63 protein-coding genes, 1 pseudogene and 1 riboswitch (1 of these 65 running past the window's edge) are annotated in these 57,341 nt (G+C 33.1%); of the genes and pseudogenes, 39 read left to right on the top strand and 25 right to left on the bottom strand.

The window, feature by feature from the left end; genetic code table 11:
- Nucleotides 1-368, bottom strand: the 5' portion of a protein-coding gene (locus ABD745_RS03325; protein ID WP_344825149.1) for a DUF5977 domain-containing protein. 3,265 nt of this gene lie to the left of the window's left edge; only the first 368 of its 3,633 coding nucleotides appear in the window; its start codon is at nucleotides 366-368; its stop codon lies beyond the left edge, outside the window.
- 4 nt (nucleotides 369-372) lie between these two features.
- On the bottom strand, nucleotides 373-1,953 hold the full coding sequence (locus tag ABD745_RS03320; protein WP_344825146.1) for a T9SS type A sorting domain-containing protein: 1,581 nt from the start codon (nucleotides 1,951-1,953) through the stop codon (nucleotides 373-375).
- Nucleotides 1,954-2,613: 660 nt separating this feature from the next.
- On the opposite strand from ABD745_RS03320, the gene ABD745_RS03315 reads away from it, so the two are divergent.
- Genes ABD745_RS03315 through ABD745_RS03300 form a run of 4 tightly spaced genes read left to right on the top strand, consistent with a single transcriptional unit; the run spans nucleotide 2,614 to nucleotide 5,869 of the window.
- Nucleotides 2,614-3,240 carry an NUDIX hydrolase gene (locus ABD745_RS03315; protein WP_344825143.1) on the top strand — a complete coding sequence of 209 codons (627 nt, stop codon included), beginning with the start codon at nucleotides 2,614-2,616 and terminating at the stop codon, nucleotides 3,238-3,240.
- Nucleotides 3,241-3,267: 27 nt separating this feature from the next.
- Nucleotides 3,268-4,074: a lysophospholipid acyltransferase family protein gene (locus ABD745_RS03310; protein WP_344825140.1), complete on the top strand. Its 807-nt coding sequence runs from the start codon at nucleotides 3,268-3,270 to the stop codon at nucleotides 4,072-4,074.
- Nucleotides 4,075-4,087: 13 nt separating this feature from the next.
- A complete protein-coding gene (locus ABD745_RS03305; protein WP_344825137.1) occupies nucleotides 4,088-4,525 on the top strand; it encodes a hypothetical protein in 438 nt (145 codons plus the stop codon).
- A 6-nt stretch (nucleotides 4,526-4,531) separates the two neighbouring features.
- Nucleotides 4,532-5,869, top strand: coding sequence for a UDP-N-acetylmuramate--L-alanine ligase (locus ABD745_RS03300; RefSeq protein WP_344825134.1), 1,338 nt, complete (start codon nucleotides 4,532-4,534; stop codon nucleotides 5,867-5,869).
- A 68-nt stretch (nucleotides 5,870-5,937) separates the two neighbouring features.
- Here the strand turns inward: ABD745_RS03300 and ABD745_RS03295 are convergent, their stop codons facing one another.
- The 3 genes from ABD745_RS03295 to ABD745_RS03285 form a co-directional block, all read right to left on the bottom strand.
- On the bottom strand, nucleotides 5,938-6,306 hold the full coding sequence (locus tag ABD745_RS03295; RefSeq protein WP_344825131.1) for a RebB family R body protein: 369 nt from the start codon (nucleotides 6,304-6,306) through the stop codon (nucleotides 5,938-5,940).
- 130 nt (nucleotides 6,307-6,436) lie between these two features.
- Nucleotides 6,437-7,312: an aldo/keto reductase gene (locus ABD745_RS03290; RefSeq protein WP_344825128.1), complete on the bottom strand. Its 876-nt coding sequence runs from the start codon at nucleotides 7,310-7,312 to the stop codon at nucleotides 6,437-6,439.
- A gap of 187 nt (nucleotides 7,313-7,499) precedes the next feature.
- A complete protein-coding gene (locus tag ABD745_RS03285; protein WP_344825125.1) occupies nucleotides 7,500-8,429 on the bottom strand; it encodes a LysR family transcriptional regulator in 930 nt (309 codons plus the stop codon).
- A 240-nt stretch (nucleotides 8,430-8,669) separates the two neighbouring features.
- Here ABD745_RS03285 and ABD745_RS03280 point away from each other — a divergent pair, with 240 nt between their 5' ends.
- From ABD745_RS03280 to ABD745_RS03270, 3 genes are all read left to right on the top strand, one after another.
- On the top strand, nucleotides 8,670-9,284 hold the full coding sequence (locus ABD745_RS03280) for an NAD(P)H-dependent oxidoreductase (protein ID WP_344825122.1): 615 nt from the start codon (nucleotides 8,670-8,672) through the stop codon (nucleotides 9,282-9,284).
- A complete protein-coding gene (locus tag ABD745_RS03275; RefSeq protein WP_344825119.1) occupies nucleotides 9,284-9,571 on the top strand; it encodes a putative quinol monooxygenase in 288 nt (95 codons plus the stop codon). The genes ABD745_RS03280 and ABD745_RS03275 overlap by 1 nt, the downstream gene beginning before the upstream one ends.
- 232 nt (nucleotides 9,572-9,803) lie before the next feature.
- Nucleotides 9,804-10,475, top strand: a complete 672-nt coding sequence (locus tag ABD745_RS03270; protein WP_344825116.1) for a type 1 glutamine amidotransferase domain-containing protein — start codon at nucleotides 9,804-9,806, stop codon at nucleotides 10,473-10,475.
- Between the two features lie 139 nt (nucleotides 10,476-10,614).
- Here ABD745_RS03270 and ABD745_RS03265 read toward each other — a convergent pair whose 3' ends face one another.
- Complete coding sequence (locus ABD745_RS03265; protein WP_344825113.1) at nucleotides 10,615-10,941, bottom strand: hypothetical protein; 327 nt, start codon at nucleotides 10,939-10,941, stop codon at nucleotides 10,615-10,617.
- 40 nt (nucleotides 10,942-10,981) lie between these two features.
- Here ABD745_RS03265 and ABD745_RS03260 point away from each other — a divergent pair, with 40 nt between their 5' ends.
- Entirely contained in the window at nucleotides 10,982-11,164 is a 183-nt protein-coding gene (locus tag ABD745_RS03260) for a C1orf53 family protein (protein ID WP_029294953.1), read from the top strand.
- 1 nt (nucleotide 11,165) lies between these two features.
- On the top strand, nucleotides 11,166-11,693 hold the full coding sequence (locus ABD745_RS03255) for a DUF4136 domain-containing protein (protein ID WP_047399861.1): 528 nt from the start codon (nucleotides 11,166-11,168) through the stop codon (nucleotides 11,691-11,693).
- Nucleotides 11,694-11,812: 119 nt separating this feature from the next.
- Here ABD745_RS03255 and ABD745_RS03250 read toward each other — a convergent pair whose 3' ends face one another.
- Entirely contained in the window at nucleotides 11,813-12,622 is an 810-nt protein-coding gene (locus tag ABD745_RS03250) for a T9SS type A sorting domain-containing protein (RefSeq protein ID WP_344825107.1), read from the bottom strand.
- 182 nt (nucleotides 12,623-12,804) lie between these two features.
- Here ABD745_RS03250 and ABD745_RS03245 point away from each other — a divergent pair, with 182 nt between their 5' ends.
- Nucleotides 12,805-14,346 carry an endonuclease gene (locus ABD745_RS03245; RefSeq protein WP_425549779.1) on the top strand — a complete coding sequence of 514 codons (1,542 nt, stop codon included), beginning with the start codon at nucleotides 12,805-12,807 and terminating at the stop codon, nucleotides 14,344-14,346.
- A gap of 113 nt (nucleotides 14,347-14,459) precedes the next feature.
- Here ABD745_RS03245 and ABD745_RS03240 read toward each other — a convergent pair whose 3' ends face one another.
- From ABD745_RS03240 to ABD745_RS03230, 3 genes are read right to left on the bottom strand one after another with little or no spacing between them, the layout of a single operon-like run.
- A complete protein-coding gene (locus tag ABD745_RS03240) occupies nucleotides 14,460-14,783 on the bottom strand; it encodes a CCC motif membrane protein (RefSeq protein ID WP_344825101.1) in 324 nt (107 codons plus the stop codon).
- Between the two features lie 25 nt (nucleotides 14,784-14,808).
- The gene (locus ABD745_RS03235) at nucleotides 14,809-15,096 is read right to left on the bottom strand and encodes a DUF2752 domain-containing protein (RefSeq protein WP_344825098.1); all 288 of its coding nucleotides are present in this window, start codon (nucleotides 15,094-15,096) and stop codon (nucleotides 14,809-14,811) included.
- Between the two features lie 31 nt (nucleotides 15,097-15,127).
- Nucleotides 15,128-16,180: an NADH:flavin oxidoreductase/NADH oxidase gene (locus tag ABD745_RS03230; protein ID WP_344825095.1), complete on the bottom strand. Its 1,053-nt coding sequence runs from the start codon at nucleotides 16,178-16,180 to the stop codon at nucleotides 15,128-15,130.
- Nucleotides 16,181-16,282: 102 nt separating this feature from the next.
- Here ABD745_RS03230 and ABD745_RS03225 point away from each other — a divergent pair, with 102 nt between their 5' ends.
- From ABD745_RS03225 to ABD745_RS03215, 3 genes are all read left to right on the top strand, one after another.
- Nucleotides 16,283-16,765, top strand: a complete 483-nt coding sequence (locus ABD745_RS03225) for a cytidine deaminase (RefSeq protein WP_344825092.1) — start codon at nucleotides 16,283-16,285, stop codon at nucleotides 16,763-16,765.
- 399 nt (nucleotides 16,766-17,164) lie between these two features.
- Nucleotides 17,165-17,342, top strand: a riboswitch (cobalamin riboswitch).
- A gap of 30 nt (nucleotides 17,343-17,372) precedes the next feature.
- Nucleotides 17,373-19,202, top strand: coding sequence for a TonB-dependent receptor plug domain-containing protein (locus ABD745_RS03220; RefSeq protein ID WP_344825089.1), 1,830 nt, complete (start codon nucleotides 17,373-17,375; stop codon nucleotides 19,200-19,202).
- A gap of 11 nt (nucleotides 19,203-19,213) precedes the next feature.
- Nucleotides 19,214-20,290, top strand: coding sequence for a hypothetical protein (locus ABD745_RS03215; protein ID WP_344825086.1), 1,077 nt, complete (start codon nucleotides 19,214-19,216; stop codon nucleotides 20,288-20,290).
- A 393-nt stretch (nucleotides 20,291-20,683) separates the two neighbouring features.
- On the opposite strand, the gene ABD745_RS03210 is transcribed toward ABD745_RS03215, so the two are convergent.
- On the bottom strand, nucleotides 20,684-22,105 hold the full coding sequence (locus tag ABD745_RS03210; protein ID WP_344825083.1) for a CCA tRNA nucleotidyltransferase: 1,422 nt from the start codon (nucleotides 22,103-22,105) through the stop codon (nucleotides 20,684-20,686).
- A 141-nt stretch (nucleotides 22,106-22,246) separates the two neighbouring features.
- Between ABD745_RS03210 and ABD745_RS03205 the strand changes: the two genes are divergently transcribed.
- On the top strand, nucleotides 22,247-23,224 hold the full coding sequence (locus ABD745_RS03205) for a hypothetical protein (protein ID WP_344825080.1): 978 nt from the start codon (nucleotides 22,247-22,249) through the stop codon (nucleotides 23,222-23,224).
- Nucleotides 23,225-23,250: 26 nt separating this feature from the next.
- Here ABD745_RS03205 and ABD745_RS03200 read toward each other — a convergent pair whose 3' ends face one another.
- From ABD745_RS03200 to gldB, 8 genes and pseudogenes are all read right to left on the bottom strand, one after another.
- A complete protein-coding gene (locus tag ABD745_RS03200) occupies nucleotides 23,251-23,799 on the bottom strand; it encodes an L-threonylcarbamoyladenylate synthase (RefSeq protein ID WP_344825077.1) in 549 nt (182 codons plus the stop codon).
- A gap of 187 nt (nucleotides 23,800-23,986) precedes the next feature.
- A pseudogene (gene tnpA / locus ABD745_RS21525) lies at nucleotides 23,987-24,414 on the bottom strand (IS200/IS605 family transposase).
- A gap of 116 nt (nucleotides 24,415-24,530) precedes the next feature.
- Nucleotides 24,531-25,046, bottom strand: a complete 516-nt coding sequence (locus tag ABD745_RS03185) for a DinB family protein (RefSeq protein WP_344825068.1) — start codon at nucleotides 25,044-25,046, stop codon at nucleotides 24,531-24,533.
- Nucleotides 25,047-25,129: 83 nt separating this feature from the next.
- Entirely contained in the window at nucleotides 25,130-25,576 is a 447-nt protein-coding gene (locus tag ABD745_RS03180; RefSeq protein ID WP_344825065.1) for a GNAT family N-acetyltransferase, read from the bottom strand.
- Nucleotides 25,577-25,582: 6 nt separating this feature from the next.
- Nucleotides 25,583-26,062 carry a nuclear transport factor 2 family protein gene (locus ABD745_RS03175; protein WP_344825062.1) on the bottom strand — a complete coding sequence of 160 codons (480 nt, stop codon included), beginning with the start codon at nucleotides 26,060-26,062 and terminating at the stop codon, nucleotides 25,583-25,585.
- Nucleotides 26,063-26,117: 55 nt separating this feature from the next.
- Nucleotides 26,118-27,257, bottom strand: a complete 1,140-nt coding sequence (locus ABD745_RS03170; protein WP_344825059.1) for a cystathionine gamma-synthase — start codon at nucleotides 27,255-27,257, stop codon at nucleotides 26,118-26,120.
- An 87-nt stretch (nucleotides 27,258-27,344) separates the two neighbouring features.
- Nucleotides 27,345-27,671: a gliding motility protein GldC gene (gene gldC / locus ABD745_RS03165; protein ID WP_344825056.1), complete on the bottom strand. Its 327-nt coding sequence runs from the start codon at nucleotides 27,669-27,671 to the stop codon at nucleotides 27,345-27,347.
- 51 nt (nucleotides 27,672-27,722) lie between these two features.
- Nucleotides 27,723-28,706, bottom strand: coding sequence for a gliding motility lipoprotein GldB (gldB, locus tag ABD745_RS03160; protein WP_344825053.1), 984 nt, complete (start codon nucleotides 28,704-28,706; stop codon nucleotides 27,723-27,725).
- 51 nt (nucleotides 28,707-28,757) lie between these two features.
- On the opposite strand from gldB, the gene ABD745_RS03155 reads away from it, so the two are divergent.
- From ABD745_RS03155 to ABD745_RS03115, 9 genes are all read left to right on the top strand, one after another.
- Nucleotides 28,758-29,396, top strand: a complete 639-nt coding sequence (locus ABD745_RS03155) for a leucine-rich repeat domain-containing protein (RefSeq protein ID WP_344825050.1) — start codon at nucleotides 28,758-28,760, stop codon at nucleotides 29,394-29,396.
- A 3-nt stretch (nucleotides 29,397-29,399) separates the two neighbouring features.
- Nucleotides 29,400-29,942 carry a GNAT family N-acetyltransferase gene (locus tag ABD745_RS03150; protein ID WP_344825047.1) on the top strand — a complete coding sequence of 181 codons (543 nt, stop codon included), beginning with the start codon at nucleotides 29,400-29,402 and terminating at the stop codon, nucleotides 29,940-29,942.
- 45 nt (nucleotides 29,943-29,987) lie between these two features.
- Nucleotides 29,988-30,779, top strand: a complete 792-nt coding sequence (gene nadE / locus ABD745_RS03145; protein WP_047399832.1) for an NAD(+) synthase — start codon at nucleotides 29,988-29,990, stop codon at nucleotides 30,777-30,779.
- A gap of 87 nt (nucleotides 30,780-30,866) precedes the next feature.
- Nucleotides 30,867-31,364 (top strand): ribonuclease domain-containing protein, encoded by a 498-nt coding sequence (locus ABD745_RS03140; protein WP_344825042.1) that lies wholly within the window; start codon nucleotides 30,867-30,869, stop codon nucleotides 31,362-31,364.
- A complete protein-coding gene (locus ABD745_RS03135; RefSeq protein WP_344825039.1) occupies nucleotides 31,351-31,968 on the top strand; it encodes a matrixin family metalloprotease in 618 nt (205 codons plus the stop codon). Before ABD745_RS03140 ends, ABD745_RS03135 begins: the two co-directional genes overlap by 14 nt.
- A complete protein-coding gene (locus tag ABD745_RS03130; RefSeq protein ID WP_344825036.1) occupies nucleotides 31,965-32,273 on the top strand; it encodes a barstar family protein in 309 nt (102 codons plus the stop codon). Before ABD745_RS03135 ends, ABD745_RS03130 begins: the two co-directional genes overlap by 4 nt.
- Nucleotides 32,274-33,122: 849 nt before the next feature.
- A complete protein-coding gene (locus ABD745_RS03125; protein ID WP_344825033.1) occupies nucleotides 33,123-34,700 on the top strand; it encodes a helix-turn-helix domain-containing protein in 1,578 nt (525 codons plus the stop codon).
- Nucleotides 34,697-35,827 (top strand): hypothetical protein, encoded by a 1,131-nt coding sequence (locus tag ABD745_RS03120; RefSeq protein WP_344825030.1) that lies wholly within the window; start codon nucleotides 34,697-34,699, stop codon nucleotides 35,825-35,827. The genes ABD745_RS03125 and ABD745_RS03120 overlap by 4 nt, the downstream gene beginning before the upstream one ends.
- 89 nt (nucleotides 35,828-35,916) lie before the next feature.
- Nucleotides 35,917-36,513: a Crp/Fnr family transcriptional regulator gene (locus tag ABD745_RS03115; protein WP_344825027.1), complete on the top strand. Its 597-nt coding sequence runs from the start codon at nucleotides 35,917-35,919 to the stop codon at nucleotides 36,511-36,513.
- A gap of 71 nt (nucleotides 36,514-36,584) precedes the next feature.
- Here the strand turns inward: ABD745_RS03115 and pafA are convergent, their stop codons facing one another.
- Complete coding sequence (gene pafA / locus ABD745_RS03110; protein ID WP_344825024.1) at nucleotides 36,585-38,231, bottom strand: alkaline phosphatase PafA; 1,647 nt, start codon at nucleotides 38,229-38,231, stop codon at nucleotides 36,585-36,587.
- Between the two features lie 371 nt (nucleotides 38,232-38,602).
- On the opposite strand from pafA, the gene ABD745_RS03105 reads away from it, so the two are divergent.
- The 12 genes from ABD745_RS03105 (at nucleotide 38,603) to ABD745_RS03050 (ending at nucleotide 49,908) form a co-directional block, all read left to right on the top strand.
- Nucleotides 38,603-38,932 carry a hypothetical protein gene (locus tag ABD745_RS03105; protein WP_344825021.1) on the top strand — a complete coding sequence of 110 codons (330 nt, stop codon included), beginning with the start codon at nucleotides 38,603-38,605 and terminating at the stop codon, nucleotides 38,930-38,932.
- A 3-nt stretch (nucleotides 38,933-38,935) separates the two neighbouring features.
- Nucleotides 38,936-39,475 (top strand): GNAT family N-acetyltransferase, encoded by a 540-nt coding sequence (locus tag ABD745_RS03100; RefSeq protein ID WP_344825018.1) that lies wholly within the window; start codon nucleotides 38,936-38,938, stop codon nucleotides 39,473-39,475.
- Nucleotides 39,476-39,530: 55 nt separating this feature from the next.
- Nucleotides 39,531-41,246, top strand: coding sequence for a S41 family peptidase (locus tag ABD745_RS03095; RefSeq protein ID WP_344825015.1), 1,716 nt, complete (start codon nucleotides 39,531-39,533; stop codon nucleotides 41,244-41,246).
- Between the two features lie 264 nt (nucleotides 41,247-41,510).
- A complete protein-coding gene (locus tag ABD745_RS03090) occupies nucleotides 41,511-42,095 on the top strand; it encodes a TetR/AcrR family transcriptional regulator (RefSeq protein ID WP_344825012.1) in 585 nt (194 codons plus the stop codon).
- A gap of 73 nt (nucleotides 42,096-42,168) precedes the next feature.
- Nucleotides 42,169-42,906, top strand: coding sequence for an SDR family oxidoreductase (locus ABD745_RS03085; RefSeq protein WP_344825009.1), 738 nt, complete (start codon nucleotides 42,169-42,171; stop codon nucleotides 42,904-42,906).
- A 297-nt stretch (nucleotides 42,907-43,203) separates the two neighbouring features.
- A complete protein-coding gene (locus tag ABD745_RS03080) occupies nucleotides 43,204-44,181 on the top strand; it encodes an SDR family oxidoreductase (protein WP_344825006.1) in 978 nt (325 codons plus the stop codon).
- 268 nt (nucleotides 44,182-44,449) lie between these two features.
- Nucleotides 44,450-45,244 carry a helix-turn-helix transcriptional regulator gene (locus tag ABD745_RS03075; protein WP_344825003.1) on the top strand — a complete coding sequence of 265 codons (795 nt, stop codon included), beginning with the start codon at nucleotides 44,450-44,452 and terminating at the stop codon, nucleotides 45,242-45,244.
- Between the two features lie 292 nt (nucleotides 45,245-45,536).
- Complete coding sequence (locus tag ABD745_RS03070) at nucleotides 45,537-46,895, top strand: rhomboid family intramembrane serine protease (RefSeq protein ID WP_344825000.1); 1,359 nt, start codon at nucleotides 45,537-45,539, stop codon at nucleotides 46,893-46,895.
- 113 nt (nucleotides 46,896-47,008) lie between these two features.
- Entirely contained in the window at nucleotides 47,009-47,911 is a 903-nt protein-coding gene (locus ABD745_RS03065) for an NmrA family NAD(P)-binding protein (protein ID WP_344824997.1), read from the top strand.
- Nucleotides 47,912-48,089: 178 nt separating this feature from the next.
- Nucleotides 48,090-49,010 (top strand): helix-turn-helix domain-containing protein, encoded by a 921-nt coding sequence (locus ABD745_RS03060; protein WP_344824994.1) that lies wholly within the window; start codon nucleotides 48,090-48,092, stop codon nucleotides 49,008-49,010.
- A 48-nt stretch (nucleotides 49,011-49,058) separates the two neighbouring features.
- The gene (locus ABD745_RS03055) at nucleotides 49,059-49,655 is read left to right on the top strand and encodes a hypothetical protein (protein ID WP_344824991.1); all 597 of its coding nucleotides are present in this window, start codon (nucleotides 49,059-49,061) and stop codon (nucleotides 49,653-49,655) included.
- 4 nt (nucleotides 49,656-49,659) lie between these two features.
- Nucleotides 49,660-49,908 carry a redox-active disulfide protein 2 gene (locus ABD745_RS03050; protein ID WP_344824988.1) on the top strand — a complete coding sequence of 83 codons (249 nt, stop codon included), beginning with the start codon at nucleotides 49,660-49,662 and terminating at the stop codon, nucleotides 49,906-49,908.
- Nucleotides 49,909-49,982: 74 nt separating this feature from the next.
- Here the strand turns inward: ABD745_RS03050 and ABD745_RS03045 are convergent, their stop codons facing one another.
- The 5 genes from ABD745_RS03045 to ABD745_RS03025 form a co-directional block, all read right to left on the bottom strand.
- Nucleotides 49,983-50,909, bottom strand: a complete 927-nt coding sequence (locus ABD745_RS03045; protein WP_344824985.1) for a malate dehydrogenase — start codon at nucleotides 50,907-50,909, stop codon at nucleotides 49,983-49,985.
- Nucleotides 50,910-51,039: 130 nt separating this feature from the next.
- Complete coding sequence (locus ABD745_RS03040) at nucleotides 51,040-51,591, bottom strand: biliverdin-producing heme oxygenase (protein ID WP_344824982.1); 552 nt, start codon at nucleotides 51,589-51,591, stop codon at nucleotides 51,040-51,042.
- A gap of 27 nt (nucleotides 51,592-51,618) precedes the next feature.
- Nucleotides 51,619-53,811, bottom strand: coding sequence for an ATP-binding protein (locus ABD745_RS03035; RefSeq protein ID WP_344824979.1), 2,193 nt, complete (start codon nucleotides 53,809-53,811; stop codon nucleotides 51,619-51,621).
- A 167-nt stretch (nucleotides 53,812-53,978) separates the two neighbouring features.
- Nucleotides 53,979-54,956: a hypothetical protein gene (locus ABD745_RS03030; RefSeq protein WP_344824976.1), complete on the bottom strand. Its 978-nt coding sequence runs from the start codon at nucleotides 54,954-54,956 to the stop codon at nucleotides 53,979-53,981.
- 66 nt (nucleotides 54,957-55,022) lie between these two features.
- Nucleotides 55,023-56,036: a nucleoid-associated protein gene (locus ABD745_RS03025; RefSeq protein WP_344824973.1), complete on the bottom strand. Its 1,014-nt coding sequence runs from the start codon at nucleotides 56,034-56,036 to the stop codon at nucleotides 55,023-55,025.
- A gap of 205 nt (nucleotides 56,037-56,241) precedes the next feature.
- Here ABD745_RS03025 and ABD745_RS03020 point away from each other — a divergent pair, with 205 nt between their 5' ends.
- The 4 genes from ABD745_RS03020 to ABD745_RS03005 form a co-directional block, all read left to right on the top strand.
- The gene (locus ABD745_RS03020; RefSeq protein WP_344824970.1) at nucleotides 56,242-56,388 is read left to right on the top strand and encodes a hypothetical protein; all 147 of its coding nucleotides are present in this window, start codon (nucleotides 56,242-56,244) and stop codon (nucleotides 56,386-56,388) included.
- Nucleotides 56,389-56,405: 17 nt separating this feature from the next.
- A complete protein-coding gene (locus ABD745_RS03015) occupies nucleotides 56,406-56,762 on the top strand; it encodes a DUF7674 family protein (RefSeq protein ID WP_344824967.1) in 357 nt (118 codons plus the stop codon).
- A 77-nt stretch (nucleotides 56,763-56,839) separates the two neighbouring features.
- Nucleotides 56,840-56,971, top strand: a complete 132-nt coding sequence (locus ABD745_RS03010) for a hypothetical protein (protein ID WP_344824964.1) — start codon at nucleotides 56,840-56,842, stop codon at nucleotides 56,969-56,971.
- 50 nt (nucleotides 56,972-57,021) lie between these two features.
- Nucleotides 57,022-57,341 (top strand): DUF7674 family protein (locus ABD745_RS03005; RefSeq protein WP_344824961.1); only part of this gene is annotated, 320 nt, incomplete at its 3' end.

Here is a 57,341-nt window from a genome sequence, read left to right as displayed (position 1 = left end):
TTAGTGAGATCGTCAAAGTCACTATATCCTCCTAAGATAGATTGAGTAATAGTGGGAAGATTTATATCCCAGCCCAATCCCACTGATCCAGCCTCTTGAGCTACCTTAATACCATTTCCTGAAATATATTTTAAAATCAAAGGAATTTTAATTGTTCCTGATTCAGCCATAAGTAAAGAGATCTGCGGACTATTAGTTCCTGTATATTCTGAATTCTGAATATCTCCGTATCGTAAAAACGTAGCCGTCGAGGGTGAATTGGGAAAATTTTTAAAATAGTATTCGCTGTATTTGTTTTGATTGTTTTGGGCTTGTATTGTAGAAAATAGCGTTCCAAATACAAAACTCAATATTATACTTTTCTTCATGTGTTTATTTCTTTATTAATTTAGCATTCGCCGTTTTATCATTTGTTTTCACCACGACCAGATAAGCCCCCTGAATCAGAGGCTGTGTATTGATCTTGGTTACTTTATTCTTTGTTTTCAAACTCTGCAGTTTTCTTCCTCCCATATCATACACCGAGATCTCTGCCTCAAACGCTCCCTCTCTCAGACCTTCAAACCCAAGCTCCACATACGCATAATCCGATACAGGATTCGGATAGATCTTAATATCCTGTTTTACGATTAACTGATCAATCTGTTTATCACCCAACTTCACAATCTTCCAGTTCTCTTTTCCGAGCTCTTCCGCACTCGTACCCGCCAATACAATTGATCCGTCTCTGTTTAACTTAATGTCTGAAAGCCTTTCCTCACGTTTACTGGATTCTCCTTTCACATGTTTTCTCCACTGTTCATTGCCATTTTGGTCTAAGTATAACATCCAGAATTTTTCATCATCTGTTTCAACTTTTCCTTCCGACTGTGTGTAACCTCCAAGTAAAATGCCCTGGGTTGATGGTTGTTTGTTGTCTGTTGATGGATGGTGAATCACGCTCATTCCCATGAGAACATCCCTGTTCTTGAAGTTGTAAGATTTCTGCCAGATTTCTTCCCCTCTTTCGTTTAAAGAAAGTAACCAAAGATCCGTTCCTTCTTCAATGCCGACTGATTTATTTCCTGATCTTTCAGATCTTGATTCTCCACCGATTAAATAGCCTGTTGAAGTCAAAGCCAGTGTTCTTAAATGATCATCGCCTTTTCCTCCGAAGTTCTTTTCCCATTCTACTTTGCCGTCTTTATTCAGCTTAATGATCCAGTAATCGCCCTCTCCAAAGTTTTCAGTTTTCTTGGATCCTCCTGCATTGCTTCTGGAATAAACTCCGAGTAAAGCTCCACCGTCTTTGGTAGGAATCATTTTCTCAACCTCATCGAGTCCTTTTCCGCCTAAAACGAGTTGGGATACTTCTTTTCCGTTTTTATCCAGTCGTACGATCAGAACATCTTTTGAACCGTAACCTTTGGCTGCGCCCTGAACGTTTCCGGCAACAAAAAATCCTAAATCTGTGGTCTGAATGACAGATCTTGCTTCTTCATCCGATGTTCCACCAATGGTTTTCTGCCACAATTCATCTCCGAATTCATTGATCCTAATGAGCCAGATATCAGATCCTCCTTTGGATTCTTCTTTTTTATCCAGTCCTTTTCCACTGTAAGAAGTGCCTGCTAAAATGAAGCCTCCTTCCTGAGTATTGACTGCCCCTGAAAGGAAATCATGATTCTTTCCAGAAAAATACTTTTCCCAGACTTCATCACCCTGCTGGTTGAGTTTAACCAAATGAAGGTCGTAGCCATTGTTTTGTTTTTGGTTGTTAGGTGATTGTTGACTGTTGTTAGCCCGAATGGAGCTTCCCGTAATCAGATACTGCTGATCGATGGTGGTGGTGACCTGAGAAAGGAAATCCTGCGTTGAGGATTTGATGTCCCGTTGCCAGACCACTTCTGTTTCCTGAGCCTGAACGCTCAAGATTGTACACATAGTAAGTGCACCCATGTAGATTCTTTTCATGCTTAGTGTTTATTTTGAGTTGTTAATTATTAATTTGCTGCAAAAAATTGCTTTTATCTCACGCTAAAAAGATCTATTAATGAGATTTAACGTGCCGATATCATCTTTTTGCAAAGATATTGTTACAAAGCGACAGAACCTGTCGTGTTATTTCCTAATGGATTTTGGATACAGAAATGTAATAGAGTATATATTTTTTTCATCGTGTGTTTAATTTTAATTTTGCAAAACTAAAAAAATTATTTTATATCCAAAGAAATTTTTATATAATACTTTGGTTTATAATAACTATACCAATCTAATAGTAATCTATGATATTTAAAAAATTTTATTTAGAACCTATTAAATCTGGTTATTAACAGTTTAAAATCTTTTAGTAAAAAACTGTTTAATTTATTAATTTCTAATTTTTTTACAACCTATAAAAATACCTACACTTTCTTCAGATCACCCGAAGAAACCCGTCATAATACAGTTCATAATACAGTCAAAAAACGTCAAAACCAGTCATTGTTTTCAGGGTAATTGAAAATGAAAATTTCCATTATATATTCGTAACTATTAACCAAAGGGAATTTTTTCTCAGTCTTCTTCTCTTTTTTACTATTAATTAACACTTCCCGCTATTCCTTTCTTCAAAATATATTATTAAATTTGAGAATGAGTTTTGGAAAAGATTTATTAAGGAAAATAAAAGTCGAAGAATTACCGGGAATAAATGCTCATGGAGTGTTTTCACCACCTTCTCGTCCTATTTTTACATATGAAGAAGTTTTGGATAAAAATCCAAAATTTGCTGCTGTAAATATTGTTTTATACCTGAAAAACAACGAATGGCATTTTCCTTTAATTCAAAGAACAATCAACGAACACGACAGACACAGCGGGCAAATCTCTTTACCCGGCGGAAAGCGCGAAGAAATGGATAAAGATTTTGCTGAAACAGCTGTTCGTGAGACTTCGGAAGAAATCGGAATAGATAAACATTATGTGAGAATCATCAGAGAAATGTCACCCATCTACATTCCGCCGAGTAATTTTTATGTTTATCCTTACATTTCATATACTACAAAGAACCCCGAATTCATTTTGCAGCAGAGTGAAGCAGTAGAAGTTATAGAATTTCCTATTACCTGCTTCTTAAACCTTCCTGACCAGCCAGAAATTATGGCGCTGCCAACTGCCGGAGGAAATGAAGTCCCCGTAATTAATTTTAACGGATATATTATTTGGGGAGCTACGGCAATGATATTGAGCGAATTCAGTCAGTTGCTGAAAAAAATGTAACTTTGCAATACTGTGTTTAATTGAAAGATGGCGAAGAAAAATATTTTTACCGACGCGTTCGGAACTCCTTATTTTTTAAAAAGGTTAATTATTTTTATTTTAGGAATTGTATCGTACAGAAGATTCAATGGCTTTAATAAACTGAAAATAACTGGTACAGAACACCTTGTGGATCTTCCTGATTCCAATGTGCTTTTTGTGTGCAACCATCAGACTTATTTTGCGGATGTGGCAGCAATGTATCACGCTTTCTGTGCTGTGAATAATGGGTATTTAGACACTATAAAAAACCCGATCTATCTGCTGAATCCAAAAATCGATTTTTACTACGTTGCAGCCGAAGAGACCATGAATAAAGGTATTCTTCCGAAAATTTTTAAAATTGCCGGTGCCGTAACGGTAAAAAGAACATGGAGAGCTGAAGGCAAAAATGTCAACAGAATGGTAGATCTTACTGAGGTTGACAACATTATGAAAGCCTTAGACAATGGCTGGGTAGCAACTTTCCCTCAAGGTACTACATCAGCTTTTGCGCAAGGAAGAAGAGGTACGGCGAAATTAATTAAAAATCAGCGCCCAATTGTAATTCCAATAAAAATCAACGGGTTCCGAAGAGCTTTTGATAAAAAAGGTCTTCGTGTAAAGGTAACAGGCGTAAAACCGACCATGGAGTTCAAAGCACCTCTTGATATAGATTACGACAAAGAAAATGCTCAGCAAATTTTGTATAAAATAATGACTGCCATTGAGCAGACTGAGGATTTCAATGTACTACACAGTTATGATGAAGAACTTAAAGCTAAAAAATTAGAACAAAAGGACTCAGATAATTAAAGTAGAAAAAATTATGAAAAGGATATTAGGAATTTTATTCGCAATCATAGTATTAGTTTCGTGTAACAGCCAGAAAGTATATTCAGATTTTGACATCAGTTATTCTAAAAGCGGAGGTTTCGCACCGATTTATGAGAATTTACTCATCAAAGGAAATAATGCACATTATTCTTTTGAAGGTCAGGGAAAAAAATTAAAACAGGATTTTAAAATCTCTGATGAAGATTTAAAGAGGCTGGATAATACACTTTCCCAAAACAATTTCAGGAGAATTGAGGAAGACCGCAAAAAAATATATGATAATATTGCCACTTCTATCAATGTAAAAAGCGGTTCTAATGAAGGGAGCAAAACGGATGCAAGTTCAATTATGCCTAATTTCAAAACAAATTGGACAAATATTACGAATGCTTTTCAGGAAATTATTAATAATAACGTAAAAAAACAATAAATAAAATTGAAGACCCATTTCATTGCTATCGGCGGAAGCGCCATGCATAATCTTGCGATTGCGTTAAAAGATAAAGGATATCAGGTTACAGGTTCGGATGATGCTATTTTCGAGCCATCAAAATCAAGATTGGATAAAAAAGGAATTTTACCCGAAGAAATGGGTTGGTTTCCTGAAAAAATAACGTCTGATATTGACGCTGTAATTCTTGGAATGCATGCTCATCAGGACAATCCTGAATTGGCAAAAGCAAAGGAACTGGGTTTAAAAATATATTCTTATCCTGAATTTCTTTACGAACAGTCTAAAAATAAAACCCGAGTTGTTATCGCCGGTTCTCACGGGAAAACTACGATCACTTCGATGATTCTTCACGTTTTGAATTTTCATCAGAAAGAGGTGGATTACATGGTGGGAGCGCAATTGGAAGGTTTCGACTGTATGGTAAAACTGACTCAGGATAACGATTTTATGGTGTTGGAAGGTGACGAATACCTGTCCTCTCCTATTGATCTTCGTTCAAAATTTTTGCTGTATCAACCGAATATCGCTTTAATGAGCGGAATTGCGTGGGATCACATCAATGTTTTTAAAACGTTTGATGATTATATCGAGCAGTTCAGAAAATTCGTGGCAAGCATTACCCCGGGCGGAATTTTGGTTTATAATGAAGAAGATCCGGAAGTTGTAAAAGTTGTGGAAGCTGCTGAAAATTATTTCAGAAAGATACCTTACAAAACACCTGAATACGAAATTATTAATGGAAAAGTTCATTTAAAAACAGAAATGGGCGATGTTCCGCTTTCTGTTTTTGGGGCGCATAATTTATTAAATCTTGAAGGAGCAAGACATATCTGCCAACATTTAGGCATTATGGATGAAGATTTCCACGAAGCGATTATGAGCTTTAAAGGAGCTTCAAAACGCCTTGAAAAAGTAGAAAGAGAAGACAAAGGAACACTTTACAAAGATTTCGCGCACGCTCCAAGTAAGGTAAAAGCTGCGGTAAAAGCTTTTTGTGAACAATTTAAAAACGAAAAAAAATACGGTTTTCTTGAACTTCACACCTATTCAAGCTTGAATCCTGTATTTTTAGAACAATACGATCATGCGATGGATGGTCTGGATGAAGCCATTGTTTTCTACTCTGAAGATGCTTTGAAAATCAAAAGAATGGATCCGATTTCACCAGATTTAATCAAAGAAAAATTTAAAAACGAAGGCTTAAAAGTCTTTACCAATGCTGAAGAACTTCATGCGTATTGGGAAACTTTAGATAAAACTAATGGTGTTTTTCTGATGATGAGCTCGGGTAATTTTGGAGGACTTGATTTAACAAAATAATTTCATTTATAATAAAACAAAACTCCTTTCGATTTGAAAGGAGTTTTTTTATTGTTAAAAGCTGTTTATTAGCCATTACCACCTGTACCGCCTGAACCACCACCTGTATTTCCATTACCACCTTTATCACCTTCTTCATCGTCTAACATTTTTACAATAGAAATCGCATCCGCAACAGTATCCAAGCTATAAATCTGCATGATTCCTTGTGTTGTTGCTGCCTGTCCCAAAATATTCTGTTGGTTTTGAGTATTCACAGCGTTTTCAAACATAATTCCTGTTGAATGTGCTGCGGTCTGATAAACATTTCCTAATGCCATTACAGGAGCTTCACCTACAACTTTCACATTAGATTGTGTCACAGCATCTGTAATCTGATCATTAACTGATTCCGAAGCAGCATTGGCTGTCGGTTTTTTGTCTTTTTCTGAGTTCATGATTTTAGTTTTTTAGATTTAGAGTAAAGTTAAGTTTTTATTTAATAAAAATCAAAACAATCCAATAAAAAAAGAAGCGATAACTACCACTTATTTAATTACTTACAAAATTCTATTAGTGTTTTTTGAATTAAATATCCGCAACAGAATTCAACATCTTCTTTTCCCAAGCCGGATCTTTCGGATCAAAGAATAATCTTTTTCCGGTATCCAGAGAACGGACAATATTCATTTCGTCTTCGGATAATTCAAAATCAAAAACATTGAAATTTTCTTCAATTCTTGAAGGTGTCACAGACTTTGGAATCACGCAGAATCCTTCCTGTAAATGCCATCTTAAAATAACCTGAGCGACAGTTTTGTTATATTTTGAAGCAATATTTTTTAATTCTTCATTATCTAAAAGTCCTGCATTTCCGTTTCCAAGCGGGCTCCAAGGCTGAGTAACGATATTGTTTTCTTTATTATAAACCTGAAGCTCTTTCTGCTGGAATAAAGGATGTAATTCAATCTGATTAATCACAGGAAGTACAGTTGAATTTGCTTTTAATTCTTCCAATTTTTCAACCGTAAAATTACAAACGCCAATTGCTTTGATTTTTCCTTCATTATACAATTCTTCCAACGCTTTCCAGGCTCCTACGAAATCCGAATAAGGCCAGTGAATAAGATACATATCCAGATAATCCAACTGCAATCTGTCTAAAGTTCTCTGAAAAGCACCTTTTGCTTTATCATATGTTGTATCCTGGACCCAAAGTTTTGAAGTCACAAACAAATCTTCTCTATCTACTCCACTGTTTTTGATGGCTTTTCCGACAGCAGTTTCATTTTGATAAATAGAAGCCGTGTCGATCATTCTGTAACCCGTTTCAATCGCTTTGATCACCGCATTTTCGCATTCCTGCATATCTTCCATCTGCCAAACTCCGAAACCTAAAGCAGGAATATCAATTCCATTATTTAAAGTAATCACAGGTTGTCCTGTATATGTTTTTTGTTGCATAATATTTTTTATTTTTAATGTAAAGTGAAACAAATTTCGGATAAAATTTTGAAATTTTGACTTACCAATTTTACTTGAAACTGAAGTTTTATTCAGAATTAGTCATTGTTTAACTACCCCGTTTTTTTGCATTGCAAAAATCCACCCCCTCAAGGAAGGAGAATTATAGTATCTCTAATACTAATTTCTAACTTCTAACTTCTAATTTCTCATTTTCATTCTTGCCCATCATTTTTCTGAATAATCCTTTGATATGGTCAATTTCATTATGATAACTTGTATTTTTTCGGCATCCGAAGTACAGGGTATTCTCTAACTTTTTCTCACCTTCCCAGATCAGTTTCACATCACCGTTTTCGATTTCATTTTTACATAAAAAATCGGGAACGACAGCCAATCCTGTTCCGCCTTTCAAACAGCGAATGATAGAATTTAAATTGGGGACAATATAATTCGGACGGAAATTCGGTTTATGCCCAAAATTCAAAATCCAAAACTGGAAAAGATGCTCCATATCTCCGGTTGTGCCGTACCATTTTTCCTGTTTCAGCCATTCTTCGGCATGTTCGATGCCTTTTGATTGTAGGGTTTCAAGAAAACTATCGGTATCAATATCTTTTCCACCAACCAAAATAATCTGTTCGGAAGAAAAAGCCTCATGTAAAATATTAGGTGAAACTCCTTTTTTTGGGGTAATAATTAAATCTAAAATCCCTTTATCCAATTGATCCAGCATTTCAGGATATTCCCCAAAACTGATAATCAAATTAAAAGGCAAGGTCGAAACATATTGCTCCAAAGTCGTCTGAAAAGTTTCAAAACACATTCCCACACTGATTGTCGGTGTATGTTTTTCTGTAGATTTCTGAAAATTTTTCTCTACATCTTCCAATTTTATTAATGATTCAGAAACTGCATTAAATAAGACTTTCCCTCTTTCTGTCGGAATCATTTTCCTGCCCGTTCTGTCAAATAATTTATATCCAACATAGGCTTCCAATGAACTTAGATGTAAGCTCACTCCCGGTTGTGAAATGAATAAAACTTCTGCCGCTCCCGTTAAAGTTCCGGTTTTGTAGATCGCCTTGAAAGTTCGGTACCATTCTAAATTAACCATAATCTAATTTATATTTATGAAAAGTCGATTTGCTGCACGGTCAACAGTGAATTTTGCCGCGACATGAATTGTAACAGATGATTTTTCAACACGAAAATTGATAAGTAAAACAAATTGACTTTTCAATATTCATTTTCTAATCTATCACAATTCTGATACAAAGGTATAAATTATATTATTTTTATTATACAAAAATCAAACATAACTTTGCATCATAAAATTTAAACATTCATAAAAACAATGAAAAAAGTATTAATCATCAACGGTGGGCAAAATTTCGGACATTCCGGAGGAAAATATAATCAGACTATTGCAGACAACACTTTGCAAGTGTTGAAAGGGTTCGAAAATGTAGAAATAAAAATCACAAATGTGGATGAAGGCTACGATAAAGATGAAGAAGTTAAGAAATTCGTCTGGGCAGATTATATCATCTATCACACGCCAATCTGGTGGTTTCAGTTGCCCAACGGTTTGAAAAAATATATTGACGAAGTTTTCACAGCAGGTCATGCAAAAGGAATTTATATGAGCGACGGAAGAACCTCAGACAATCCAAAAATCAATTACGGAACAGGCGGAATGCTGGGCGGAAGAAAATATATGGTTACCACAAGCTGGAATGCACCTGAAACAGCTTTTACTCTTCCAGGAGAATTCTTCAGTGAAACAAGTGTAGACAATGGACCATTATTTGGATTCCATAGAATGAATGCCTTTGTTTCGTTAGAAAAAATGGAAAGTTTTCACTTCCATGATGTGGAAAAAAATGCTGATGTAGAACGTGATATGAAAATCTACAAAGAGCATCTTAAAAATGTATTTCAACAAGAATTAAAACCACAATTAGCCTAATGAAAATTTATCTTACAGCCGTTATAAAAGCCAAAGAAGAGCACAGAGCCGAAGTATTGGAAGTTCTTCAGAGTATGGTTAAAGAAACCCAAAAAGAAGAAGCCAACGAATTATATACGCTTCATCAGGGAATTGAGGATAAAAATCAATTTGTTTTCTACGAAATCTGGAAAAGTGAAGAGGGTTTGGCGCAACATAATCAGCAGCCTTATATTCAATCTTTTGGAGCTTTGGTTGATGAAAAATTGCAGGAAAAGCCACAGATTTATTTAACTGAAATTATTTAGAAATTAGCTTTACCGCAAAAGAATATTAAAGTCGGGAATTACAAAAACAAACAAAATGTGGCACTTCCAATTTTGCTTACTCTTGAAAATCTTATTATGTAATAAAATCTTTTGATTCTTTTGCGGTAAAAATTCAAACCAATAAAATTTAATCATGAAAAAATTAGCGTTTTTACTACTTGCCATCTTTACAATAGGATTCGTTCAGTCACAAACAAAAAAATCTAAAAATATGAAAAAGAAAATTTTATTTGTCGTTACAAGTCATGACAAAAAAGGTGATACAGGCGAAGGAACAGGATATTATCTTGGTGAAGTTTCGCATCCTTGGGAAGTTCTTCATAATGCCGGTTATGAAATCGATTTTGTAAGCCCAAAAGGCGGGACACCTCCTGTTGACGGATTTGATTTAAAAGATCCGGTGAACAAAGAATTCTGGGAAAATAAAGAATACAAAAATAAAATCGATCATTCTTTGAAGCCTTCTCAGGTCAATCCAAATGATTATTCTACCATATTTTATGCCGGAGGTCATGGTGCGATGTGGGACTTTGCAGACAACACAGAATTATCAACAATCGCTTCAAAAATTTACGAGAACGGAGGAATTGTAGCCGCAGTTTGTCACGGACCCGCCGGTTTGGTAAATATTAAACTGAATAACGGTAAATATCTGGTTGATGGTAAAAAGATCAATGCTTTCACCAATGAAGAAGAATCTGAAGTGAAATTAACGAATGTTGTTCCTTTCCTTTTGGAAGATAAATTAAAAGAAAGGGGTGCAAAATTTGAAAAATCAGGACTTTGGCAAAATCATGTGGTGAGCGATCAGAGAGTGATTACCGGACAAAATCCTCAGTCCGCAAAAAGTGTGGGTGAGGCTATTTTAAAGGAATTAAAATAAATAATAATTAAATTTCAACTACAAAAGTTTTCATAAATGTTTACTCAATTTGTGAAAACTTTTTTGGATGAAGTTATTACGATTTTATTGTTTTTAAACTTACTGGATGCTGATAATTGAAATATAGAATTTAAATTTATTATAAATATTTTCTGAAACTCCAGAATCTTCTCTTTTTCAGGTAGTTCAGATCATGTTCATTAGAATACGCTTCTCTTTCAAAGGAGATTCTCTTGTAAGCCTGATAACCATCTTTCAGCTTAAAAAGCCAGTAATAATATTCGATTATATATAATAGATAAAAGAAAATAATCAGCATTTCCAATTGTTGTCTCAAATGGATTTTTTCGTGGTTGATCAATATTTTATTTTTCTTATCTTCGGGTCTCCTAATCAATATGAAAGGGAAAAGAGCAATGCCATTAATTTTTAATTTTTTTAAAGGCTTTTGGCATACAATTATCATAATAACAAATATAAAGTTTTTTGACTTAGAGATTTAACTTATGGCACTTTTTGACATCAAAGAAGGTGAAGACTTTTACTACAACGAGCAGGGGTACAAGGTTTTTACAGAAAAATTTCATCTGAAAAGAGGACATTGCTGTAAAAGTGGTTGTAGACATTGTCCTTACGGATACGATAAAAAGACCGATACATTCATTAAAAACGATAAAAAAAATAAATAAAATGAAAAAATATATTTTTATTTTGTTAGCCTCGGCTACTTTGGCTTTAACATCTTGTAGTCCTTTCAACGTGCGTTCAGATTATGCTGAAACAGCAAATTTCAATTCTTATAAAACTTATAAAATCAGAATTGATGATCTGAAACTGAATGATATTGATAAAGACAGAGTTTTGAATGAATTATCAAGACAGCTTCAAAGCAAAGGTCTTCAGTCCGGAGAAAATCCTGATCTGATCGTAAATGTAAAAGCAAATCACAAAAAAGTAACAGATATTACCAACAATTCTCCTTACGGAATGTACGGTTGGGGCGGACCTTTCGGTTGGGGTGTCGGAATGAATAGAACTTGGACAAGCAATTATAATGAAGGAGCAATTATTGTGGATTTAGTGGATGCAAAATCTAATAAACTGGTTTGGCAAGGTATTGGAAGCGGAATTTCCGTAGACCGTCCTCAAGCTAAACAAAAACAAATTCCTGAAATTATGGCGGAAATCATGAAAAATTATCCTCCACAGAAAAAATAAGATTGTAATTAATCAGATATATAGAAAGTCAATGCAAATTTTGTGTTGACTTTTTTATTTTTAATATAGAAAAGGCTGTCAATACAAATTAACAGCCTTCTCATTAAAATTTAAAAAAATTAGTTTTTAATTACTTTGAACAATTTTTCCGTTCCGTTTTTAAAATGTAAAGTCACAAAATAAACTCCTTTTTGAAGGTCATTTACTTGTAAAGTAGTTTCCGGTTGCGCAATCGTTTTCATAACCCTTCCCACTGCATCGCTTATCGTGACTGTTTTCACATCTTTTACATCAGATATATTGATTATGTCACTGAAAGGATTCGGATATACTTTAATTTCCGATAAAATATCACTCTCATGAGTTCCCAAATTCTGGATCGGCTCCCAAACTGCATCATCCCAATAATGTCCTGCAAAAGAAGTTCCCGGATTACGTATGGCCAATCTCATTCCATCAGGAACAGTGGTCGGAACCGTGAAAGTTCTTTGTGCTGCAGCATCATTATAGCTTGTATTATTGATGTTGATTGGCTGAAGAACTACAAAAGTATCAGGAAGATTATCCTTAATATAACCAAATTCAAGATAACCTGCAGAATTGGCTTTCATTTTCACTTTCAGTTGGTGAGTTCCCGCATTGATATTAGTAATCGGAGGCATCACAACAATAGAAATTTTTCCTGCTCCATAACCATTTTGATAGATCTGGCTCGTTCCGGAAGCTGGTTGTGTACTTGAAATAATCTGGCTTGCTCCGTTTAGTAAAACACTGTCCCAGCAAGTCGGTACCACTCCTATATTACAACAAGAGTACGCATCAAAATTCTCGGAAAAACTACTGACTGCATTACATTGAGCATTCACAGAAATTCCACCCAAAATCCCCAAAAGAGGAATACAAATTTTAAAAGATAAATTTTTAATCATTCTAAATAAAAATAATAATCGCAAAATTACTTCTTTTTACTATTGTTTTAAATTTAAAAATTTATGATTTTTATCAATTAAATGAAAATTAATTTTTGGTTTAAAATTGATTAATATAAATATTTTTTATTATGAATTAGATTTCATTAAACACAAATTATTTAAAGGGCTTTCACAATAGTATGAATTTCGAACAAATCCAAATTATTCATAGCATCTTGAAATTTAACAATTCCGTGGCTCCGGCGGGATACTATAATTCTGCAAACGGATTATCGGGAGCTTCTTTGAAAACTGCTTTAAGTACAATTATCACAAACGGCCACCAAGACAAAGGCTACAATGGACTTTGGACAGGTTACAAAACCACCGATATCGATAAGAATTATGAAAACGACGGTTCAATTTTAGACATTTATTCCGAAAAACCAGTAGGAGCAGATCCTTACAAATATACTCCGGTAACCAACCAGTGCGGAACCTATTCAGTAGAAGGAAATTGCTATAACAGGGAACATATCGTTCCTCAAAGCCTATTTAATGAGGCTTCGCCAATGGTTTCTGATATTAATTTCATCAGAGCAACAGACGGAAAAGTAAATGGAATGCGTTCAAATTACCCATTCGGAAAGGTAGGAACAGCAACTTTCACTTCTAAAAACGGTTCAAAACTTGGAAATTCTGTTTCTTCAGGATATTCCGGGGTAGTTTTTGAGCCGATAGATGAGTTTAAAGGGGATGTTGCAAGGATGATCTTTTATTTTGTAACCCGTTATCAAAGTAAACTTTCAACTTTTTCAACAGGAAATATGCTGGGAAGTTCCACCTTTCCGGGATTACAGACTTGGGAACTGAATGTTTTATTGGCTTGGCATAATCAAGATCCTGTTTCTCAGGCAGAAATCAATAGAAATAATGCTTCTTACACATATCAGGGAAACAGAAATCCATTTATTGATAATCCAAATTATGTGAGTCAAATTTGGGGATCCGGTTCTACAGGTGGTGGTGGAACAACAACTCCTCCGACTTCGACAGGTTGTGCTAACGAAACTTTCGAAACAATTCCAACAGGAAGTACAGCTTCGTATTTAACAAGAAACTGGACAAACAGCGGAATTTCATGGACTGCAACGGATGCAAGAACGGATCAAACCATTTCTACGAAAGCCATTACGGTAAGAGACGGTTCATTAACTTCAAGCAGTTCGGCAAATGGAATAGGTTCATTAACTGTGACTACTCAATTGAAATTTACAGGTTCAAACGGAACTTTCAATGTAAAAGTAAATGGAACAACAGTAGGAACAGTTCCTTATAATACGAATGCAACAACGACGACAATCAATAATATCAATATTTCCGGAAATGTAGTAGTAACTTTGGAAAACACCTCAACCAGCAACAGAGTGGCAATCGATAATCTGAGCTGGACTTGTTATTCCGGAACTTCAAGACAGGTTCAGAATATTTCTTCTGAATTAAGTTTAAAACAAAATACTCTGCAGATTTCTCCAAATCCAATTTTAAACAACGAAATTTTTGTAAAAGGTGAAACGCAAAATATCAAAAAAGCTGAGATTTATAATCTTCAGGGTAAAGTTGTACAAACAATTGATCTGCCTTTTAAGAACAGTAAAAATTCAATTAGAATTAAAAATCTAGAGCAAGGAGTTTACATTTTGAAACTTGATGCTTCTGCACTGAAGTTTATTGTGAAGTAAATCAATTGTCTTTAAATATGAAAAAATCCTTCTTTCGCCTGAGAGAAGGATTTTTTGTTTAATTCTAAAGTTTTTATATAAAAAAGACCGCTAAAATGCGGTCTTAATTTTTTTTATCCTCTTCCCATTTTGGAAATATCTCTCATTTGTTCCATATATCCATCCCAACCCACTGTTGCAAGTACATAAACGAAATAAAGCACCTGAAGAGATCCTAATATAAGACCGATAATACATAAAATACGTCCTGTATTCAGGTTCCCAACATCAGAATATTCTGATGGATTTTGATCGTAAAGCATTTTATCGCCTTTGTATTTACTAAGACCGATCAATCCACAGATAATCCCGATCAAACCCGTACAGCAGCAAGTTCCTACTACCGAAATAATTCCTAAAATAAGCACCGTTTGTGCATTTGGCAATTTTTGATCCATAGTTATAATTTTAATGTTTGTTGTTTTAATGGCTAAAATGATGTTTATAAAAATAAGAAACTACCATGATCACAGCATTCAATCCAGCTAAAATGACCAATAAATTCCCATAATTTCTTTTTTTATCTACAAAATTGAGAAAAACTGTTGCGAAAAAAAGCAACAAAGTATAGACTGCAGGAAACATATGAAAAGCTTCATCAAATCTTCCTTTAAAAACCATAACAATAGCTCTTTGCGTACCACAACCAAAGCAATCTATTCCGAAGAATTTTTTGATTGGACAAGGGAGCATGAAGTCTTCTATTTTCATATTTAGGTTTTGGTTCTCAAATATATAAAAATTATGTAGAAATTTTCGCTCTTAAATATTGATGTGGAAAAAAGCATTCTTCGCCCATTTCAAATGATCCCTGTACTGCAATATAAGGGTTTCTTAAAATTTCTCTTGCAATAAAAATAAGATCAGCATCTCCTTTTCGAAGAATTTCTTCTGCATGAGATACTTTTTTTATTAATCCAACTGCTCCTGTTTTGATTTTTGCTTCATTTCTTACCTGTGAAGAAAGTGGAACCTGATATCCGTCAAAAAGCGGAATTTTTACTCCATGAATATTTCCACCGCTTGAAACATCTACCAAATCAACCCGATGATCTTTTAATATTTTTGCCAACTCCACACTTTCCTTAATATCCCAACCGTTTTCAGCGTATTCTGTTCCGGAAATTCTAACAAATAAAGCAACATTTTCATTTAATTCTTCATTCACTGCATCAACGATTTCAATTAAAAACCTGATTCTGTTTTCAAAACTTCCTCCATATTCATCCGTTCTGATGTTCGAAAGCGGAGACAGGAACTGATGAACCAGATATCCGTGAGCTCCATGAATTTCAACAACATTAAAACCTGCTTTTACAGCTCTTCTTGCAGCTTCCTTAAAATTCTGAACCTGTTCTTGAATTTCTTCAATCGTTAAAACGTGAGGAATTCTTTCTGTCGGGTGATAAGGAATCGGACTAGGAGCAACGGTTTCCCAACCTTCTTCAACAGGAATCTGAATATTATTCCAAGTAGACCCCTTTCTTCCTGCATGTGCGATTTGGATTCCAATTTTACTATCAGAATTTTTGTGTACAAATTCGACAATTTTCTGAAGTTTTTCTGCCTGTTCATCGTTCCAGATTCCCATACAATGATTGGTGATTCTTCCGTGAGGCTCTATACCTGTTGCTTCAACCATAATTAATCCTGTTCCACCTTGAGATCTGCTTCCGTAATGAACAAAATGAAAATCATTGGCAAGACCGTTTTCACAAGAATACATACACATTGGAGACATTACCCAACGGTTTTTCAACTCAACATTTCTGAATTTGATTGGAGTATATAACATTTCTGATCTAAATATTTTTGTTAAAATTTTGAAGGATGAGATAATATTGTCCACCTCATTAAAAAGAAGTAAATTTATCCCCCTTTTTTTAATCCACAATATATGAAAAAAGAAACTCAAATCAGTTACGATTATTTTAAGAATAGCAGTGAACTGAACGACATAGAAAAACAATTATTCGAAAGAGCAAAACAGGCTCGCGAAAACGCATATGCCCCCTATTCTCAGTTTTTGGTAGGCTGTTCTATCTTGTTGGAAAATGGTGAAATTTATTCCGGAAATAACCAGGAAAATGCAGCTTATCCTTCCGGACTTTGTGCGGAAAGAACGGCTCTTTTTTGGGTTGCCGCCAATTTCCCGAATGTGAAAATCAAGAAGGTTTTCGTTGTCGGAGGTCCGAAAGAATTTCATGATAAAAATCCTCCGATTCCACCTTGTGGAGCTTGCAGACAAAGCCTAATGGAATATGAAACCAAGCAGAATGAAAATATCGAACTTTATTTTTCGAGTATGAATGAAGAGGTTGTGAATGTGCATGCCATTAAGGATTTGTTGCCGTTTTATTTTGATGCTACTTTTTTGTAAGCTAAAGACGGCTAAAATTGAATAATACTAATAACTAATTTTGAAAATTAATGCTTATTAATAAGGTACACATTCAGTTTGTCATTCCGATAGGAATCTAGGCAATGATCTTAAAATGCTTTAATAACGAAGTCTGGATTCCTATCGGAATGACAAGCTTTGTGGCTATTAGAAATGTTGAAAATGATAACTGTAATCGTAGCCCCGATAGAAACGACATCCTTTTTGGTTGCGGTCGAAGCGAAGCGGAGACCGTAACCAAAAAGATATAGTGGATAGCGGGAAATAGCTTCTGAAAAAAATTATAAATAGCATAATAGATACTGGTTTTCTTCAAAATGATATTTTTCGTAAAATTTCTTTTATTTTTTGTGAATTTGTGAAATACATTTAAAAAGTTATCTTTGCAAAAATTTTGGTTTCCAATCATTTGGAATGAAAAGGGAATTGGGTGAAAAACCCAAACTGTCCCCGCAACTGTAGATCGCAATTGAAATTTCTACGATAAAACCACTGTGCAAACGGGAAGGTGTAGAAAAGCGAAAGTCAGGAGACCTGCCAAAATGTAATCAAATAAACATTGCTTTCGGAGGAAAAGTAAAAGAAAATGGATATAAAAAGATCTTTAGTACTGCTTTTTTCGTCTTACGGTTGTTTTCTTTTTGCACAAGAGAAAACCATTGATACTGTTTATGTTTTTGACAATCAAATGAATAAAGTTAAACTTTTTCATAAAGTAAATACTATTACATCAGAAGACGCCGAAAAAAATTCAACCAACCTTTCTGAAACATTGCGTTTTCAATCTCAGGTTTACATCAAAGAAAATGGTCGTGGAGCGGTTTCGTCGCCTTCTTTTAGGGGGACAACAGCTCAGCAGACAGCCTTTGTATGGAACGGAATTAATATTAACTCGAATTTTTTAGGACAGGCTGACGTGAATAATATTCCGTTTATGGGATTTGATCAGCTTGATGTAAAATCCGGAAGTGTAGGTGTTATTTATGGCAGCGGAGCTATTGGCGGAACAATTCACCTCAATAACAGTCTTGATTTCAATAAAGGTTTTCATACTTCTCTATTTTCTGAAGCAGCCTCTTTTAATACTTATAATAATTTTACTAAAGCCTCATTTTCAAACGATAAATTCAGTTTTAAACTTTCCGGAAATTATTCTGTAAGTGAAAATAATTATGAAGTACCTGAATCCCGCAATTATATTAACCTGAACGGGAAATATTCTAATACAAACTTCAATTTTTCAGCGGCTTATAAAATTAATCCACATCATCAGATTTCCTGGATCTCTGAATTTTTCAATGGAAATCAGCATTTTCCGGTATTTTTTGACAGCCAGACCAAAACAAAATACACCACTCAGAATGTACGAAGCTTACTTGTTTGGGATTGGAATACCTCAAAACTAAACAACGTATTCAGAGTGGCATATACAGAAGAAAATTTTCAGTATTTCGATAATATAGAAAATCCTAAAAGTAGTGGCGGAACAGGAAAAAATTACATCGTAAAGAATGATTTTAATTATTTCCTTACCCCAAAATGGAACGTCAATATTATTGGAGAATTTCAGGTAAATAAGGCTGAAGGATATATGAGCGGTATTAAAGATATCAGTCGAAATATAGGTTCTGCAGCAGGTTTGCTGAGATATTTTGCTACAAAAGATCTACGTTTTGAAGCAGGGATTAAAAAAGATTTTGTTGAAAATATAAGCTCACCGGTTTTACTTTCTTTTTCAGGAAACTGGAATGTTGTAAAATGGTATAATCTTAACCTGAATGTTGCAAAAAATTTCAGATATCCTTCGTTTAATGATCTGTATTGGCAACCTGGAGGAAATATCAACCTAAAACCCGAGACCGCTTATCAATTTGATCTGAAAAATCAGTTTAAAATTGCAGATGTAAAACTTACTTTGACTCCATATTATATAAGAATCACCGATATGATTACCTGGTTACCAAGTAATTTGGGATATTATTCTCCCGTTAATACCAATAAAGTTGAATCTTATGGTATAGACGCTCAAATGGAATATGAGAAGAAATTCGGGAAGCATGCTTTAAAATCAAATTTAGGATATTCTTATACAAAATCTATGAATCTGGAGACAGAGAAACAGATGATGTATGTTCCTCTTCATAAGTTTTTTGGAAATATTGATTACCGATATGATTTTATGAAATTGTATGTTCAGGGAATGTTTAATGGTCTTACTTACACCGATACCGATGAAAAAAGAAGTGCCGCCCTGGAATCTTATTTTGTCATGAATGCGGGGATATCAGGAACTTTACTTAAAAATTATACAATCGGTTTTAAAGTAAATAATATTTTTAATGAAATCTATGAGACAATGGCTTATTATCCGTTGCCCAAAAGAAATTACAGTATATATTTGAATATTAATTTTTAAACAAAAAATAAATGAAAATCAGAAAAATTTTATCTCTTGCATTCGCTTCAGCATTGTTGTTCAACGTTGCCTGTAGCGATGATGATTTTGTGACTGAAACACCACAAGTAGATTATGCAAATGGTATCATCATAGCGAATGAAGGAGGTTTTACAACGCCTACATCAGATGTTTCTTACGCAACTAATGATCTGGGAGGTATACAGAACGGAATTTATTCGGCTAATAACAACAAAGAAATTCTGGGAAATGTTTTACAGACTATTGGTTTTAAGGGAGAAAACGCTTATCTGGTTTTAAATTCGCCTAATAAAATTGAGATCGTAAATAAACACACTTTCAAAAAGCAGGCTACGGTTACTTCAAATCTTGTTAACCCAAGATATATTGCTTTCACTGGAACTCAATATTATATTACTAATAACGATTTTGGAACAGTAAAAAAACTTAATGTTTACAATGTTAGTGATAATTCATTTGTAAAAAGTATTAATTTCGACAGATCTGCAGAAAAAGTAGTAGAAGCAGGAGGAAATATTATAGTACAGACAGATGGAGTTACTTACGACACAACAGCTCCTTATGCAGAGCATCCGACAGGACATACTGTTACAATCATAAATGCTTCAAGCAATACTGTTTCTACAACGGTAACTTTACCAAGTACAAGTGGAATTATCAGAGATCTTGTTTCTTATAACGGTTTTGCTTATGTGCTTTCTTCTGACGACGCAGGTTCTTATATCTATAAAATCAATCCATCAACAGGAACTTATACTACAACTACCCTTACGACAATTCCTCAAGTACAAAAGTTGAGAATTGATTCTGATAAGTTCTATTTTGTGGATTACAGCAAAGTATATTCGATGAATATTAACGCTACAACAGCGCCAACAGCGCCGCTTCTTACAACAACGGGAATCACATCTTTATATGGTTTCAATGTAATCGACGGAAGATTATACATCTCTGATGCTAAAAATTTCTCATCAGACAGTAAAGTATATGTTTACAATGCTAACAACGGAGCACAATTAACTACATTCAACACTGGAATCGCAACAAACGGTTTCTATAAAAACTAAATTATAACGCTTTTTTGCGTATAAAATAAATTTATTTTTTTTTCATCATTTGTGTTTTTTTTCCGGGCGGTTTCTTCGAAACGCCCGGATTTTTATTTAAATCTCTTCAATTGAGATCTTAAAAAAACTACCTCTAAAATCCCGATAAACCACCAAGTCGGAAACCTGAAATAAGTATAAAGAAGAGTAAAACTATCAACATTCGTTTGACCTTTGGTTACTTTACTAATCTCAAAATCCATAGAAAAAAATGGAATGATAAACCCGAAAAATAAAAACGCAACCAGATATAATATCCAATTGCGCTGTTTAATTATCTTGTATTTCCAAACTCCAATATTGAAGATGAAAATGAATGTTAAAATGATGTAATCAAATATTCCAAAAAGCATTTTAAGCAAGTGTTAAACCTAATTTTTCAGCTTCTGCAATCACAAAGTTTCTTGCTTCTCCGCTATCGTTTCCTATTTCTCCTTCCAAAATTGCTTCTTTTACTTTTTCCTTTAAAATTCCGATTTCGCGACCAGGTTTCAGATTAAACATTTCCATAATTTCTTCCCCGGAAATTGGCGGCTGGAAATTTCTTACCTGATCTTTTTCTTCCACTTCCTTGATTTTAACAGCAACATATTCAAAGTTTTTCTTGAATTTCTCCTGTTTCTTGGAGTTTTTGGTTGTAATATCGGCTTTGCAAAGCGTAAACAGATCTTCCATATCTTCTCCTGCATCAAAAAGCAGTCTTCTTAAAGCAGCATCTGAAGCATCATCTGTAATCAGAGCAATCGGACGCGACGAAAGTTTTACCATTTTCTGAACATATTTCATATCCGGTCCTAATGGTAATTTTAATCTTTGAAACAATGTTTTTACCATTTTTGATCCCAAAAACTCATGTCCATGAAAAGTCCACCCTGTTCCTTCAACGAATTTTTTTGTCGGAGCTTTTCCGATATCGTGAAGTAATGCAGACCAACGAAGCCACAAATTATCTGTATTTACAGAAATATTGTCAACAACTTCCAATGTATGGAAAAAATTATCTTTATGGGTCTGTCCTTCAACTTCTTCTACTCCTTTCAGATCAATTAATTCAGGAATGATTAATTTCATCAAACCAGTTTCTGCCATCAATTTTAATCCTATCGAAGGTTTTTGCGAAAGCATGATTTTATTAAATTCAACCATAATTCTTTCCATCGAAACAATTCTGATTCTTTCTGCTTCCTGTTTGATTGCTTCAAGTGAATTCTCTTCTATTCTAAAATTTAATGTTGAAGCAAAACGCACTGCTCTCATCATCCTCAAAGGATCATCAGAATAAGTTTGGGTAGGCTCTAAAGGTGTTTTTAAAATACCTTTTTCAAGATCATCAATTCCGTTAAAAGGATCAATCAATTCTCCGAAATTATCTTTATTCAAAGAAATGGCCATTGCATTCACCGTGAAGTCCCTTCTTTTCTGATCGTCTTCGATTGTTCCACCTTCTACTTCAGGTTTTCTGCTGTCTTCAGAATAACTTTCTTTTCTTGCACCGACAAATTCCAGTTCAAGATCTTTATATTTAATCATCGCTGTTCCGTACGTTTTGAAAACAGAAACTTTCATTTTGGGATCGATTTCTTTTCCTACGTTTTGGGCAAGCTCAATTCCGCTTTGTTCAGTTACAAAATCAATATCCGTAGAAGCTTTTCTTTTCATCAGCAAATCCCGGACATAACCTCCAACAATGTACACAGACTGATTATTTCTGCCTGCAACCTCAGAAATTATTTTGAAAAGTTTTAGATTTTTATTTTGATTAAGATTGATTATCATTGTTATTTAAGATGTAAAATATCAGAAATCTGATATAAAATAAAATTTTTGCAAAGATAGTAATTAGATTAAATTTTAAATAATTAAAAAACCATTTGCAAATTCTTCTTATCTTTATGAAATAACTAAAAACTAACAACTATGAAAAAACTTTTATTCATTGGCTTCGTATGTTTGTTTTCAATTCTTTTTTCTCAGGCCAAAAATGTTTCTTATACAGATTTTATAGATTTCACCGATAATTCAGGAATAAAATATAACGGAATGATGATTACAGATGAACACGGCGAAGACGGACGTGCAGATTCTACTGTAAGAATTCTGTACACATCCGATGAAAACGAACATCTGGTAGAATTTTATGCAGATTGTTACATGGAAAAGTTAAAAAACGGAAACACGAGGATATCTTTTATACCAACAAAAAATACCACTGTAAAAATTATCAAAGGAAAAGATGTGAGCTATAATCCCGACACTTTTGTGTATGAAATTGATGCAAAAACAAATAAAATAACGGGTACACAATCTGATAAGAGCGGGAATGATCCAATCCCGATTGTTTATAAAAATACAACAATGTCTACCCAGGACAGAAAAGATCAAATCGACAGATTTTATTTCAGAGCTGAGACAATGTATGATCTTCTGAATAATTTTTACAACAAAAAAATTGATTCGGCCAACAAAATAACTCCCTATTATGATGCTTTAGGTTGGTTTGGAAGCGATGGAATTGCTTATCAGGCATTTATTGTATCTGTTTTTAAAAATAAAGAAAACTTAAATACTGTTGTGAGAATACGTTATGAAAAAAACGGTGAAATTAATATTGTAGAATATGACGCCCAATCTGAAATTCTGGTACAAAACGACGACAGTCTGAATGTTTCCATTACTCCAAAAACTACAACTGTAAAAAACATTAAAGGCAAATCCAGTTACAATCCGGACAGTTTTTCATATACTTTAGATGCCAATGATAAATTTGTAAAAGGAAAACAGTCTGATGAAAATTCTTCTGCAGATTTGTCTTACATTACCATTAATAATAAACAGGATTTTGCATTAAAATTTTATTCAGAAAAAGATGAAATTTATCAAAAATATCTGAAATAGGTATCTAAAAGTATTTTAATCGGCTTTTACTCGCGAAGGACTTTTATTCTGTTGTCGCTCCATATTTTTATCACTGACGAACCGGCATATTTTGAAACTTTTTCGCGGTCTTCTTCTACTGCATAATCTACCAAACTAATAATTTCAGGAGAAATATCAGAAAACTTCAACGGACTTTTATCCCCACTGAAATTGGCAGAAGTAGAAACTAATGGTTTATTTAATTTTGTGATTAATTTTTTACAAAAATCATTTTTCACCAAACGAATTCCTATGCTTCCGTCTTCTGCCAATAATTCTTTCGGCAATCCTTTTGGGTTTTCATAAACGATTGTAACGGGCTTTTCGCTCAGGTCAATAATTTCCCAAGCCATTTCCGGAACGTCGACCAAATCCTGCAATCTTTTTTCAGTTTCCACCAAAATGATCATGGATTTGTTTTTTTCGCGTTTTTTGATGTCAAAAATTTTGTTGACCGCTTCTATATTTGTTGCATCACAACCAATTCCCCAGATCGTATCTGTAGGGTAAAGAATTGTTCCTCCTGATTTTAATATTTGTATGATGTTTTCCATTTTAATTGAGCGTTTTTAAGTTTTGGCTAAAGCCAATTGAAGAATTTATACCAATAAACTATTAATATAATTTGACCGCAAATTTACAAATCTTTATATATAAAAATTATATATTGGAGCTTTATTCAATAGGAATGGGCTTTAGCCCATTTAAAACTAAACATCAAAATTTGGCTTTAGCCAAAACTTAGGTTTTGAAATTATATTTATCAATAAATTCCTGATATTCTTCTGTATAGCTTTTTTTCTTGTGATGTTTTTCCTGATTCTTAATATAATTTCGAACTGATTCAAGCATTGATTCTGAAATCGAAACTGCAAAATATTCATCTTGCCACGCAAATCTTTCTTTAGTCAATTGATTTTATTGATCCAATATGAAGATTCTCCTTTTATCAATTGTAAAATCTTTTCAATATTTTGATTTGATCCTAAAGAAATCAAACAATGACAATGATCTGAATAACCATTGACCATATCTAAGAAAACTCCTTTCTCAGTTGCGTTTTCTTTGATATGTTTCCAAACTTTGATTCTTAAATCCAAATTATCTAAATAAGAAATCCTATTTCTTGTCAAAAAAACGATATGAATATAAATTTTAGTGAAAGACATTTGTGTTGTTTTTCTCAAAAATATAAATTCTTTTTTAAGTTTTGGCTAAAGCCATTTTAAATTTTCAAATAAAAAAACGGGCTAAAGCCCGTTTCTATTGATAACAATAAAATATTTTATATTTCAGGTTTAAAATTCGACAAATACCTTTCCTCAATAATATTCAAATGATGCACATTGTGTCCGACAATCAATTTACCTATTGTTTCAGCAGAAATTTGGTTTCCGTTGGCTGTTCCGATATTATGTAAAACTGATGGATTTAATGTTTCCAATAAAATCTGAGAAGACTTTCTGATCAATTTATATTCTTCCAATAAAGAATCTAAACTTCTCTCATTAGCAAAAGATTGGTGTGCATATAATTCTTCATCAAAACCCGGCAATTCATTTTTATCACCTCTCGCAAAAGCCAAAATCCGGTATTGAAAAACTCTTTCCGAATCCGATAAATGCAAAAGCAATTCTTTCAAAGTCCATTTTCTTTCAGCATAAGCAAAAAGAGATTGTTCTTCTGTAAGATTTGAATAAATATCAGCGGTTTTTTCTCCCGATTTTTTCAACTCCTCTAACCAGTTTTCGGATGGAATTAAATCTAAATATCTCTGAACGTATTTTTGAAAATCAGTCATAAATTTTAATCTAGCAATTTAACAGTGTAGCAAGTGTAGCAATTAAAAAATATTGGTAAACTTTTGATTGATACATTGGTATATTATTTATTTGTCCATTCGTAGAAGTTTACAGAATCATACAATTCGAAACCGCAACTTGGATATAATTTGTTTCCTATGTCATTGTTTTTTCCGGTTTCAAGAAGAACTCCACAGGCATTTGTAGATTTTGCCAGTTTTTTTGATTCTTCAATTAATTCTTTTGAAAAACCTTTTCCGCGATAATTTTCGTTGACATACAGATCATTCAGTAACCAATAACGCTTCATTCTCGTTGAAGAAAATAATGGATATAATTGAACAAAACCAACTAATTCGCCTTCACTTTCAGCTACAAAAATTTCGGAATCTTTATTTTCAATTCTTTCTTTTAAAAAGTTTTCTGCAGCAGGAATATTTGAATCTTTATGGTAAAAAACTCTGTATTGATCAAACAGTTCTGCCAATTGAGAAAGATCTTGAATTTCAGCTTTTCTTATATTTTTCATAATCAATTATAAGTGATGATCGTAGCTTAGAACGCGCTTCATTTTCCAGTCTTTTCCGTCTAAAATCCAAAGAATGGTAAATTTTGCACGGCTTCCTTTGTTCCACTTTCCTTTGTAAAATTCAGCAAAATCGTGTTCGCCTTCTTCAATGAAAGCATACAAAACATTATTGTTGTACAAAGGATACACTTTCATGCTGTTAGGAACCAGTTCTCGCTTCACTTTATTTGGTCCACCGCAAATATTATTTTTGATAGAAGCTGTAAAAGCCTCTTTTCCCGAGGTAATTCCACCTTTATCGTGGTAGAACTCCAGATCATTGCTGACTATAGAATCATAATGGGAAAGATCACATTTATTAAATCCGATATCGAATATCAAACTGTCTAACTTTTTTGCCGTTTTGTATAATTCGTCGGTATTTTTTACCTGAGAATATACAATCTGACTTACAATTAATAACAATAAAATCTGAATCTTTCTCATTATGTTTTATTTTAAATATTCAACGTCAGAATGACAAGATGCGACTTTTAATAGGTTAAGAAAATGCTCTTTCCAAATCTGCGATTAGATCTTCCGCATCTTCAATTCCGACGCTTAAACGAACCAAGTCATCTGTAATTCCCAATTCAGCACGTTTTTCTGCAGGAATTGAAGCATGTGTCATTAAAGCTGGATGATTTGCCAAAGATTCTACTCCACCAAGAGATTCTGCCAATGTGAAAACTCTTACTTTTTCTAAAAATTTGATCGCATCTTCTTTTTTACCCGATTTGAAAGTGAAAGAAACCATTCCTCCGAAATCTTTCATTTGAGATTTTGCCAGTTCATATTGTGGGTGAGATTCTAATCCCGGATAAATTACCTGAGCAACTGCAGGATGAGTTTCCAGATATTTTGCCACTGCCATTCCGTTTTCAGAATGTCTCTGAACTCTTAAAGCTAGTGTTTTAATTCCTCTCAGCACCAAATAAGAATCATGAGGCCCTAAAATTCCGCCACTCGCAAACTGAATGAAGTGAAGTTTTTCTCCCAATTCAGCATCTTTTGCGATCAAAGCTCCGGCAATCACATCAGAATGACCTCCTAAATATTTCGTCGCAGAGTGCATTACGATATCCGCTCCCAAATCGATCGGTCTTTGAAGATAAGGTGTTGCGAAAGTATTGTCAACTGCAACCAGAATACCTTTTCCTTTTGCAATTTCTACAACAGCCTTAATATCAACCAGTTTCATTAACGGGTTTGTGGGAGTTTCAACCCATATCAATTTAGTTTTATCTGTAATAACATCTGCTATTTTTGAAACATCATCAAAATTCACGAATGTAAATTTCAACTGATATTTTTCAAAAAGTCTTGTGAACATCCTGTATGTTCCACCATACAAATCATCAACTGCAACTACCTCATCACCAGGATTTAATAATTTTAAAACACAGTCGATAGCAGCCAAACCGGAACCGAAAGCCAAACCTCTTGCCCCGTTTTCAATGCTTGCCAAAGAGTCTTCCAAAGCCTGTCTTGTAGGGTTTGCAGCTCTTGAATATTCATAACCGGAATGTACTCCCGGACTTTTTTGCGCAAATGTAGACGTTAAAAATACAGGAACATTCACAGAACCCGTTGCAGATTCGTGGTGTTGTCCTCCGTGTATAACTTTTGTATTAAAATTCATAATTCGTATAATTTACCCATGTATCAATTTACCAGTTTACCAATGATTGTTACATTTTTATACTGATAAATTGTTACACTTATTTATTTACATTTTTATTGCAGATTTGATGGCAAATTCTTCTGCTATCTGCTCGATCCATTGTGCCACATCTTCCTCTCCAGTTGCTCTCTGATAAGTACTTCCAAGAGAAACTAAAATCTGATGCATAAACATTTTCATTTGATCAACCGGCATTTCTTTCGTCCAAAGATCGATTCTTAAAGCTTCCATTGCTTTTTCATCCCAAACAGAAATCATGACAGCCTTTGTTTCTTCCTTTTCAACACCTCCGTCCTGTGCATTCCAGGTCATTGTTTCCGGGATGTGGTTTTCATCCAATTCTACATCTATCGTAATCTGAGTTTTTCTCATAACTTTCTATTTATTTCTAAAAATTTTAAATTCTACTAATTCTTTTAATTTCTACTTAAGTTTCGGTTTGTATCCCGACTGATTAAAGATCACTGTTGCATCCATTTTCAGGAAATCAACAAGTTTTGTCTCAGGCTTTTGTTGAAAATATGCTTTACAAATCTGCCATCCTGCGAAAATTCCGACCTGCGGTGAGGATTCGTTATCGATTTCCGTATAAAATTTTGAGAAAGGTCCCGGTGCTATAAAACGGTCTTCCAACCTGTGATCATCACCAAAAATCAAGTTACTTTCTACAAAATAATTCCAGATATTAGCTTCATTGGCAACAGCCCATTCGTATTGCTTCTGGGTGTAATTCATTTTCAGATATTCGGGATAAGTCGGCAAAAATGCATCCTTAAGAATCATTATTTTCCCGTTAAGAATCATAACATCAATAAATTTCTGATGATCCGCAGATTCTTTCACAAACCCCTCCGCAAACATCTGTGCTACTTTCGGAACGATATTATTGGGGTTCATAGATTTCTGAAAATACATTTCCAGACCTTTATAATTAGGATTCCCATCTCCCATGAAACCAGAAATATCTATAAAAAGAAGGTTTCCTTCTGCATCATAAAAAATCGGATCCTGAATCATCTGTAAAGACGACGAAAATAAAAATACTTTCGGACTTTTGAATTCGGGGAAATAATATTTGATGTGGGAAAACAAATCCTGAAGGTCAGACTGAAGCTTTTTCTCATCTATTTTATCGATGGCTTCTTTATAAATTTTGATTTCTTCCGGATCGACTCTTCGCTTTCCAAAATCAGCATCACTTACCGTTCCCTGAAACCACGGAAACTTAGCTTTAAACTGATCCAAAGGGATATTCGGATTATACAAATCTTTAGAAATATCTGTGATTTCTACCTTTTCTGCCGGGGTTTTGACTTCCACGTTCCATTGATTCTGAGTTTCTTTTTTACAAGAATTCAAACCCAAAACTAATACTAAAGAAAGCGCTATAATTCTGAAAATCTTCATATTTTTACATGAAATTAAAGTTTACAAAAATAATGATAAAAACATAATGTAATGATGAAAAACAAAATAATTACAACTCTCTTTCTTATTTCGGCAATACCTCTTTTTTATGGTCAGAATCTTAGTTTTAAAGATAAAAATTTCGAAAAAGCTGTGGTTGAAAATTTCGACATTAATAAAGATGGCGCAATTAATCAGTTTGAAGCCGACAGAGTTGAAAATTTATTTTTAGTAAAGAAAGAAATTACTGCTGCGGATGATCTTTCTTACTTCAAAAATGCAAAAATGATTATCCTTGATGATAATATAATTCCCAATATATCACTCAAAAATATGGATCATGTTCAGCTTTTTTCCTGTACCGGCTGTAAGATTTTAAATTTTAAGGCTGAAAATGCAAAAAGTCTGGCTTCATTATATCTTGACAACAACAATATTGAAAATATTTCGCTAAAAACAACTCCAAGAATTGACCAATTAACTGTATCTTTAAATAAGATAAAGACCATTGATTTAAGCTCGCTCAAAAATCTGAAAAACTTAAATCTTGAACATAATCTGATCCAAAAACTGGATATTTCAGGAAATCTGAATTTGCAGACCTTAAATGTCAAACAAAATCCACTGAAGGAAACCGACATTAAAAAAGGCGCAAAAGATATTACTATTTTTGGATTTCAGCAACAATAAACCATGCATCTAGAAACGGAAAGACTGATTTTGAGAAAATTTGAAGAAACAGATGTTGAACGTATGTTTCTTATGGACTCGAATCCTGAAGTCATGAAATACATAGGAGTTCCTCCCCTTTCAGATATCAACGAATCTAAAAACATTATTAAAATGATCCAGCAACAATACCGTGATAATGGTGTTGGAAGACTCGCTGTGATTGAAAAAGAAACTAATTTATTAATTGGTTGGAGCGGATTAAAATTATTAACTCAGGAAATTAACGGTTACAATAACATTTACGATCTTGGCTATCGTTTTTTACCTGAATCCTGGGGAAAAGGTTATGCTTTGGAATCTGCAAAGGCTTCTCTTGATTTTGGATTCAATGATTTAAAAGTTGAAACCATTTACGCTCATGCTCATTGTGAAAATGAAGGCTCTAATCATATTTTAAGAAAATTAGGCTTTGAAAAAACAGGCGAATTCACAGAACCGGACGGAATTTGTTTCTGGTACGAATTAAAACATGAAAAGTATCTTAAACATCATCAAAATTTTTAATTTTGAACCTCTTTTATTTAAAAACAGACTAAAAAAATATAAACAATGCAGACACAAAAAGTAATAGATCATATTGTAAGCTGGCTGAAAGATTATGCAACGAAAGCGAATGTAAACGGATATGTAATTGGTGTTTCGGGAGGTGTAGATTCCGGTGTGGTTTCTACACTTTGCGCAATGACAGGACTTGAAGTTTTACTTTTGGAAATGCCTATCCGTCAGAAAGAAGATCAGGTAAACAGAGCTCAGGATCATATTGCAGATTTAAAGAAAAAATTCCCGAATGTTCAGGGAAAGACAATTAATCTGACTCCTGTTTTCGAAAGTTTTGAAAACGTTGTTCACGATCATGTAGAAGGAAGATGGAGCAATAATCTGGCGTTGGCAAATACAAGATCAAGATTCAGAATGCTGAATTTATATTATTTTGGGCAGCTCCATGGGCTTTTGGTTTGTGGAACAGGAAATAAAGTGGAAGATTTCGGAATCGGATTCTACACAAAATACGGTGACGGTGGTGTTGATGTTTCGCCAATCGCAGATCTTTACAAAACTGAAGTTTACGAATTAGCAAAAGCTTTAAACCTTATTGAAAGTATTCAGAATGCCATTCCTACAGACGGACTTTGGGATGCTGAAAGAACAGATGAAGATCAAATAGGAGCAACTTATCCTGAACTTGAAAAAATCCAGAAAGAGTACGGAACTAAAGCTGTTGAAGATTACGAAGGTCGCGACAAAGAGGTTTTCATGATTTTCGACAGAATGCATAAAGCCGCAAAACATAAAATGGTTCCGATTCCGATCTGCGATGTTCCGGAAGAATGGAGAGCATAAATTAATGTAACAATTTATCAATGTAAAAATGTAACAATCATTGGTAAACTGTTAGATTGCTATATTGTTAGATTTTAAAATTTAAATATGAATGGTAAAATAAGATCTCTGTTTTTCGTCTTTTTAGGACTTCTTTTCGGAATGTCCGCAATGTATGTTTATAATAATTTTGTTGCAGATAAAAAAGTTGCCCCAACAAATACATCTACCGTTGAATATGGAAAAGTAAATGATAATTCAGGAAATTCTTCTCAACAATCCATCGAGCAATTGACGGAAGAGAGAACTGTAATTAATTATGTAAAACAAAATCACAAGCTTCCTGATTATTATATCACAAAAAATGAAGCCCGACAACAAGGCTGGAATCCTTCAAAAGGAAACCTTTGTGACATCTTACCCGGAAAAGCCATTGGCGGAGATAAATTTGGCAACAGAGAAGGAAATTTACCAAAAGGTGAAAAATATTTTGAAGCCGATGTAAATTATAATTGCGGAAACAGAAATGCAGACCGGATTATTTTCACAAAAGACGGTGTTGTTTACCTTACTAAAAACCATTATAGAAGTTTTGAAAAACAATAAATATTGTTTCATTCTATTGTTTTTAACCTTCATCTTTTCCTGTTCAGAAAAACAACAGAAAACGATAAAGGAAGAAAAACCCATTACCATTTTGGTGCAGCCATTTGAAGATCTACAATCTGAAAAGGTGGAATTTGTCACAAATGAACTCAAAAAAGTTTATCCAAACGTGAAAATTCTCGAATCTATTGATTTCCCCCAAAACACCTATTATAAGGACAGAAATCGTTATAGAGCAGATTCTATCATCAAATTTTTAAGTAAAAATACGAAAGAAGGTTTTGTAACTATTGGTTTAACCTCAAAAGATATCAGTACAACCAAAGGAAAAATCAAAGATTTTGGAGTGATGGGTTTAGGTTTCAGACCGGGAAAAGCATGTGTTGCTTCAAGTTTTAGATTAAATAAACAAAATTCTAACGAACAATTTTTTAAAATAGCCATTCATGAGCTTGGGCATACACAAGGTTTGAAACATTGTTCTCAAAAAACTTGCTTTATGAGAGATGCAGAAGGCAAAAATCCTACCGATGAAGAAATCGATTTTTGTAAAAAATGTAAAGCCGTTTTAATTAATAAAAACTGGAAATTCAATTCAATATGAAAACAATATACATAGATTTTACGGACATAGGAGATTATGAAGACTTTTATGCTCAATTAAAAGAAAAACTTACACTTCCTGAGTATTTTGGGGATAATCTGGATGCACTTTCTGATGTGATCACGGGCGAACTGGAAATGCCTCTTCATATCGAATTCGTAAACATGACAGTAGATCAGTTAGAAACTTTTGAAGATCTTCTGACGACTTTAGAAGATGCGGAAGACGAGGCAGAAGATTTTAGCTTCACCTATTATCTGGAGCAATATGAAGATGATGAAGACGATATTGCAGATGAAGACTAACTAACTATCAATAAAAAACAAAACTCGCAGATTTCTCTGCGAGTTTTTTGGTCTAAGTTCTTTTAAGTGTGTTGGTATTGTCTAATTTTGTTTATGAATTTAAAACCTTGTGAAACTTCCCCTCTCACGAATAACTGTAACACATAATAATTCCCTTTAGATAAAGACGATACATCAATCTGACTCTCAACAGACGACAACATCTTTACCTTTTGACCGACCATATTGTAATTTTTTATCAATTTTTCCTTGATAAATTATATCTTTCTTCCTGTAAGAAAAATATTCTGAGAAATTGCTAACGGAAGAAACATAGTCCTCCGTTTACAGCAATTTCCAAACTAAACTGAGACTCTAATTAACTAAACATATTCTAATAAAAGCCTTCTCCTGTCATCGGAAATACTGGAAATTAAAAAAGCCAATAACTAGTCCGCTGTTTGCGGAGATTTCCTTAAGCACTACCTCCGAAGAAGGCCGAGGAATTAGGATATGTTATTTATATAAACCCGGAAAACTTCCGGTTTTTCTATTACTATTTCTGTTTTCATTATTGTCAACAATACATATTTGTCAAAGAGCAAAAAAATAAAGTAACCGCCAAAATTTTCATCCGTTAATGATAACCGTTTTCATAATTTTTTGGTTTAATATTTTGAATTGTTGAGAACAATATTAATATTATATTTACCCATTCAAAAGCTTTTGGCTTATAAAATTCATGAAATTCAAAAGAATAAAAAAAATAAATAACTAAAAACCAAAAACATATAAAAATTTTACATTGAAGACAGATTTTAGAAGATTGAGAAAAAACTATATAAAAACATTCTTTTGCAAAAAGAAACATTGAAAAAAAATATCCAAATATTGCTTGTCTTTTTGTTTTCGGTTTTCCTGAAAGCACAATCCGGTCCCGATTTTAGTATTTTGGCAGATAAAGCTTTTCAAAAATTATATCAGAATCCGGATGACTGCATTAACTATTCTCTCAGCATTTTAAACAGCGATCAGAATATTGAGCATAACATCGTGTTAAGAAATATCATTTCTCAGGCCTATGCGATGAAAGGCGATTATGTGCAATCCGTAAACATCGCAAGTCAACAGGAAGAATTTAAGGAAAAGGAAAGTCTTTCTTATTTTATGCAGGCATTCGGAGACTACAATCTTGCAGATCAGTATCAAAATCTGGATCTTTATAATCAGTCTCAAAAAATTATTTCTGATCTTTTATCCGAGAAAAAATTATTAAAATATAATGATAAAAGAATGCGAATCACCATTGCAAAACTTTATCAGCTTCAGGCTCTTAATTTTGGGATCAGCAGAAATCAGATTTTGGCTTTGGAAAACTTAAACAAAAGCGATCAATACCTTGATAACCAAAACGAAGAAAATAAAATCATAAGCATTGAAAATAAAATTTTCCGTTCTTCTTATCTGATGCAGCAAAATAAATTGGAAGAAGCAAAACAAATAATATCCAAAGTCATTTTAAGTATTGAAAATCATAATAATAACCCCTTTTTATTGGCATTAGCGCATGAAAATTTTTCAAGATATTATTTCTTAAAAAGTGATTACAATTCGTCAATCGATCAACTGGAAAAAGGTCTTTCGAAAATAGAAAATCTTCCTTTTAATCCTTTAAAATGTAAGATCTATGCCTCTTTATCTAAAAATTATTTTGCTCTTCATAACGACGAAAAATATCATCAATACAATAAGCTTTATGCAGATTTCAGAGCCAAAATAGATGTAAATACAAAAGAAGGAATACGATATATTGTAAAGCTCGTTGAAAACTCACAAAATAAGACCCTCGAATTTCAAAATCAAAACCAAACAAGACGTTTCTGGATTCTGACTTTCGTTTTTTCTTTCATTATTCTTAGCTTGTTTATTTATTTTTTAGCCTTAAAGAATAAAAACAAAGATTTAAAAAAACAATTTGAATTCTTCGAAAAACAGAAGAAAAAAGAGAAAACAATTCAAACTTATGTTGATGTTCCTAAAGAGGAAGAAATACTGACTGTAAATAAAGATTCTAATAAAATTTCTAAAGAAAAAGAAGTCGAAATTCTTCAAAAACTGGATGAATGGGAAGAATCTGATCAATATTTAAGCAAAAACATGTCACTTTCCATGCTTTCTGCACAAATGGGAGTTAATACAAAATACCTTTCGGAGGTCATCAATAATAATAAAAGGAAAAATTTCAACGGATACATTAATGAATTAAGGATCAATCACATAGCTCATTTATTAAAAACCGAACCTACTTATCTGAATTATAAGGTAAGCTATCTCGCAGAATATTCCGGATTCTCTTCTCACAGTGCCTTTACAACCATTTTCAAATCTGTGACCGGGATGTCTCCAAACGCGTATATTCAGGAAATATGTAAAAGCAGAACATCATGAAATTAGTTTTTAAAGTTATTTCAATTCTATTTTTGATCTGCCAAATCACAACTTTTGGACAGAAAACTTCTGACGATTCCCTTCTGAAAAAAGCGAATCTGGAAATTTATGACAATCCTGATCATGCGATAAGTATAACAAAAAGTTTGCTTAAAAAAGAGAAAGATATCACTAAATCGATTTCTCTTTATATGCTTCTTTCCACAGCAAATATTGCAAAAAGAGACTTTAATGAATCGCTTAAATATATTTTAAAAGCCAAAGAATTAGCATCAAAAACCAACGATCTGAAAACCCAGACAAGAGTCTTAATTTCTGTCGCGATACAATATCAGCAGATGGAATTATTCAGTAAAAGTCTGGAAACACTGGACGAAGCAGATGAATATCTTGCAAAACTTCCTGATAATTCGTCTGAAAAAAATAGTGAAACGGCAAGAAGTTACGCCATTCGCGGAATGATCTACAAAAGCCAGTCGAATTCTGAAATTGCTCTAGAAAAGTTTTTAAAATCTATTGAAAGTTTCAAAAAAGTTAGTTCTCCTAAAAAAACTTATGCCAATATGAGCGTTGTTTTTTACAATATTGGTCATTGTTATCTGAACCTTAACCAAATTGATAAAGCTGAACAGGCATTTTTGCAATCAGCGCAGTACGCTCAGAATAATAAGGCAAAAAGTCTTGAAGCCTTCGCTTTGAAAGGTATGGCGGAGGTTTATAAGCAAAAACGCCAGAATCAGACAGCATTAGATCTCTTAATAAAAGCTGAGAATCTTTGTAAAAACACGAACGACCTTATTCTAAATGAAGGAATTTTCAAAGAAATGGCAGATAATTATCTGGCAATCGGCAACCAAAATTTATATCAGGTTTACAATAAAAAGTACTTTGAAATGCGCTTCAAAAGAGAGCAAAATGAATTATCATCTATTAATCAAGCCATTGATAATCATAATAAAGAAACTTTAATAAAAAGTAAAGAACTTACCCATAAATTTAAATATTGTCTTGGTTTCGTGATAGGTCTAGGAACGTTACTTATTGCCCTGTTTCTTCTGTTTATTTTTAAAATCAGGAAACAGAATAAACAATATCATACGGAAATTCAGCGATTGATAAGATCTTAATTTTTAAATTCTAAGGCATCTATGTGGTATTAATAAATTTTCACTCAAAATGTTAATTCATTATTTTTATCTCAAATTAATATCAACTTATGATCATTTGCGAAAACCTACTGTTTTCCCATGGTGCTGAACTTCAAAGCTATAATTCCGGTGAGTATATTTTTAAAGAAGAAAGCACTCCAAAATATTATTTACAGATAAAATCAGGCACCGTAAAATTATGCAGTTTTCTGGAAGACGGCAGAGAGTTTATTCATGGAATTCCCTTTGATGGTCATTGTTTTGCAGAAACATATCTTTTTCTTGATAAAAAATATGCTATAAATGCAATTGCCGTTACGGATTGTGAAATTATAAAACTGGAAAAAAGCAGAATAATCCAACTTTTACTGGAAAACTCCGAACTTATCATTAACATCTATTCGTATACCGCAGATCGTATGCATTACAGATATCTGACTTCGGCATCCTTTTCTTTTAAAGATCCGATTACCAAACTGAATCTTATTATGAATCACGTAAAAGCACATTTCGGATTTAAAGAAAAATTTTCTTTTCCAGTTCCTTACACTCGGCAGCAATTGGCTTCACTTACTGGAATGCGAATAGAAACCGTAATCCGAGCCATAAAAAAAATGGAAAAACAGAATATTTTAAAAATTGATAACAGTAAGATTTACATTTAATTACATGAATTTAAAAATAAAAAATCCTTAACCGAAACAGTTAAGGATTTTAAGTTTATATAATTTCAAAATTATTTGCCAATAACTTCAGTGATCGGATTTCCGACATTTCCGCTTGGAAACTGAATTTTTAATAATGAAGAAACCGTAGACGCAATATCTGTCATATTGTATTGTTTATTGCTTTCTCCATGCTGGATTCCCCACCCCATAAAAATCAAAGGAATATGTGAATCATAAGAATTCCAGACACTGTGTGTAGTTCCTGTTTTTGAATACGGCGGAAGCATAGAATCGTGAGAAATCAACTGAATATCACCACTTCTCTGTCTGTTGATCCCGTTGATAATTCTCTGTTTGATAGGCTCCGGAATAGTAGCTTCCTGAACTTTCTCTACAGAAACAGCATATAAAACTGTCGGATCTTTTTCTAATTCTTTAATGGTGAAATTTCTGATATCATCCAATTCCAGCTTATTATCTCTCATCAATTTTCTGTCAAAATAAACCTGATAATTTTCCACCGAATTTATCAATTTATCAACTCCGAACTTATCTTTTAATTTTTGATTAATATCTTTTTCCATCCCTTCCCCGAAGAAACCTGTCGTGATTTTATGTTCCTGTAAAAATCCTACAGAATGTGCTCCACCGTGATCTGCAGAAAGGAAAACCGTGTACTGCCCTTTTCCGACTTTAGAATCCAGATAATTGAAAAACTGAGCTAAATCCTGGTCTAATCTTAAATAAACATCTTCAACTTCGATGGAATTCGGACCAAATTTGTGCCCTGCATAATCCGTTGAAGCTAGGTTAATTGCCAACATATCCACAACATCATCACCACCTAATTTTTCTCCTTCTACGGCAGCTTCAGCCAACTTTAACGTCAAAGTATTTCCGAAAGGTGTATAACGAATATTATCTTTTTTAGCCTGATAATCAGCTGCTAAATTACTGTAAGGGAATGTCGGAGTTTTTGCACTTCCCAACAATCCTTCCCAAGAAGAATTATCCGGTGAACTTTCTGTGTATTGATTGATCGGAAGCAAGGTATTCCAACCGTTTGCAACCAATTTATCCGGTAAATTCTGAGAATTGAAAGACTTAACCCATTGAGGCAAATCATTCATATACCAGGAACTTGTAATAAAATCTCCAGAAGAATCATCAAACCAGAAAGCTCCGTTTGGTGTGTGACCTGCCGGAAGAATTGATGCTCTGTCTTTTAAAGAAACTCCAATTACTTTTCCCTGGAAATTTGTTGCTAATCTTAATTCATCGGAAACAGTGGTCGACCAAAGGTTTTTCGGAGAATGGCTTCCCACTTTTGCGTTGGTCGTTCCTACCGGTTTTACGCTTTCGTCTGTCGTACAATATACATTTTGCCCTGTTTCTTTATCTATCCAGTCATTTCCCGCAATCCCGTGAATAGCAGGAACCGAACCTGTATAAATACAAGTATGTCCTAAAGCTGTAATCGTAGGAACATAAGGAATATGAACATTATTTAAAGAATATCCTGTATTCAAAAGTCTTTTGAAACCATCATTACCATATTTATTGTAAAAACGGTACAAATAATCCCACCTCATCTGATCTACCACCAAACCTACAACCAGCTTTGGTCTTTCTAACTGAGAATTTTTGTTCTTTTGCGCATTGATTGTAAGTACAGACAAAAAAGTAGCCGTTGCAACCGAAATTTTCCTAAGCATCAAGTAAAAATTTTTATTGACGACAAATTTACGTGTTTTGAAAATTTTGGTGTGTGAAATTTTAATTAATTTTGACCGTGTATTTATTTTATTTTCATTAAAAATTTATCCATTTCAAAATATAAACTTACAGATTATTATAAAAAAGATCTTTATTATTCACTCAAATCTATCCAATCTTCAAGAAAAAGATGTCGTTACGGAGATGATAATTTCTATTGAGAAGAAAATTAATGAACTGATTATTAACAATATGTTTGATAATGAAAATTTTATGTATATTTTATGAATTCGTTCCATTTTTAAAGTTGATTTTATTTAAATTTGAAAAACACAAGAATGTCTTTAATGTTCCCAAAATCAATTTCTTCATGAAACTCATCAGACCTTTTTTATTACTCATTTCGATTACATTATTTGGATGGCTATTTATGAGCAATATCAACCTCATTAATGTTGCTGCAACTTTGAACGAAGCCGAAATTAATTCAGAGATTACAAAAGTAAACGGTTTTACTAATATTGATCAGCTTAAACAATTCACGATTGAAAAGATCAATTACATGGAAGCTATCAGAGAAAGATTTTCAGAAAATGCATTGGTAAGAGTTGCTGTTATTGCAGTTTTAGTACTGGTACAAATCATTCTTTATACTACAAAAGGAAATTATTCTTTTAATTCGAAAACAATAGATTTTTAATCAATGGAAATCAAAAAATTAGAAAAACTAACTGAAAATCCGACACTCAGTTGGGGATTCAACGGCTATAAAACTGATAAAATATTTGTTGTTTCCGCTATTGAAATTTCCGATACATTTGAATTTAACATAAGAGAAAAAAATCAACCGTACACGAAAATTTGGGAAATAAATTCCGCTGACATTGATGATTTAAATAAAATTATCAAACAAAGACACTCTTTTGGAGCTTTTCATGAAGGTGAGCTCATCGGTTGGATCATTTGTGATTTCAGAGAATGGAATAACAGTCTTTTTATTATAAATATCTTGATTAATGAACAATTCAGAAGACAAAATATCGGAAAATTGTTAATCAAAGCTGTCAATCGGGAAGCAAGAGAATTACAATGCAGAATGGTTGAGCTTGAAACTCAAAATACCAATTACCCTGCTATAAAATTTTATCAGAAAGCCGGTTTTGCCATTACAGGAATCAATACAAAACTGTACAAAGGCTCTACAGAAACGGCTTTATTCATGAGTTTTGATGTGATGATTTAAAAATAATTCTCTCATTTATGATAATAAATATTATATTTATAAATTACTTATTATCATGAAAAAAACCACATTTATTTTACTTTTTTGTCTATTTCAGCAATTTATTTTTGCTCAGAAAGATCAGTATAATGATTTCATGAAAACATGGAATTTCATTAAATATTATCATCCCGCTGTTGCGAGCGGAAAAGTTGATGCAGACAGTTTGTTTTTAAATACGATTAAAAATATTAGTTCAAAAGATGATTTTAATTCTATAATAGGAAAATTATCTCAAAATTTAAATAAAAACTTTATAACCCTGGCTCCCACTGAAACGTCAAAAGATATTTTAACAAAAAATCAGAATTTCGATTGGTATCAAAAAAATGGAAAAATAAGTTCTGAAAACAAAACTTTATTAAATTCCATTTATAATCATCGATATAATTTTGAACTTTTAAAAGAGAGTAAATTAGTAAGTGATGAGAAAAAATATCCGTTTCCGAAAGAGGACAATCTTCCTTTGGGTTACAGATTGTTGACATTGGCAAAAATTCAGGGAATTGTTGATTATCTTTTCCCTCACAAATATATTATGGATAAAGGTTTCGACAGTTATTTTAAAAACAGTTTAGATGAAAATTCCGGAATAAATTCAAGGAAAGATTTTGAAATTTTATTGGCCAGATTGGTTTCAAAATTTAAGGATAGTCACGCAATCAGTTTTTACAAACAGTTGAATTATAGGAAAGATATCTTTCACGCCAGTTATCTTTCACCGTTTGATTTTCAAATTGTTGATGATCATATTTTGGTGACACATATTATTTTTCCTGAAATCTGTTCGAAAGCTCAAATTAATGTAGGCGACAGAATTTTTTCCATTAATGGTAAAAGTATTCCTCAGATCATCAAAGAAAAAGGAGAATTATTATCGACATCCAACACTGAAAAATTGGTTTATATTATTTCGAAATATGAAAATAATCTGATCTGGACCGATGATCTTTCACAAAAGACTTTAGAAGTAAAATCAGCAAAAAATAAGAAATTTTCTACAAAAATTGATATGATTGATCCTTCTGATAAAGAAAAATATGATCTGATTTTTAATTATTTACAAGATAAAATCAAGAAAATAGAAAAACGTGAAATTGTACATAAGGATGTTGCTTATTTTAAAGTTAATGAGACTTTAGGTTTTATAAATAATGTAGATGATGACAAAATGGATGCCGTGATGGATAGTATTCTAAGCAACGCGGCACAAAAAAAAGCCATAGTTTTTGATATGAGAGGATATCCTGATTGGGGCGGCTTCTTTTTTCATTATTTGTATAAATACTTCTCTCCTACCGAAAATTATTTTGGAAAATATTATCAACCGAATTTAAAAAATCTCGGAACCTTTACTTATAAAGATCAGAGCATCACTTATTTTCCTTCAATTCCGGGGAAAACGATTCATAATTACAAAGGAAAAGTTTTCATTCTCGTTTATCCTGACACCCGAAGTGCAAGCGAATGGTATTCGATGAGTTTGCAGAAAATTTTTCCGCAATCATTGACAATTGGTCAACAAACTTCCGGCGCAGACGGAGATATGGTGAAAGTAAATCTACCGGGCGATTATATCTTAGAATTTACCGGAAACGGAATTTTTTATCCTGATAATTCCCAAACCCAACAAACAGGAATCAGAATTAATGAATTAATCAAATATAAAGATCAGGACATCCTAGAAAGCCGCGATCTTGAATTTGAAAGGGTTTTGAATTCTGTTAAATAATATTGATAATTGGTGAAGAATTTTTGTTGGTTTTTCGCAAAGGCGCTAGTTTTAAAAATAAGAAACCTTTTAAGGCGCAAGAAAACCTTTGCGCCTTAAAAAATACCAAGTTTCATTTACTTGCGCCTTTGCGTATCTAAACAAACTAGATAATACCCAATTAAGATTATAAAACTTTATCGACAAAAACTATAAAAGATATTTGAAATTTAATTTTGTACTAATTGGTACAATTATATACCTTTGTCTCATCAAAATAAAGAAATGGCAGGCAGACCAAAAATATTCGACGAAAATCAGGCAATTGAAAAAGCGACTGAAGTTTTCAGAAACAAAGGCTATGACACAGCTTCTGCAGATGAATTGCTGAATGCTATGGGAATCGGAAAAGGAAGTTTTTATCTGGCTTTCAAAGGTGGAAAACAGGAATTATATGTAAAATCTATTGAGCAGTTTTCTGAAAGTTTTTACAAAAAATTAGCGGAAGGAATTGAAAAATCTGAAAACGGAATTGAATTCATCAAGCAGTTTTTTTTAAGCCAAGCTTATTCTCCCGACTGCGAAAAAGAAAGAGGATGTTTCTTAGGAAATTCTTTGGTTCAGTTATCTGAAAAAGATGCAGAAATAAAAAAAAATTCTGTAAAAATCGTAAAAAAATTGCAAGAGCTTTTTGCAGAAGTCATTGAAAAAGCACAGAAAAATAATCAAATCAAAAGCACAGAAAATCCTGAGATTTTGGCTTGGCATTTAACCAATTTATGGAACGGAATTCACGTTACAAGACGTATGGAAAACTCTCCGGAAATTCTTAAAAGCATTATTGAACTTAATTTAAAATTAATCAGCTAAAATTTTTTTCTCATATTTTGTACCAAATAGTACAATATTAAAAATTAATATAAAACATTTAAAAACAAACGTTATGAACATTACAAACAACACAATTTTGATCACTGGCGGAGGTTCAGGAATCGGTTTAGAAATCGCAAAAGCATTAAGTCCGGCAAATAAAATTATCATTGTTGGAAGAAACAAAGAAAAATTAGAAGCTGCGGCGAAAGATTTAGAAAATGTATTCACCATTCAGGCTGATATTACGAATGAAAGTGATGTGAACAGATTATTCGAAGAAGTAAAAACAACTTTCGGAGGTTTGAATATTTTAATTAATAATGCAGGTCATGCTCATTATTACACTATTTCAGAAAATTCTGATACATACACAAAGGCTTTGGAAGAATTTACTACAAATTATTTCGCACCAATCAGACTGACAGAAAAATTTCTTCCTTTATTAAAAGAACAAAGTGAGTCAGCCATCGTTAATGTCTCTTCGATCGTAGGATTTGTTCCGGGTTATCATCTTCCGACTTATTCTGATTCTAAGGCTGCATTACATTCTCACACACAAGTTCTGAGATTTCAATTGGCAAAAGACACCAATGTAAAAGTTTTTGAATTGATGCCACCTTTAGTAAATACAGATTTCTCCGCAGAAATCGGAGGAAAAGAAAACGGAATTCCACCTTCAGACGTTGCCAATGATTTAGTAAAAGCACTTGAGGAAAATATTTACGAAATCCGTGTAGGAAATACAGGTTTATTATATGACAACTTTTTTGCAGCTACAGAAGGGGCTTTCACTACTTTTAACAATTAATAAAATGATACAGAAAACTCATGTCGTTTAATTCGGCAAGTTTCAATATATAAATTTCATAGACGGGCTGGCGTAATTATTTTGCGCTGGCTTTTTTATTTACTTTTTTTTGAGAATTAAACATTCTTGAATATTTTATTCTTCTTCCTGATTAATAGATAATTCTGGTAAAAAAATGCCTGATCTTCATAATCTGTGAGGTTAAAATACGACCTCCACAACAAACAAAAATTGAACTCCACAACAAAACTTTAACCCAAAATAAACCCCAACTTTGTACTGTAAAATTTAAACAAAATGGAAAACGTACAGACAAAGAAAACAGTTTTGGTAACAGGAGGTACAGGATTTTTGGGTGCTCATACCATCCTTCAATTATTACAACAAGGGTATGAAGTGAAAACAACTCTTCGTTCATTAGCAAAAAAGGACATCATTCTAAAAGCATTGCAAGAAGGTGGAATTACAGATTTTTCAAACCTTTCATTCATTGAAGCCGACCTTACGAACGACAACAATTGGGATGAAGCCGTAAAAGGTTGTGATTATGTCCTTCACGTGGCGTCGCCCTTCCCTGCTCAGGATCCGAAAGATGAAAATGAACTTATCATTCCTGCAAGAGACGGAGCTTTGCGCGTTTTGAAGGCGTCGCGTGATGCGGGTGTGAAAAGAGTGGTTTTGACCTCATCTTTTGCGGCGGTCGGTTACAGTAAGAATATTGCAGACCATATTTTCACGGAGGAAGACTGGACAGATGCCCATACAAAACTTCCGGCTTACATCAAATCAAAAACCATCGCCGAAAAATCTACCTGGGAATTTATTGAAAAAGAAGGTAACGGCTTAGAACTTTCGGTCATCAATCCTGTCGGAATTTTTGGTCCCGTTATCGGCGGAATCACTTCTGCTTCATTGGATATTGCAGTTTCAGGGATTTTAAACGGGACGATGAATAATACTCCACCTTTCACGATGGGTGTCGTAGATGTGAGAGATGTTGCAGACATTCACATCAAAGCGATGCTTCATCCGAATGCTGCGGGAGAGCGTTTTATAGCGACTTCAGACGATGTGATGAGCTTTTATGATGTTGCTGAGCTGTTCAAAAAAGAAAGACCGCAATACTCTTCCGACATTCAGAATTTAGAACCAATTGGGAAAGAATTCTACAAAGAAATGTCAAACAAAAAAGCAAAAACCATCTTAACCTGGAAGCCCAGAAGCCGAGAAGAAGCTTTATTGGCAAGTGCAGACAGTTTGATGGGAAATCAGTAAATTTGTAAGACAAGCCATTGTAGAACCAACAGCTAAACTTTGTCAAATTTAAATCGACATAGAAGAATGGAGCGTTAAAAAAATTTAAAGTTAATCCGTTAAAAATTCCCACTGTTCGAAGCGCGACACAAATATTGAACTGAAAAACCCATATTAAATTCGCACAAGTTTTGGGGGATTTTAGGATTAATTTTAAATTTTTAGCGGAAGTTTTCAAGTCTTGACTTTTTGTTTTTTTTGTGTCAAGACAAAAGAAAAAATAAATAAAATGAAATTCAACAATCTACATTCCTGTCATTTAGGTCCTGAAATTTCTCCGGAACAGTTTATTCCTGAGCATTTCTTTTTGTTTTTGCTTAAAGGCTCGATGGTTTCGTACGATGGTTACAGACATTACAACATGAAGCCCGGCGATTACTGTATTGCACGGAAAAATCATCTGGTTCGATATACAAAATATAAAGAAGATGGAGATTTTGAAAAGGTAATCATTGCTTTTGATGAAGGATTTTTAAAGAAATTTCTGGAACGTCATCCTTATCAAGCCCAACCAACGGACAACAACGATTCTTTTTTGTTCATTAATGAAGATAGACTGATCAGGAATTTCATTCAATCTTTGGAGCCTTATTACAACGGAACCGAACAATTGGACGATACTTTTGTTGATATAAAACGGGAAGAATTGCTGATGATTTTGTTAAAAAACAATCCTGATCTGAAGGATATTTTCTTCAACTTCAATATTCCACATAAAATTGATCTGGAGCTATTTATGAATCATAATTATAAATTCAATATCAGTCTGGAGCGTTTTGCTTTTATGACGGGACGAAGTTTATCGACTTTTAAAAGAGAATTTAAAGCAATTTTTAACACCACTCCCGGAAAATGGCTGATGAACAGACGACTTCAGGAAGCTTATTTCCTTTTGGATAAGGAACACAAAAAGCCGACGGATATTTATGTTGATCTTGGTTTTGAAGACCTCTCGCATTTCTCATTTACTTTTAAAAAACAATATGGGATTGCGCCTTCGGAAGTCGGGAAACAGAAAGTATAAGATTTTTTTGAGGGCGGTTTTTCCGCTCTTTTGTTTTTAAATCATGTGGAAAATTTGCATCTTTGAAGAAAATTTCTGACCATTAATGCGCGATAAACTAAATATCATTTTTAAACCTTTTTTATTAAGTTTAATCTTTTTATTAGTTGGATATACATCTCTTCATTGGCTTATTTTTATAAAGTTTGAAATATTTAATCCAAAAGAAATCATTACCAATTTTGTAATACCCATTGTTCTTACTGGGATAATTTCTTGGTTTTATTTAAGACCCAGACTTAAAATCTTAAGATTGAAAACATCAAGGGACAGCTTGATTGATCTTTATTGTATAATAGCATGGATTACAATTACAATTCCATTAGTTATTTCGCAGCAGTATCTTATTACATCTTCAGGAAAATTGACACGACTTAAAACAATTACTGAGATTAATAAATCTGCTCCTACAAAATATTATTCTTTACAATCTTACTATATCGATAAAAATCATCCGGGAATCTTCTTGGATACAGAAGTTGGAGGAAGAAATAATGAAAATTTTGCCCTGCATATTTATGCGGCTGTCCCTATTTTCGAAAAACCAAGTGATACAGCTTCTTCAATCCCGTTATCTTGGTTAGCTGTAGAATATTCTGAAAAAATTAGTAACCGACTTACCGCTAATGAAAAAGAGACAAAGTTTCGTGAATTTACAAACAAAAGTGAGCTGGATTTTAGAAGTAAAAACCTTTCAGATTTCAAGTATTTGGACCGTTTGGGAAATTCGGATCAAAAAGAAGGCCTCACAAAAGCTGTTGAAAATAATATGTTCTTTAAGAATAAATCTCCTGATCCTATTATTCTAAAAAGTATAAATGAACCTTTTGAAAATAGAAACGGTAATAAGGTGAAAAGTTTAATACTATCAATTACAATATGCCCATTGGTATGGCTGATTATCATATTAATTCCTAAAATAGATCAACGTCATCTTACAAGAATAAAAGCAGGAAAACCCGATAGAAAGGCACAAAGAGAAGTTAAAGAATTTCTTGAATTTTTAATTCCTCAAGAAGGATTATTCATGACATTGATTCTAATTTATATTAACGTTGCGATTTTTCTTCTCATGTCTTTAATGGGATATGGTTTCTTTTCTTTTGAGGGACAGGATTTATTGAAATGGGGTGCGAATTTCGGTCCATTAACTAAAAACGGAGAATGGTGGAGATTACTAACATGTACATTTTTACATGGAGGAGCAATGCATTTATTCACGAATATGTATGGACTTCTGTTTGTCGGAATGTTCTTAGAACCGCTTTTAGGTAGAAAATATTTTTTAATTATTTACTTAATCAATGGAATTTTAGCAAGTCTGGTAAGTCTTTTCTGGCACGATGCAACCGTAAGTATCGGAGCTTCAGGAGCAATTTTTGGTATGTATGGACTTTTCATTTCATTTATGTTATTTAAAATATTTACCCCAGAATTCAGTAAAGCATTTTTATTAAGCACATTGGTTTTTGTCGGAATTAATTTATTGATGGGATTAACCGGTGGAATTGATAATGCTGCCCATATTGGAGGATTATTAAGCGGTTTCATTATAGGAATTTTAATGACTCTCTTTATAAAGAAAGAAGCTGATCCAGAAGGAAAAAATTAAATATAAAAAGCTCTATCGTTGGATAGAGCTTTTTCGGCTACACAAAAAGTAGATTCGGCTACGTCCAGCTTTTCCATAATCCTGAACTTTGTTGCAATAAAAAATTAAACAAAATGAAAATTATCGTAACAGGCTCTTTAGGAAATATCAGTAAGCCATTAACAAAAGAATTAGTAGAAAAAGGTCATGACATTACTGTGATCAGCAGCAATGAAGAAAGAAAATCAGAAATTGAATCTTTGGGCGCAAAAGCAGCGATTGGTACAATGGAAAATGTAGATTTCTTAACCGAAACTTTCAAAGGAGCTGATATTGTTTATGCAATGGAAGCGTTGAATGCCGGAGTATTTTTTAATCATGAGATTGATCTTATTCAGGCTAATATTCAGATTTCGAAAAATTATAAAGAGGCTATTGAAAAATCCGGGGTGAAAAATATTATTCATTTAAGCAGCATTGGAGCACATACCAACGAAGGAAACGGGATTTTGAAATTTCATTACGAAGCAGAAAAAGTTTTAGATGAACTTCCACAAGATATTTCCATAAAAGTTATGCGCCCTGTCGGGTTTTATTACAATATGTTTGCATTTATTCCGACCATTAAATCTCAAAATGCAATCATTCAAAATTATGGCGGTGACGATCAGGAACCTTGGGTTTCACCTTTGGATATTGCTTCCGTCATTGCTGAAGAAGTTGAAAAACCTTTTAACGGAAGAGAAATCCGTTATATCGCAAGTGAAGAAATCTCACCGAATGAAATTGCGCAAATCTTAGGTGAAGCCATCGGAAATCCTGACTTACAATGGATCACAATTCCCGATGAAGACTTACTGAATAATCTAATAAAAGTCGGGATGAATCCTGAAACAGCAAAAGGTTTTGTGGAAATGAATATGGCGAGACGAGGCAGTGTTTTGTACGAAGATTATTATAAAAACAGACCGGTTCTAGGAAATGTAAAAGTAAAGGATTTCGCCAAAGATTTTGCAGCTGCATATTATAATAGCTAAATTTTTCTTTTGTCGTAAAACATATTTAAACAAAGATCCTTCGACTTTGCTCAGGATGACATCGCTTTACTAATTCTTGTATTTACCGTTTTATGCATGTCAGTCTGAGCTAGGATTTTATAAAAATGCAAGTGGTGTTTAAAATAAAATCTTCAAAAACCATTAACTTAGCCATACAATGAAACAGCCTGTAAGAATAAAAACCATCAGCGAATTCCACGAATTCCGTAAGCTTCCTAAACCTGAGCATCCGTTGATCAGTGTGGTAGATTACAGCACAATTAAACACGATGCTGATGTGAATGAACTAAGCTGGATTCTGGATTTTTATTCGATTTCTATCAAAAGAACTTCCAATGCCAAAATGAAATACGGTCAACAGGAATATGATTTTGATGAAGGTGTGATGTTTTTTATGGCTCCCGGACAGGTTTTTGGAGTTACAGTTGATCCTAAAACCAATGAAAAAGCAAAACATACAGGATGGATTTTACTCATTCATCCCGATTTTTTCTGGAATACTTCTTTAGCCAGGAACATTAAAAATTACGCGTATTTTGATTATTCTGTGAATGAAGCTTTATTTCTTTCCGAAAAAGAAGAAAATACACTTCACAGCATTATTGAAAATATTCGGCATGAATATCATTCTAACATAGATAAATTCAGTCAGAATATTATTATTTCGCAAATCGAAACGTTGCTTAATTATGCGGAACGTTTTTATCAACGGCAGTTTATCACCAGAAAAATTTCCAATCATAAAATTCTTGACTCTTTGGAGGGTTTATTAACTGATTATTTTAGCAATGAAGATCTGATCACAAAAGGACTTCCGTCTGTGCAATTTGTCGCCGATCAACTGAATGTTTCGCCAAGTTATCTTACCGGATTATTAAAAATTTTAACCGGACAAAGCACTCAACAACACATTCACGAAAAGCTTATCGAAAAAGCAAAGGAAAAATTGTCAACCACTCAATTATCTGTCAGTGAAATTGCATACGAATTGGGTTTTGAACATCCTCAGTCTTTCAGTAAATTGTTCAAAAATAAGACGAATGTTTCGCCTCTGGAATTCAGACAGTCGTTTAATTAATTCTTAATATCTATAAAAAATCTGAGATAAAAATAATATCTTAGACCAATGAAATATTTAGAAAAAATTCAAGGATTATTACCTTTAGGCTATTTATATCTTATTATTCTTGGTCTTTTAAAGGAAAGTATTCTTTTTTATCAGTTAGGAATAAATATTTTGAAATATTCCTCCATAACGGACATTCTGATAAGTCCGATCGCTGATATGGCTTCAAGCCCTATTTTGATCATCATAATAATTTCTGTTGTCCTTTTTTTCTTTCTATTTCAGGTAATACTTGTGAAAAACAGTGATAAAAACTGGAGCAAAAAACTGTTAGGAAGCTATAAAATAAATAATGAAGTTGATAAAAAAACATTACAAAAATCGATGATTCCGGCATTTGCGACACTTGTAGCCATTGAACTTCTCGCTCTTTTTGTGGGATTAGGATTGGGTGAAGGCAATATTATTAAAAAAAGAATTAATACTCAAAATCTAAAATACAATTATAATATTATTTCCGAATCTGGCAAACCGACCGATATCTACATGATCGATATCAACAGCTCTTACTATTTTTATGTTGCAAAAGGAGATAAAAATATCAAAATAGCACCCGTTGGAAAAATTAATACCCTTGAACTCATTAAGAAAAAATAGAACCATGAAAGACACTAAATCAATCTCCGAATACACCAATGAAGAACTTATCAATAACGAAAAGAAGATAAAAGTTCTTACCATTATGTTGATGGCTGCTATCGTTCTTTTATTTTTAAGCACTATATTTTTGACCTTCAAAAAAGGATTCAGTGCTTTAACAGTAATTCCGATTGCTTTGCTTCCTATTCTAATTATTAATATCAATAACTGGAATAAAATAAAGAAAGAAAAAGCGGATAGGAATTTGTAAAAACACTATTCTATAAAATATAAAGAGGCTGTCCCAAAAATGAGATAGCCTCTTTAATATATAAAGTTCAATAATTAAAACTTCAAATCACCATTCACTTCTCTTACAGCCTGAGCTGCTTCAGCGAACTTCAATTGCTCTTCAGCAGTTAATGTAATGTTTACGATGCTTTCTACACCATTTTTCCCGATAATTGCAGGAACACCCAGGCAGATATCATTTTGACCGTATTCACCTTCAAGCATTAATGAACAAGGGATCATTTTCTTCTGATCGCAAGCAATCGCCTGAACCATTACAGAAACCGCTGCACCTGGAGCATACCAAGCAGAAGTTCCTAATAATTTAGTTAAAGTAGCACCTCCAACTTTAGTTTCTTCGATTACATATTTTTGTTTTTCGTCGTCAAGGAATTCAGTTACAGGAACACCGTTTCTTGTCGCTTTGCTCAATAGAGGAAGCATACCTGTATCACTGTGAGCAGCGATTACCATTCCGTCTACGTCAGAAATTGGAGCTTCCAACGCTTCAGCCAATCTGTATTTGAATCTTGCAGAATCCAAAGCACCACCCATTCCGATGATCTTGTGCTTAGGAAGACCTGAAGTTTTGTGTACAAGATAAGCCATTGTATCCATTGGGTTAGAAACCACGATGATGATTACGTCCGGAGAATTTTTTACTAAGTTTTCAGTAACATCTTTTACGATTCCAGCGTTAATACCAATCAATTCTTCTCTAGTCATTCCCGGTTTTCTTGGAATACCTGAAGTAATAACCGCTACATGAGAACCTGCAGTTTTGCTGTAATCTCCTGTTGTTCCGGTAATTTTTGTATCGAATCCGTTAAGAGAAGCCGTCTGCATCAAATCCATTGCCTTACCTTCAGCAAATCCTTCTTTAATGTCTACTAAAACTACCTCTGAACAGAAGTTTTTCATTGCGATGTATTCTGCACAGCTTGCTCCTACAGCGCCTGCACCTACTACAGTTACTTTCATTTTGATTTATTTTTTAAATTATTTTAGTTTAAAATTGAAAACTCCCAAATTTAACAATTCCTGAAAAATTGAGCAATCTTTCAGGAATTTAATTATCTTCAAAAGTGATATTTATATTTTATTTGGAAAATTAATTAACGTTTAATAAAAATGTGTATAATTTTTTAGCTCCTGATAATACCTCATCGTAATTTTCTTCCGTTACTTCCGTATCAAGAACTTCTTTGAAATTTTTCCACATCGGTCCTGTATTTTCCTGATAGCAGCCAAAGAAATTGAACGTTACATTATTAAAACCTTCTGTTTTAGAAAGTTGTTTTGCGATTACATTTCCACCCAACGTAGAACCTTCGATCACGTACATAGCTCCCAAAGCTTCATTTTCATTAGAAAATTCAAGTTCGTGGGAAGCAGTCTGGTTTTGCAAAGCAAGACTTATCAGATCTTTTTCGATTAAAGGAAGCTTTTTTCTGTCACTCAACTGAAGTTTCTCAGAAAATTTATCAGAAAGGCTGTTGAAGATTTTATCCTCAGAATGAAGAAGCATCAGGTAATTTGTACCGATAATCTTTTTATAATCTTCAAGCGTAAAAGTTTTGTTGAAAAGTTTTTCTGAGTTAAAAAGTTTTTCAGCAGCATCGTGATACTCTGCCGTGTTTTGTTTAAGATATTCAGATACCATAATAAGGATTAAAAAAGTTCTCCAAATTTACGGTTTTTTAAACGTTAAAATGAATGAAGTCCCCTCTTTATTGCTTTCATAATCAACATTTCCTTCGATTCTTCGCATAATTCTGTGAACAATCGACAATCCTACTCCATTTCCTTTAAATTTCTTCGCATTATCCATCCTGTTGAAAATTTTAAACATTTTATGCTTATTTTCTTCAGGGATCCCGATTCCGTTGTCTGAAATTCTATAAATAACCATATCTCCATCAATAGTCCCATCAATTTCAACTTTAGGATTTTCCTGTTGAGACGAATATTTTATTGCGTTGTTGATGATATTTAAAAATACCTGATGAAGCATTGTTTTATCAGCAAGAACATCGGGACAGTCTTTAATAATGATCTCACTTTTTGGGCTGCCAAAGGTAATTTTTGAGTTTTCAGAAATTTTTTCAATCATACGGCGTGTTTCAAGGCTTTCAAGCTCGATTTCGCTGTGTTTTGCACGGCTTAGCTGTAAAACATCATGCATCATCTCCGCCATATTATCAATTTCTTCAATAATGGAATTGATCTTGCCTTTACTTTTTTCAGAACCGTCCGTAAGGCTTTTTAAAAGCATTTGAGCATTCAGTTTCATGACCGTTAAAGGTGTTCCTAAGTCATGAGAAATGGTATATGAAAAACTGTCGAGCTCATCATTTACTTTTTTAAGCTCATCATTAAGCTTTTTAATCGTAATATAATTCTTGTGTGAGGTTTCCAGAATAAGATCGCGTACCGCTTGCACTGCACTGATATTTCGGGAATTCCAGCGTTTTGAATTTCCTTTAATATTTTCCGTAAAAATATGGAAAGAAGTTCTTGGTGAAACAATTTGCTTTTCTTCGCCGTTTTGCGAAAATACACTGATTGCCTTTTCAGGATTTCCTGCCCAGTTGATATGCTCATCAAATTCTTTTCGGAACCAGATCAACATATTATTTTTATTTCTGTCGATAAAATAAATGATAATTCCCGCCGAGTTTTCGTCTAATCCAAACTTTTCTCCATGATCTTTAAGAAAGCTTCGACTCATATAAATTACTTCGTCCGTATTTTCATAAGCCCACAGGATAATTTTTTCAATAGAAGCACGATTGGGTGTAACACCTTCTGTAACAATATTTTCATCCGAAACAATAGCTAAACCATCGGCTTCGGGAAGATTTTTGATTTCAGCTTTATTTTCAATTAAAGAATCAAATAAATTGTTGTTTTTTAAGAATTCTGTTTTTAACTGTGAAGATTTTTCATTCAGTTTCAAACGGTAATTCAGTTCGTTTTTAGACTTGAAGGAAGAATACGCATTGGAAGCCAACGCTGTAAAAATCCCCGCCTGAACTCTATCTTCAAGGTCGATATGTTTAGGTTCAGGGTTTTGACAGGTTACCAGTCCCCAAAGATGATCATCAATAATAATAGAAACACTGAAACTTGAAGATGCTCCTGAATTTTTAATGTATTGCCCATGAATAGGCGACATTGCACGGGAAGTCGAATAGGTAAGATCAATTATATCATTTGATTTGCTTAAAATAGGAACGGTTTCCGAGTGCACATTACTGAAAATTCTTTTTCTCTTTTTCAGATATAATTCTCTTGCCTGCCTCGGAATGTCGGTTTCGGGATAATGAAGCCCGAGATAACTCTCCATATTTTCATTTCTTCTTTCGGCAATTACTTTTCCGGAACCATCCATCATGAATTTATAAACCATCATTCGCTCATAATTCACAATGCTAGAAAGCGTATTTAAAAGCTGTTCCCAAATTTCCTGTGCATCATCAATAATATAAAAATTATCGTATTTATTAGAAATCCGTTTGTTAGGATTTTTTACAACCGCTTCAAGTTCAAGGAAAACATTTGTTTTACTTCTAAAAACTGAGAAATGATATTCTTTACCATTGATAAAAATTTTATCAAAATAGGTTTCGTTTTCTCTTCTTGTAAATTTGTTTAAGGAATTATAAATATCCGATTCGATAATACTTTTAAAACTATTGGGAAAATCTGTAATTTTTTTATCGAAAAGCTGATTTGTGTTTTCGATATTAAAAATATCCTCAATATTCTTACTAAAAAAAGTAATGGAATGAGACTCCGCATCAATGCCAATCAGATAACCAAAACTTTGTATGTAGCCCGGAATATGGATAGGCTCTTCATGACACTCTACAAAATTCATATAATATTTTGATCTATCAAAGATAACGTTTTTTCTAAAGGAATATTATATTTTGTAGCTAAATCGATACCACAAAAACAAATTAAGACGCAACTTGAATAAGATAATCTAATTAAAAATCGTTTATTAACGTAAATTTCACAAAAATTTTCACAATTTTATACTAATTATAAAATCCACTCTTTAGACATTCTCGGAATTATAATCTTTTGGGGGTTATTTTCATCATACATAATCTCAATTTTCCCTTCTTTTGGTATAGAAGCCAGATTAAGGAGATCGACTATTTTTTTGCAAACCGCAATATGCTCTTTTCCTTTAAAATCTTTAAAACTCACCTGAAACATGATCTGAGGCTGGTTATTAATTGTCAATCCGGTCTGGCTGACATTGATAATTTCTGCTTCGGCATTTCTTCCGGCAAAAAGAATACGCTCTTCTTTAGAATTTTTGAAAAATTTCCCCACTATTATCTGATGCATAAGAATCGTCAGTAAAAACATCACTCCGCTGAAAATGATCGGATGCATAAAAGTTAAAAACCGCCAGCCGAAATCAAAAGATTCTTTAGTGTAAAAGTAGTAATACAAACCAATTACATAAGCGATGATGAAAACCGAAAAGAAGATTCTCAAAACCATACCTGCAAAATTGAATTTTGTTTTTTGTCCTCCTAATATGAAATATGGCTCTTGTGAAGTATCGGGATTTAATAAAACTTTAACGGTATTTCCAATATTAAATCTTTTTTCCTGAGGTTTTATATCGTGAAACATCATTTCATGTTCAATCAAAATATTCCTGAGATTTTGGAATGAAAGCATGATCTTAATTAAATTAATATTCGATTTCGCATTATATTTTATTAATTTATAATCTAAAATCTTTGCATCTCTCGAAATTCCGTTGCTTATAATATTACTGATTATATTTTTAGCCTTAAAAGTCTTTACGAAAAGATTATTGATTAAGAAAATAAGTACATACAGCCAAATAACCAAAGAAACACCCAGATAAATATAACTTATCATTAAAGAATTTCTTGGTTCTGTCAATGTTTCCGAAGTCATTGTGTAAATAAAAATCGGAAACGGAATACAGAAAAACAACATGTATAGTGCCCAGAAAATGATCATGAACTTCATAATTACTATTTTGTGATAGGATTATAAAGTTATGATAATTATAAATTAACCGCGCTATTTTATAGTTTAAACTTCTTTTTCGAAATAAAGCATATAGTATTTTCCTTTTTCATCCTCTCCCTGAGCCAGTTTCTGACGGTCTCCGTGTATATAAATGTGGAAATTCTTGTCTAATTTAATGATGCTTTTAAAATGTCTCTGAGTCTTTTTCACAGCAGCTTCACTGATCGGGAATTCTTCTGCAATATTGATCTGCATATCCTGTTCGTAATCTGTTTTAAAATTATTAAAACTTTCGATCACATGTTCATCTCCCAATACTTCAGCTGCAAATTCATCCAGCTTAAATTCTTCTTTTTCTTTGAAGAAATTGATGGATTTATTTAAAAAATCTGCCTGATCAGCTTTAGAAACTTCAAATTCCTGAGGCAATTGTTTGGTGATGTAATCTTTGTAGACCATCAAAGCTTCCTGCGTGTGGAAATATTCATCGTCACGCTGTTTTACCTTTAAGAAATCTTCAAACCAGTAATACATATCTCCGTTTTTGTTGTTGTCAACTACAGAAAGTACATATCCTGTTTCTTTATCGTTATTGTAAATTAAAGCCGCTTTATCAATTTTAGACAAACCGATTCCCTGATCTTTTTCTATGTCAAAACTTTCTTCCTGAGGAGAAATTTTAAGAAAAGATTCTCTTTTTTCGGTTTTAAAAATTCCGATTTTGTCAACTCTCTCCGTACCTTCTCTTTCGTCTTCAAAATAGACGACAAACAATTCACCACCCTGAACTCTAGGATTTTCAGCAGCTTCGAAAAGGTGTTTTGCAATGTTTTCAGATTCCCAAAGGAATTTTGCTTTATCATCAAAAATTTCAGACACAGAACTGTAAACGGGGTTATTCACCAAATAAGAATCACTGTAAAAATGGAACGTTTCCTCTGATTTGAACGAACCTAAAAAGTAATTCTCCAGCAATTCTGCCATTCCTTCTTCCAGCTGTAATTCTTCCTGAGAAAGCGTTAAAGACTCTCCGTTGATTTTATTTCCGACTCTGTGTACTACTATTTTTGAAAACATCTTTGATTTTTATGGATTGCAAAGATATTAATTATCTCAACAATCAACAGTATTTCATTCTGATAAAAACCTTATCATTTTGACATGATTTTTATCTTTAAACTTTAAATAAAAAACAATCAAATAATTGATTTACAGCTCACTAAATAAAAACCACCCGTAAAGGAATACAATTTGGCATTATGATTTTAAAACAGAAACAAAAATGGACTTAAAAACATTAAACAGAATTGACAAGCTAAGAAGATTAAAAAGCAGAGGACCGGAAACACCAAAATGGCTGAAATCTTACCGAATATTTGTATTGGCTTTTTTGGCGATGTTAGTTTGGCTTGTTTTTGAAAAATTTTAATTAAATCAAATTTAAATATGAATTATTTAGAGGCTGTTCAGGAAATCACAAATGTCATTCCCGAAATTGAAATTGAACTGAAGAACAATATATCTCAAAATTCTTACAGTGTGATTCAAACATTTACAGACAAAATTAAAAATATGATCCGGCAAAACGACAGAAATATTTTATTCAAATGCTTAAAAAAGATGGATGAAATTTACCGAAATGGTGATGTTGTATTAAAAAATGCTGTAGAAACCACTTTTGTTTATTCACTGGACAATTGTACTGCTTTTTGTAGTGAAGAATACCGAAAAGTGATTTTTAGTCATATTTCTCAGGATCTGCAAAAGATCTATTCGAGACAGATTTACAGTCACGGGACATAGTTTTATTACATTTTTAAACTATTTCATTACAAATCATTAAAATTTTCAAAATTAAAACCCTTCAAAATCAACAATTTATGAAAACTAAAATAAGAAAAACTTCAGACTGGAACACCTTTAAAACATCGACTAACAGACACAATATTGAAATTTTAGCAACTCACATCGCGGTGATAGTCGGTGTATTTATTTTTGCTGCCATTTTATAAACTTTGGTACAGTTTTCGCCGCAATACATGTGTTCTGAAAAATATTAATTATGATGAATGTACAAATGCGAACTATTAATCAAAAAATAGCTATTGAATATTTAAAATTTTTCTATCCACCACTTCGAAAAGAAATTACAAACTTGTCTGTACAAGGCAATTTTGCAGGTGTGATCCAGGCAACGGTAAATTACCTGAAAGACCTTCTGCAGGAATCAAAAGTCAATATCATCGCCCATCACATTAAACTAATGGATATGATCTACAAAAGCGGAGATTCTTATGTAAAAGACATGATTGAAAACCTTTTCGTAAGATCTTTCGAAAGCTTTAAAAAGCATGCAAAAATCCAGCACTGGAAGCTTCTTTA

It is taken from the genome of Chryseobacterium ginsenosidimutans (assembly GCF_039536845.1).
Lineage (GTDB): Bacteria > Bacteroidota > Bacteroidia > Flavobacteriales > Weeksellaceae > Chryseobacterium > Chryseobacterium ginsenosidimutans_B.
The sequence above is the reverse complement of the archived record's forward strand: the minus strand, read 5'-3'. Positions and strand labels throughout refer to the sequence as shown.

Coding starts and splice junctions, on each gene's coding strand:
- ABD745_RS03320 (WP_344825146.1), bottom strand. CDS start 1,953: ATGAAAAGAATCTACATGGGTGCACTTACTATGTGTACAATCTTGAGC.
- ABD745_RS03150 (WP_344825047.1), top strand. CDS start 29,400: ATGCATCTAGAAACGGAAAGACTGATTTTGAGAAAATTTGAAGAAACA.
- ABD745_RS03280 (WP_344825122.1), top strand. CDS start 8,670: ATGAAAAAAGTATTAATCATCAACGGTGGGCAAAATTTCGGACATTCC.
- gldB (WP_344825053.1), bottom strand. CDS start 28,706: ATGAAGATTTTCAGAATTATAGCGCTTTCTTTAGTATTAGTTTTGGGT.
- ABD745_RS03115 (WP_344825027.1), top strand. CDS start 35,917: ATGATCATTTGCGAAAACCTACTGTTTTCCCATGGTGCTGAACTTCAA.
- ABD745_RS03290 (WP_344825128.1), bottom strand. CDS start 7,312: ATGCAACAAAAAACATATACAGGACAACCTGTGATTACTTTAAATAAT.
- ABD745_RS03270 (WP_344825116.1), top strand. CDS start 9,804: ATGAAAAAGAAAATTTTATTTGTCGTTACAAGTCATGACAAAAAAGGT.
- ABD745_RS03230 (WP_344825095.1), bottom strand. CDS start 16,180: ATGTTATATACTCCAATCAAATTCAGAAATGTTGAGTTGAAAAACCGT.
- ABD745_RS03085 (WP_344825009.1), top strand. CDS start 42,169: ATGAACATTACAAACAACACAATTTTGATCACTGGCGGAGGTTCAGGA.
- ABD745_RS03020 (WP_344824970.1), top strand. CDS start 56,242: ATGGACTTAAAAACATTAAACAGAATTGACAAGCTAAGAAGATTAAAA.
- ABD745_RS03180 (WP_344825065.1), bottom strand. CDS start 25,576: ATGAAAAATATAAGAAAAGCTGAAATTCAAGATCTTTCTCAATTGGCA.
- ABD745_RS03105 (WP_344825021.1), top strand. CDS start 38,603: ATGAAACTCATCAGACCTTTTTTATTACTCATTTCGATTACATTATTT.
- ABD745_RS03260 (WP_029294953.1), top strand. CDS start 10,982: ATGGCACTTTTTGACATCAAAGAAGGTGAAGACTTTTACTACAACGAG.
- ABD745_RS03200 (WP_344825077.1), bottom strand. CDS start 23,799: ATGGAAAACATCATACAAATATTAAAATCAGGAGGAACAATTCTTTAC.
- ABD745_RS03090 (WP_344825012.1), top strand. CDS start 41,511: ATGGCAGGCAGACCAAAAATATTCGACGAAAATCAGGCAATTGAAAAA.
- ABD745_RS03130 (WP_344825036.1), top strand. CDS start 31,965: ATGAAAACAATATACATAGATTTTACGGACATAGGAGATTATGAAGAC.
- ABD745_RS03225 (WP_344825092.1), top strand. CDS start 16,283: ATGAAAAAAGAAACTCAAATCAGTTACGATTATTTTAAGAATAGCAGT.
- ABD745_RS03045 (WP_344824985.1), bottom strand. CDS start 50,909: ATGAAAGTAACTGTAGTAGGTGCAGGCGCTGTAGGAGCAAGCTGTGCA.
- ABD745_RS03220 (WP_344825089.1), top strand. CDS start 17,373: ATGGATATAAAAAGATCTTTAGTACTGCTTTTTTCGTCTTACGGTTGT.
- ABD745_RS03050 (WP_344824988.1), top strand. CDS start 49,660: ATGAAAGACACTAAATCAATCTCCGAATACACCAATGAAGAACTTATC.
- ABD745_RS03250 (WP_344825107.1), bottom strand. CDS start 12,622: ATGATTAAAAATTTATCTTTTAAAATTTGTATTCCTCTTTTGGGGATT.
- ABD745_RS03170 (WP_344825059.1), bottom strand. CDS start 27,257: ATGAATTTTAATACAAAAGTTATACACGGAGGACAACACCACGAATCT.
- ABD745_RS03075 (WP_344825003.1), top strand. CDS start 44,450: ATGAAATTCAACAATCTACATTCCTGTCATTTAGGTCCTGAAATTTCT.
- ABD745_RS03315 (WP_344825143.1), top strand. CDS start 2,614: ATGAGTTTTGGAAAAGATTTATTAAGGAAAATAAAAGTCGAAGAATTA.
- ABD745_RS03295 (WP_344825131.1), bottom strand. CDS start 6,306: ATGAACTCAGAAAAAGACAAAAAACCGACAGCCAATGCTGCTTCGGAA.
- ABD745_RS03065 (WP_344824997.1), top strand. CDS start 47,009: ATGAAAATTATCGTAACAGGCTCTTTAGGAAATATCAGTAAGCCATTA.
- ABD745_RS03310 (WP_344825140.1), top strand. CDS start 3,268: ATGGCGAAGAAAAATATTTTTACCGACGCGTTCGGAACTCCTTATTTT.
- ABD745_RS03185 (WP_344825068.1), bottom strand. CDS start 25,046: ATGACTGATTTTCAAAAATACGTTCAGAGATATTTAGATTTAATTCCA.
- ABD745_RS03140 (WP_344825042.1), top strand. CDS start 30,867: ATGAATGGTAAAATAAGATCTCTGTTTTTCGTCTTTTTAGGACTTCTT.
- gldC (WP_344825056.1), bottom strand. CDS start 27,671: ATGAGAAAAACTCAGATTACGATAGATGTAGAATTGGATGAAAACCAC.
- ABD745_RS03035 (WP_344824979.1), bottom strand. CDS start 53,811: ATGAATTTTGTAGAGTGTCATGAAGAGCCTATCCATATTCCGGGCTAC.
- ABD745_RS03205 (WP_344825080.1), top strand. CDS start 22,247: ATGAAAAAACTTTTATTCATTGGCTTCGTATGTTTGTTTTCAATTCTT.
- ABD745_RS03245 (WP_425549779.1), top strand. CDS start 12,805: ATGAATTTCGAACAAATCCAAATTATTCATAGCATCTTGAAATTTAAC.
- ABD745_RS03235 (WP_344825098.1), bottom strand. CDS start 15,096: ATGAAAATAGAAGACTTCATGCTCCCTTGTCCAATCAAAAAATTCTTC.
- ABD745_RS03265 (WP_344825113.1), bottom strand. CDS start 10,941: ATGATAATTGTATGCCAAAAGCCTTTAAAAAAATTAAAAATTAATGGC.
- ABD745_RS03210 (WP_344825083.1), bottom strand. CDS start 22,105: ATGATAATCAATCTTAATCAAAATAAAAATCTAAAACTTTTCAAAATA.
- ABD745_RS03095 (WP_344825015.1), top strand. CDS start 39,531: ATGAAAAAAACCACATTTATTTTACTTTTTTGTCTATTTCAGCAATTT.
- ABD745_RS03240 (WP_344825101.1), bottom strand. CDS start 14,783: ATGGATCAAAAATTGCCAAATGCACAAACGGTGCTTATTTTAGGAATT.
- ABD745_RS03215 (WP_344825086.1), top strand. CDS start 19,214: ATGAAAATCAGAAAAATTTTATCTCTTGCATTCGCTTCAGCATTGTTG.
- pafA (WP_344825024.1), bottom strand. CDS start 38,231: ATGCTTAGGAAAATTTCGGTTGCAACGGCTACTTTTTTGTCTGTACTT.
- ABD745_RS03120 (WP_344825030.1), top strand. CDS start 34,697: ATGAAATTAGTTTTTAAAGTTATTTCAATTCTATTTTTGATCTGCCAA.
- ABD745_RS03285 (WP_344825125.1), bottom strand. CDS start 8,429: ATGGTTAATTTAGAATGGTACCGAACTTTCAAGGCGATCTACAAAACC.
- ABD745_RS03305 (WP_344825137.1), top strand. CDS start 4,088: ATGAAAAGGATATTAGGAATTTTATTCGCAATCATAGTATTAGTTTCG.
- ABD745_RS03275 (WP_344825119.1), top strand. CDS start 9,284: ATGAAAATTTATCTTACAGCCGTTATAAAAGCCAAAGAAGAGCACAGA.
- ABD745_RS03175 (WP_344825062.1), bottom strand. CDS start 26,062: ATGAGAAAGATTCAGATTTTATTGTTATTAATTGTAAGTCAGATTGTA.
- ABD745_RS03155 (WP_344825050.1), top strand. CDS start 28,758: ATGATGAAAAACAAAATAATTACAACTCTCTTTCTTATTTCGGCAATA.
- nadE (WP_047399832.1), top strand. CDS start 29,988: ATGCAGACACAAAAAGTAATAGATCATATTGTAAGCTGGCTGAAAGAT.
- ABD745_RS03100 (WP_344825018.1), top strand. CDS start 38,936: ATGGAAATCAAAAAATTAGAAAAACTAACTGAAAATCCGACACTCAGT.
- ABD745_RS03015 (WP_344824967.1), top strand. CDS start 56,406: ATGAATTATTTAGAGGCTGTTCAGGAAATCACAAATGTCATTCCCGAA.
- ABD745_RS03025 (WP_344824973.1), bottom strand. CDS start 56,036: ATGTTTTCAAAAATAGTAGTACACAGAGTCGGAAATAAAATCAACGGA.
- ABD745_RS03080 (WP_344825006.1), top strand. CDS start 43,204: ATGGAAAACGTACAGACAAAGAAAACAGTTTTGGTAACAGGAGGTACA.
- ABD745_RS03010 (WP_344824964.1), top strand. CDS start 56,840: ATGAAAACTAAAATAAGAAAAACTTCAGACTGGAACACCTTTAAAACA.
- ABD745_RS03040 (WP_344824982.1), bottom strand. CDS start 51,591: ATGGTATCTGAATATCTTAAACAAAACACGGCAGAGTATCACGATGCT.
- ABD745_RS03060 (WP_344824994.1), top strand. CDS start 48,090: ATGAAACAGCCTGTAAGAATAAAAACCATCAGCGAATTCCACGAATTC.
- ABD745_RS03255 (WP_047399861.1), top strand. CDS start 11,166: ATGAAAAAATATATTTTTATTTTGTTAGCCTCGGCTACTTTGGCTTTA.
- ABD745_RS03055 (WP_344824991.1), top strand. CDS start 49,059: ATGAAATATTTAGAAAAAATTCAAGGATTATTACCTTTAGGCTATTTA.
- ABD745_RS03030 (WP_344824976.1), bottom strand. CDS start 54,956: ATGAAGTTCATGATCATTTTCTGGGCACTATACATGTTGTTTTTCTGT.